The organism is Rathayibacter sp. AY2B5 (assembly GCF_002931645.1).
GTDB lineage: Bacteria > Actinomycetota > Actinomycetes > Actinomycetales > Microbacteriaceae > Rathayibacter.
In genome coordinates this window covers 1-55,338 of sequence record NZ_PSUE01000012.1, presented here as the reverse complement: position 1 = coordinate 55,338, position 55,338 = coordinate 1, and the positions used below count along the sequence as shown (strand labels likewise).

Below are 55,338 nucleotides of genomic sequence, written 5' to 3'. Positions count from 1 at the left end.
CGAGCGCGATGACGACCGACGGCCGCTACCTCTTCGCCCAGACCGATGCGGGCGTCGAGATCGTCGACAGCGGCGTGTGGACCTGGGACCACGTGGACCACTTCCACTACTACCGCGCGGACCCCCGCCTGATCGGCACGGTCGAGGGCTCCGGGACGGCCGTCGTCGCCACGACGAACCTCTCGACCACCGGCGGAACCGGACTCTTCTTCCCCGACTCCGGCGAGGCGGTCCTCCTCGACACCGAGGCGCTGTCGAAGGGCGCGATCGTCGAGCGGTTCCGGAAGGACGTCGAGCCCGGACCCGGGATGGTCGTGCCCGTCGGCTCGTCCGCACTGGTGACCGAGGGGTCCGGATCCGGAGCGGCCGTCGCCGGCTACGACTCGGACGGCGAGCCGACGGGCCTCCGCGAGGCCTGCCCCGACCCCGCCGGGACGATCACCACCCGCGTCGGCGCCGTCATCGGCTGCTCCGACGGCGCACTCCTGGCGTCGATCGAGGACGAGGAGCTCATCGTCGAGCGGATCCCCTACCCCGCCGGCACCACCGCGCCACCCGCCGCCTCCTTCGACAACCGTGAGGGCCGCCCCACGGTCGCCGGCCTCGCCGGGGACGCGGGCATCTGGCTCCTCGACACCCGGGAGCGCTCCTGGAGCCTCCTCCCCTCTCCCGCCCCGCTGGCGCAGGTCACCGCGGTGGACGACGCGGACGAGACCGTCCTCGCCCTCGCCGCCGACGGCCGCGTGCTGGTGCTCGACGGCTCCGACGGCGCGGTCCTCGCCGAGACCGCGCCCCTCGTCGCCGACACGACCGCGGACGGCTCGCGGCCCGTCCTGATCGCCGACCAGCAGCGGGCCTACCTCAGCGCACCCGCCGAGCGGAAGCTGCACGAGATCGACTACGCGGACGGCGCGCGCCTCGCCCGCACCTTCGAGACCGCCACCGAGCCGGCCTTCACGGCGGAGACGGGCCGATGAGGCGCCGCTGGGCCCTCGCGTCCGCCGCGGCGGTCCTGCTCCTGTCGGGCTGCACGTCCGCGGAGGAGGACGAGAGGCCCCTCGTCATCGTCTCCACCAACATCCTCGGCGACGTCGTGGGCGAGCTCGTCGGCGACGAGGCGCAGGTCGTCACGCTGATGAAGCCCGACGCCGACCCGCACTCGTTCGAGATCTCGGCGCAGGAAGCGGCGCGCCTGCGCTCCGCCGACCTCGTCGTCTCGAACGGGCTCGGACTCGAGGAGGGCCTGCAGCAGCACCTCGACGAGGCCTCCGGTGAGGACGTCCCCGCGTTCGTCGCCGGCGACGCCGTCGACGTCCTCGACTACAGCGAGGGCGACGCGGAGGGGAGCCCGGACTCGCACTTCTGGACGGACCCCGGCCGGATGATCGACGTCGTCGACTCCCTCGGGCCCGTGCTCGCCGCGCTCGACGGCGTCGATCCGGCCGCCGTCCGGGACCGGACGGCCGGCTACCGCGCCGAGCTCGAGCGGCTCGACTCCGAGATGGCCGCGGCGTTCGCCGCGATCCCCGCCGAGCGCCGCGCCCTCGTCACCAACCACCACGTCTTCGGGTACCTCGCCGACCGCTTCGACTTCGACGTCGTCGGCGCCGTCATCCCGGGAGGCACGACCCTCGCGGCGCCGTCCGCCTCCGACCTCGCCGATCTCGTCGACGCGGTCGAGCAGACCGGCGTCCCCACGATCTTCGCGGAGTCCTCGTCTCCCGACCGCCTGGTCCAGGCGCTCGCGAGCGAGGCCGACATCCGCGTGGAGGTGGTCGAGCTGTTCACGGAGTCCCTGACGGGGCCCGAGGGCGGCGCTCCCGACTACCTCGCCATGATGCGCGTCAACACGCAGCTCATCGCCACCGGGCTCTCCCCGTGAGCCCTCCGATCCACCACCAGGAAGAAGAAGCACCCATGCAGAATCAGCACGTCCGGCGGGCGGGCCTCGGCCTGATCGCCGCCTGCTCGATCACGGTCCTCGCGGCCTGCTCGTCGAGCTCGACCCCGGCCGCCGAGTCCTCCGCGTCCACCGCGCCGGCCACCGAGGCCGCGGCGGCCGCCGGCGCCCGCGTCGCCGTCGCCTACGAGGGCGGCATCCTCGTCCTCGACGGCGAGACCCTCGAGACCGTCGCGGACCTGGACTCCGAGGAGTTCACCCGCCTCAACCCCGCCGGCGACGACCGCCACGTCATGGTCACCATGAGCGAGGGGTTCCAGCTCCTCGACACCGCCGCCGGCACCAGCGGCGAGCCGGAGCTGACGGACATCGTCTTCCCCGCGGACACCCCGGGCCACGTCGTCCGGCACGCCGGGAAGACCGTCCTCTACGCCGACGGCACGAGCGACACGACCGTCCTCGAGACCGCCGACCTGGCGTCCTCGGACGGGATGCCCGAGACCGAGACCATCCCGGGCGTCGAGGCGCACCACGGCGTCTCGATCGTCCTCGAGGACGGCACCTTCCTCACCACGGTCGGTGACGCCGACGGGCGCACCGGCATCGAGGTGCGCGACGCCTCCGGCGCCGTGACGGCCACGAACGACCAGTGCCCCGGTGTCCACGGAGAGGGCACGGCCGAGAACGAGGTCGTCGTCTTCGGCTGCGAGAACGGCGCCCTGGTCTACGACGGCGGCGAGATCACGAAGCTCGAGGCGCCGGACCAGCCGTACGGCCGCATGGGCAACGCCTGGGTCAGCGAGACCAGCCCGATCATCGTCGGCGACTACAAGGACGACCGCGACGCCGAGGGCTACCTCCTGCACCGCGTGGCGCTGATCGACACCGAGGCGAAGACCCTCGACGTCGTCGACCTGCCCGAGGGCGTCGAGTACACCTTCCGCGGCGTCGCCCGCGGCCCCGACGACCTGGCGTACATGATCGCCTCGGACGGCGCGATCCACGTCCTCGACCCCCAGACCGGCGAGCTGACCGCCTCCTACCCCGTCGTCGACGCCTGGGAGAGCCCGGTCGAGTGGCAGGACCCGCACCCCGCGATCACGGTCGCCGGGGACATCGCCTACGTGACCGACCCGGCCGCCGACAGCATCCACGCCGTCGACCTCACCACGGGAGAGGTCGTCGCCACGGGCGAGCTCGACGTCACGCCGAACGAGATCGCCGTCGCCGCGAGCTGACCATCGGCACGGAGGAGGGGCGCGGGGCCGTGGGCTCCGTGCCCCTCCTGTTCACCTGGAGGGGCCAGGATCTCCGCATGACGACCGACTTCGATCTCGACCAGGTGGTGCGCGACGTGACCGCGAACGTGCGCAAGAAGTTCCCCGACCACTCCGAGGAGCAGGTCGCGCCGCTCGTGCGCGAGGAGCTCGCGGACCTGCAGGACCGGCCCGTGCAGGACTACCTGACGGTGCTGACGGAGCGAGCGGTCAAGCGCCGCCTCAAGCGCGAGGCGCGCGGGGAGTAGACCGGGTCAGGCGAGCGCCCGCTCGATCGACGCCCGCAGCGCCGGAGCCGGCCGGAGCGCACCCGCCTCCTCCGCTTCGAGGAGCGCCTGCGCGTCCGCCGGGCTGTGCTCGCGGTACCAGCGGTCGACCGGGACGCCGTGCCCGGGCCGGCTCAGCACCTCGACGGCGTCGCCCGCCTCCACCGATCCGCGGTGCAGCACCCGCAGGTATGCGCCGGTGCGCCCCTCGTCGGCGAAGCGCTTCACCCACTGGGGCTCTCCGAGGGCCCGCTGGAACGTCGCGCACGGCGTCCGCGGCATCGTCACCTCGACCTCGACCGCCTCGCCGATCCGCCAGCGCTCGCCGATCACGGCTCCGCTCACGTCGAGGCCCGCGATCCGCAGGTTCTCGCCGAACATCCCCGCGGCCACCGGCCGCCCCAGGCGCTCCGCCCACCAGACCGCGTCCTCGTCGGAGTAGGCGTAGAGCGCCTTGTCGAGGCCGCCGTGGTGCGCGCGATCGGCCTGCACGTCGCCGTAGAGGCCCAGGTCGCGCACTCCGACGGGACCCTCGACCGGCCGCTTGTCGATCGCGGTCACGCCGACCGTGCCGGAGTCGGGCAGGAGGCGGGCGACGCGGCACACGGCGAGCAGGCGGGGCATGCCGCCATGGTGCCAGCACTAGGCTCGCCGCGTGCGCGACGCGACCGCTCCTCCCCGGCTCGACCCCCTCCTCCTCGACGGCCTCGCCGAGGGGTACGCCGGGGACACGGGCGCCCGGGAGCACGCCGAAGGGCTGCGCTTCGCCGGCACCGACCTCACCGGCGCCGATCTCACCGCGGCCTCCTTCAGCGAGTGCGCGCTGGAGGGAGTGGTCCTGGACGGCGCCCAGCTGCGGGCCGCGTCGATCGCGGAGTCGCGGCTCGAGCGGCTGGACGTCCCCGGGCTCTCGGCGCCGCGGAGCCGGCTCCGATCCGTCGAGCTGCTCGCCTCGCGGCTGGGCTCGGCCGAGCTCTACGAGAGCACCTGGGAGCAGGTGCGCGTGGCCGACTGCAAGCTCGGCTACCTGAACCTCCGCGGAGCCGCGGTGCGCGACGTGCTGGTCGAGCGCTGCACGATCGACGAGCTCGACCTGGCGGGTGCGACCGGCACGCGGCTGCGCCTGGTCGACTGCGACGTCCGCTCCCTCGATCTCTCCCGGGCCCGGATCGAGCACCTCGATCTGCGCGGCGCCGAGCTGCACGTGCTCACCGGGCTGGACGGCCTCCGCGGCGCCACCCTCTCCGAGCTGCAGCTCAGCCTGCTGCTGCCGCTGTTCGCGGAGCACTTCGGGGTGCGGGTGGGCTGAGCCGCCGGTCCGCCTAGCGCCGGCGGGCGATCAGCCGCGTCAGAGCGCGGCGGCCGAGGAGGAACACGGCCAGCACGACGGCCGTCACGATCACGAAGCTCCACTGCACGCCCTGCCCGGAGGCGATCCGCAGGAGCATCCCGCCCGCGACGGTCACCGCCCAGACGACGAGCCCGGCGGGCACGATCCGGTCCGGGGAGCGCCACGAGCGCGTGACGACCCAGCCGAGCAGGAGCGCCGCCAGGAACGGCCAGAGCGTGGTGAGCAGGCCGATCAGCGCCGACCCCTCGTCGTGGCTCCCGCGGCCGATCAGCACGAAGACCAGGACGAGCACGGCGTCGAGGCCGAGGCCGAGGCCGAGCCCCGCGTGCCGGGTCATGCGGGCTCCGTCACGAAGTCGATGAGCTGCTCGACCCGGCCCAGCAGCGCCGGCTCCAGGTCCTGGAAGGTGCGCACCCGGCCGAGGATGCGCTGCCAGGCGCGCGCGATGTCGGCCTGCTCCTCGTGCGGCCAGCCGAGCGCCTCGCAGATCCCGTGCTTCCACTCGGTTCCGCGAGGGATCTCGGGCCAGCGCTCCAGGCCGATCCGGCCGGGCTTCACGGCCTGCCAGACGTCGATGTAGGGGTGGCCGACGACGAGGACGTGGGCGCCGTGCGGACCGGCGGCGACCTGCTCGGCGATCCGCGACTCCTTCGAGCCGCGCACCAGGTGGTCGACGAGCACGCCGATGCGGCGCCCCGGACCGGGCCGGAACCCGCGCACCAGCTCGTCGAGGTTGTCGACGCCCTCGATGTACTCGACGACGACGCCCTCGACCCGCAGGTCGTGGCCCCAGACCTTCTCGACCAGCTCGGCGTCGTGCCGACCCTCGACGTAGATGCGGCTGGGCAGGGCGACCCGCGCCTTCGCGTCGGCGACGTGGAAGGAGCCGGAGGCGGAGCGCGCGCGACCGAGACCGGCGTCGCGCTTCAGCCCGGGCGCCTTGAGCGACACGGGCTTCCCCTCGAGGAGGAACCCGGGCCCCAGCGGGAACACGCGGACCTTGCCGAACCGGTCCTCCAGCCGCACCATCCGCAGCTCCACGCCGAGCACGGCACCCACGAAGCCGGAGGCGACCTCCTCGACCACCAGATCGCGCTCGGCCTCGACCACCGCCACCTCGACCCTGCCGCGGGCGCGCCAGTCGCCGGCGAGCACGTCCTGCCCGTACCTGTCCTCGTCCATCGCACCGAGGGTAGCCGGAGGCGCGCGGGGCGCCGCGCGGACACGGCGCATGCACCTCTGCTTACATGAGCAGATGACCGAGGACCTCGAACCCGCCGCCGAGCTCTTCAAGGTGCTGTCCTCCTCCTCCCGGCTGCGCCTGCTCCGGGCCCTCGCCGAGGAGACGTCGACGGTCGGGCGGCTGGCCGAGGTGACCGGGCTCTCGCAGCCGCTGGTCTCGCAGCACCTGCGGATGCTCCGCACCGCCGGGCTGGTCGCGGTCGAGCGCGTGGGCCGCGAGGCGCACTACTCCGTCGCCGACACCCACGTCACGCACATCGTCGACGACGCTGTCCGGCACGCCCTGGAGGGGTGACCTCCGTCCTTGTCGGGAACGATGATCGCTCTCGATTAGGCGCATCCATTGCAATGCGTTTATGGATCTGGTCGACTGGAGCCCGTCGCGTCCGCGGCCCCCGCATCCGGAAAGGCAGCACCATGAGCACCACCGATCTCCACGCCGAGCACCCCGTCACCGAGCACGGGCACGGCGAGGGCTGCGGCCACCCGGCCGTGCAGCACGAGGACCACGTCGACTACGTCCACGGCACACACCACCACGCCCTGCACGGCGACCACTACGACGAGCACGAGTCGGAGGCCGAGCACTCGACCGCCGACCACGAGCACGGCGACGCCTGCGGCCACGAGACCGTGCAGCACGACGACCACGTGGACTTCGTCCACGACGGCCACAAGCACGCCGCTCACGCCGGCCACTACGACGAGCACTGAGGCCGTGCGCGACGGGAGGGCTCGCACCCTCCCGTCGGCGCTCAGCCCTGACGGGCCTTGAAGCGCGGGTTCAGCTTGTTGATCACGAAGACGCGGCCCCGGCGGCGGACCACCTGCGAGCCGGGCTGCGCCTTCATCGACCTGAGGGAGTTGCGGACCTTCACGGATGCTCCTGTCGTTAATGAGAACTGTTATCGATAGAGTAGCGGTCCATGGAGCCCCACCACCCCGCACCCCCCGTCCTCGCCGTCACCCTCGTCAGCGCGACCGACCCCCAGGACGCCGGGCGGACCGCCGCGCTCCTCGCCGGCAGGCCCGAGTCCCGGATCGCCTTCGAGGTCGATCCGCCCGGCGCCGACGGTCCCGCTCTCGCCGAGGAGCTCCACCGGCGCCTCGCGGCCGACGCCGACGACGGCCACCGCGGTCACACGGTCGTCGCCCTCGATGGCCAGGCCGACCCGCTCGAGATCGGACTCGTGCTCGAGCACCTCTGCGCGCAGCGGCATCCCGCCGACACCCGCATCGCGATCCTCGACGTGGTCGCCGTGACGTCGACGGAGGAGATCCTGCGCGTGCTCTGCGGCGGCGCGGGCCCCTCCTTCGACTCGGCGGAGCGCCTCGCCGCCCGCCTGGAGTTCTCGAGCCTCGTCGCCCTCGCCGAGCCCCTCTCCGAGAGCGACCCCGAGCGGACCGCACTCGTCCGCGACCTCCTGCGAGCACTCGCCCCCACCGCCGATCTCCTCCCCGCCGGTGAGCTCCCGGCGGCGCCACGGAGGCTCCACCCCCGGCGCGCGCACGCGATCGCCTCCTCGATGGGCTGGCAGTGCGCCCTCAACGGGACCTCGCGGCGCCGCGCCTCGGGCACGACCGTCGAGGAGTTCGTGTTCCGCGATCCGCTGCCCTTCCACCCCGGCCGCCTGAGCACGGCGGTCCACGGGGAGCTGGTGGCGGAGAAGGTGGGCCGCATCCTCCGCTCCCGCGGCCTGGTGCGCCTGGCGACGCGCGCCGACCGGGTCGGCTCGTGGTCGGTCGCCGGCGACGTGCTGACGCTGGACCCGACCAGCCTGCTCAGCTGGGACGAGGACGCGCCTCTCGGCCAGGAGCTCGCCTTCTTCGGGACGGGCCTGGACACCGGGAGGCTGACCGCCGTCCTGCAGAGCTGCCTGCTCACCCCCGAGGAGCTGCTGGCCGGCCCCGCCGCCTGGGCGGAGTACGCGGACCCCTTCCCGCGCTGGGTGGACGAGCACCGGAACTGAACCGAGCGCCCTCCGTCGCGCGGGACTCGACGAGAGCGACCCGCCAAGGACACCGTTAGGCGAATGGTCCTCCGAACGCGCCATCGGACTTCTGGAACCCGCCCGATCATTGATGATCTGCGATAACCCTGCAATTGTGACTGGTGTCAAAGATGACGTTGAGAGAAGGAGATGTTCTTGCCAGGCACCAGAAGATCGGTTCGAGCGCTGCTCATGGGCACCGTACTTGCTTTCACTTCATTGGTCGCGACACCTGCGACGGCCGATCCGGGAGTCGTCACAGCGACCCGAACAGCAGAATCGACAATGCAATCTTTCGGCTTGCTCACGCCTATCGCCGCCTCCAGTGAACGCGCCGCTCGACTAAGCTCCGAATAAGAGCACCTGGAGCCGAGCGGCTCCCTCTCGACGAAGTCCGGCCTCACGGTCGAATACAGGAACCACAGCGTCGGCATCACTCCAGGAACCGCTGTCCGATCGGCGAGCGTCGGGCCTTCAGGCGCGCTCGTCTACAACATGAGCGACTCCTACGATTACGCGTTCACAGGGGCAGGCCATGTTCTCAATGCGGGCTTTGCTCTCATCAAGGACCAGGCAGCCCCATCTGATTACAGATTCGACGTGACCGTGGATGGAGAACCCGCCATCCTTGAGTTCATCGACCACTCGGTTGCGGTGAAGGATTCACACGGACGGACCGTCAACTTCATAAATCCGGCCTGGGCCTCAGATTCCACCGGCGCTCCTGTCAGGACCAGTTTCTCGATCGACGGCGGCACGCTGGTGCAGAGAGTGCATCACACGGGCGCATCCTATCCCGTGGTCGCCGACCCCAGCCTCGCCTGTGACATCGCATTCTGTACAATCATGCTCAACAGAACCGAGACGAAAACCGCGTCGCAATCTACCGCAGCAGCGGCAGGATCACTGTGCGGATCAATGACGGCCGCATTCGCCCCCCTCGGAGCGGTGTGCGGCGCTTACGGCGCCGTATTCCACGTCGCCGCAGTTCAAGCGAACAACTCTGGCCAGTGCCTCGGCGCACGCTACCTCATCATAGGTGGCTCTCTGCACCCGGTCATCCAGCGCTGTTAGAGCGCGCGAAGAACAGCGAAGGAGATTCAATGGCCTCTGATCACGATCTCAGTCGGGCGATGCGCCGAGAATTGCGCAATCCCATCCTTGGAGGATTGGCGCTTCTGCTGTTCGGCGGTACAGCGGTTCTATTGCTTCTGTTCTGGTTCACCGATGCACGCGCCGTTCTCACGCCCTTCGTCGGGCCTGGAACGGGACTGGTCCTCACTGCTTTTACCGTGGAGGTAGCTCGACGCGCTAGGAGGCGCATGCGCGCGGAGGAGCGGGAGAGCTGACCTCGGAGGCTCGATCGACGGAGATTCTCGTCGCGCCATTGAGCGGCGAAAATCTCCGTCGCCGGTGGAGGACATTCCGTGTCTGACCAGCCCGGCCGGTATACGCCAACCGGAGTCGAACGATCGGACTATCCAATTTGGGATGCAACCGACATCTACGGCAAACGAAGAGTGATCGACGGAGGGGACGCAGCGCGGCCGTCCACCGTGCGGAGACGACGGGCGACCGCAGCGCCGACGGGCTCCGGGACGCACGGAGCCGACCGTGCGCCGGGAGTGTGACGCGCGGAGGCTCCCTCCGGGCGGCGGGTGAGTAGGCTGACCGGACAGCACGTGCTCCGGGGTCGGTGGGAATTCCGAACCGGCGGTCACAGTCCGCGAGCCGCAGCCCCTCGAGAGGGGCGGCGGTTGACCTGGTGGAACTCCAGGACCGACGGTGAAAGTCCGGAGGAGAGGCAGCACGAGCGTCGCGCATCACCGCGCGATGCTGAGCGACGGTGCCCGCGCACCGTCGATCGAGACCCCGGAGTTCGGCGACGAACGGAAGAACCGGGAATGACGATCGACTACGAGCACGCGATGCGCCGGGCGCTGGCGCTCGCCGAGCGCGGGCCCGCCCGCGGACCCAACCCGCGCGTGGGCTGCGTGATCCTCGCGCCCGACGGCACCGTCCTCGGCGAGGGCTGGCACCACGGAGCCGGCACCGCGCACGCCGAGGTCGACGCCCTGTCGTACGTCGCGGCGGGCGCCGCCGAGGGAGCGACGGCCGTCGTCTCGCTCGAGCCGTGCGACCACACAGGGCGCACGGGTCCCTGCAGCCGCGCCCTGATCGAGGCGGGCGTCTCCCGCGTCGTCTACGCCGTGCCGGACCCGGGCGAGCGCTCGGCCGGCGGCGGTCGCACCCTCCGCGAGGCCGGCGTCGAGGTGATCGAGGGCGTGCTCGCCGAGGAGGGAGAGCAGTTCCTCCACCCGTGGCTCACCGCGACCCGCCTGCACCGCCCCTTCGTCACGCTCAAGTGGGCCTCGACCCTCGACGGCCGCACCGCGGCGGCGGACAGCAGCAGCCGCTGGATCACCGGAGCGGCGGCCCGTCAGCGCGTGCACGAGCAGCGTGCCGCGCACGACGCGATCCTCGTCGGCACCGGGACCGTCCTCGCCGACGATCCCGCGCTCACCGCCCGCGGCGACGGAGGCGAGCTCCTCGCCCACCAGCCGGTGCCCGTCGTCGTCGGCACGCGCCCCGTGCCGCCGGGCGCCCGCCTGCACGAGCACCCCCGCGCCGTCGTGGTCGAGCGCACCCGCGACCTCGCCGCGGTCCTCGCGCACCTCTACTCCGCCGAGATCCGCAGCGTCTACGTCGAGGCCGGACCGACCCTCGCCTCCGCGCTCGTCGCCGCCGGACTGGTCGACGAGTACCTCGTGTTCCTCGCGCCCGCGCTCCTCGGCGGCCCCCGCCTCGCGCTCGGCGACCTCGGCGTGGAGAGCATCGGCGGGGCCCGGCGCCTCTCCCTCCGCTCGGTCGAGATCCTCGGCGACGACCTCCTCGTGACCGCGCGCCCCGACGTCCTCCCCGCGGGCGGTGCCGGCACCCCGGCCCGCCTCCCCCACGCCCTGCAGATGGAGACCCACTGATGTTCACCGGAATCATCGAGGAGAAGGGCGTCGTGACCGCTGTCGAGGCGGGCGCCGACGCGATCCGCCTCAGCATCCGCGGGCCCCTCGCCGTCGAGGGCGTGCGGCACGGCGACTCGATCGCGGTCTCGGGCGTCTGCCTCACCGTGGTCGAGCACACCGACCAGGGCTTCACCGCCGACGTCATGGCGCAGACCCTGCGGATGTCGACCCTCGACGGCGTGGGCGTCGGCGACCCCGTGAACCTCGAGCGCGCCGCGCTGGTGGGCGACCGGCTCGGCGGCCACATCGTCCAGGGCCACATCGACGGCACGGCGACGCTGCTCGCGATCGCACCGGGCGAGGCCTGGCGGGTGCTGCGGTTCTCGCTGCCGGCGGAGATCGCTCCGCTCGTCGTCGACAAGGGCTCGATCGCGGTCGACGGCGTCTCGCTGACCGTCTCGGCGATCAGCCCCGCCGCCGAGCCGGAGCAGTGGTTCGAGGTCTCGCTGATCCCCGAGACGCTCGCCGTCACCACGCTGGGCGCGCGCGCGATCGGCGATCAGGTCAACATCGAGACCGACGTCCTGGCCCGCCACGTCGAGCGGATGCTCGCACTGCGCTCGATCGCGGAGGCCCGCTCATGAGCCTCGCCACCATCCCCGAGGCCGTCGAGGCGCTGCGCGCCGGGCGCCCGATCATCGTCGCGGACGACGAGGGCCGCGAGAACGAGGGCGACGTCATCGTCTCGGCCCAGCTCGCCAGCCAGGAGACGATCGCCTGGATGGTCCGCCACTCCTCCGGGTTCATCTGCGCGCCGATGACCAACGAGATCGCCGACCGCCTCGCCCTGCCGCTGATGGTGGTCGAGAACGAGGACCCGCGCGGCACCGCCTACACGCTGTCCGTCGACGCGGCCGACCGGCTCTCCACCGGCATCAGCGCCTCCGACCGCGCGCACACCCTCCGCGTGCTGGCCGACCCCGAGGCGACCCCCTCCCGCCTGAACCGCCCCGGCCACATCCTGCCGCTGCGCGCCGTCGACGGCGGCGTGCGCGAGCGCGACGGGCACACGGAGGCGGCGGTCGACCTGATGAAGCTCGCCGGCCTGTACCCCGTGGGCGCGATCTCCGAGATCGTCGCCGAGGACGGCGAGATGATGCGGCTGCCCGGCCTGATCGCCCTCGGCGAGCGCGAGGGCGTGCCGGTGACCACGGTCGCGGCCCTCATCGCGTACCTGCAGGAGTTCCACTGCGACGCGGAGGTGCCCGTCACGGTCGCGGTCCCGGAGAGCGCGCGGGTGAGCTTCGAGGTCGAGACCACGGTGCCGACCACCCACGGCCCGTTCCGGATCCGCGCCTACCGCGACCGGCAGACCGGAGCGGATCACGTCGCGATCCTCGCGGGAGAGGTCGCCGCGGGGCGGCCCGCCCTGGTGCGCGTGCACTCCGAGTGCCTGACCGGCGAGGCCTTCGGCTCGCTGAAGTGCGAGTGCGGGCCCCAGCTCGACGCCGCCCTCGACACGATCCAGCGGGACGGCGGCGTCGTCGTCTACCTCCGCGGTCACGAGGGCCGGGGCATCGGCCTGATCAACAAGCTGCGCGCCTACCGCCTGCAGGAGGACGGCCTCGACACCCTCGACGCGAACCTCGCCCTCGGGCTCCCCGCCGACGCGCGGGACTACGGAGCGGCGGTCGGGATCCTCGAGGACCTCGGCCTCACCGAGGTGCGCCTGCTCACCAACAACCCCGAGAAGGTCCGCCAGCTCACCGACCGCGGCATCGTCGTCGCCGAGCGCGTGCCGCTCGTCGTCGGAGTCGGCGCCTTCAACGAGGGCTACCTCGAGACCAAGCGCGACCGCATGGGCCACACCCTCGACAGCGTCCTCGACCACGACCCCCTCGACGCCGGGATCTCCGGCCTCGCCCTCGACGCCGGGATCGCCGGCGCCACCACGAAGGAGTAGCAATGGCCGGTAGCGGCGCCCCCACCACCTCCCCTCTCGACGGCGCGGGACTGCGCGTCGTCGTCATCGCGGGCACCTGGCACGAGCAGATCAGCGACGGCCTGATCGCCGGAGCGGGCCGAGCCCTCGACGAGGCCGGAGCGTCCTGGTCGCTCGTGCGCGTGCCCGGCTCGTTCGAGCTGCCCGTCGCCTCGAAGGCGGCCCTGGAGGCGGGGGCCGACGCGGTCGTCGCCCTCGGCGTGATCATCCGCGGCGGCACCCCGCACTTCGAGTACGTCTCGGACGCCGCCACCTCCGGGCTCACCACCGTCTCGATCCTGACGGGCAAGCCGGTCGGCTTCGGCGTGCTCACCCTCGACACCGAGCAGCAGGGCATCGATCGCGCGGGCCTTCCCGGCTCGAAGGAGGACAAGGGGCGCGAGGCGGCCGAGGCGGCGGTCTCGACCGCTCTGCTCCTCCGCTCGCTGCGCGGCTGAACCACTGCGGGCGGCCCCCGTCCTGGGGCCGCCCGCACACGAACCTGGGAGAACACGGAGTAAAGTGGTCGGGTCGTCACGAGCGACCCCTCTCTCCTCCCCCTCGCCCCAGCGGTCCGCGACGCCCGATCGACGCCCCGCCCCGCCGGCTCAGGGGGAGTCGCCGTCCACACGGAGCCCCTCCCTCATGTCCTCTCCCGCCGTCTCCGACGCGCCAGCAGCCGCCCCGCAGAACTCCCGCGGCCGCGTCATCCTCGCCAGCCTCATCGGCACCTCGATCGAGTTCTACGACTTCTACGCCTACGCGACCGCCGCGGTCCTGGTCTTCCCGTCGCTCTTCTTCGTCAACGAGGACCCGGCCACGGCCCTCCTCGCCTCCTTCGCCGTCTTCGGCGTCGCGTTCATCGCGCGCCCGATCGGGTCGATCATCTTCGGCCACTTCGGCGACCGCATCGGCCGCAAGGGCACCCTCGTCGCCTCGCTGCTCACCATGGGCGTCGCGACCTTCCTGATCGGCTGCCTGCCCACCGCGCTCACGCCCGGCTGGGAGTTCCTCGCTCCGTTCCTGCTCGTCGTGATGCGCTTCTGCCAGGGCCTCGGCCTCGGCGGCGAGTGGTCCGGAGCCGCGCTGCTCGCGACCGAGAACGCACCGGCCGGCAAGCGCGCCATCTACGGCACCTTCCCGCAGCTGGGCGCACCGATCGGCTTCATCGTCGCCAACGTCCTGTTCCTGGTGCTCGCGAGCACGATGAGCGACGAGACGTTCGCGGCCTGGGGCTGGCGCGTGCCGTTCCTGGCGAGCGCCGTGCTCGTGATCATCGGGCTCTACGTGCGGTTCAAGCTCGTCGAGACGCCCGCGTTCCAGAAGGTCGTCGAGAAGGGCGAGGTCGCCAAGCTGCCCCTCGCCCGCGTCTTCGTCACCAGCTGGCGCCCGCTCATCCTGGGCACCTTCATCATGCTGGCGACCTACGTGCTCTTCTACCTCATGACCACGTTCACGCTGACCTACGGCACCTCGCCCGTCGAGGGCGCGGTTCCGGGCCTCGGCTACACGCGCAACGACTTCCTCGTCATGCTGATCGTCGGCGTCGTGTTCTTCGGGATCTTCACGCTCGTCTCCGGCCCGCTCGCGGAGCGCTTCGGCCGCCGGCGGACGCTGCTCGTGGTAACCGCGGCGATCCTCGTGTTCGGTCTGCTCTTCGTGCCCCTGTTCAGCGCCGGCTTCGCGGGCGTCATGGCGGTCCTGATCCTCGGCTTCACGCTGATGGGCCTGACCTTCGGCCCGATGGGCGCCGTCCTCCCCGAGCTGTTCCCGACCAACGTCCGCTACACCGGCTCGGCGATGGCGTACAACCTCGCATCGATCCTCGGAGCGGCCCTCGCGCCGATCATCGCGGTCGCGCTCTGGAGGGCGGCGGGCGGCAGCACCGTGCTGGTCGGCCTCTACCTCAGCGCCGCGGCCGTGCTGACGCTGATCGCGCTCCTGCTCTCCAAGGAGACGAAGAACGCGTCGTACCACGACAACGTCTCGTAGGACTCCCTGCGGAGGACGGCCCGACGGGATCCCCCGGCGGGCCGTCCGCGTCTCCGCTCCCTCCCTGAGCACCGGGCCCGCCCTCTGGCGGCCTGCTCGCAGCGACGACGGGGCAGAATGGACGGCGATGAGCACCACCACCTCCCGGCGCGGCGGACGACGACCCTCCCGCGACGACGGACCCCGCGCCTCCTTCTCGCAGCTCGTGCCCTACCTGCTCGAGCACCGCGGCATCCTCTCGGTCGTCGTGGTCCTCAGCCTGTTCGGAGCGGCGGCGAGCCTCGGCCAGCCCCTGCTCGTCGGCCAGGTCATCACCCGGGTCCAGTCCGGTCTCGATCTCGGCCCGCTGGTGTGGGCCCTCGTCGGCCTGGTCGTGGCCTCCGGGCTGATCTCGGGCTTCGCGCACTACCTGCTCCAGCGCACCGGCGAGGGGATCGTGCTCTCGAGCCGCCGCCGCCTCGTCGCGCGGCTGCTGCGCCTCCCCATCCGGGAGTTCGACGCGCGCCGCACCGGCGACCTCGTCTCGCGCGTCGGCTCCGACTCCACGCTCCTGCGCGCGGTGCTGACCCAGGGGCTCGTCGACTCGATCGCGGGCTCCCTCGTCTTCGTCGGCGCGATCATCGCGATGGCCGTCATCGACTGGGTGCTGCTGCTGATCATCGTGGCGGTGGTGGCGGTGGCCCTCGGGCTCGCGCTGACCCTCGGCCGCGGCATCCGCACCGCCAGCCGCAAGGCGCAGGAGAAGGTCGGCGATCTGGCCGCGGCCGTCGAGCGCGCCATCAGCGCCGTCCGGACGATCCGTGCCGCCGGAGCCACCGATCGCGAGATCGCGGTCGTCGACCAGCACGCGACGGAGGCGTACCGCCTCGGGATCCGCGTCGCGCACGTCTCGGCCCTCGTGGTGCCGGTGGCGGGGATCGCCATGCAGGTCGCCTTCCTCGCCGTCCTCGGCGTCGGCGGCTACCGCGTCGCGTCCGGCGCGATCGACATCGCCCAGCTGGTCTCGTTCATCCTCTTCCTCTTCATGATGGTGATGCCGCTCGGCAACTTCATCGGCGCCATCACCTCGGTGAACTCGGCGCTGGGCGCCCTCGGCCGCATCCAGGAGATCATCGATCTGCCGATCGAGGGCGACGGCGACGCCTCCGCGGGCGGCCTCGGCGCCGGCGTGGCGGAGGAGGCCATCTCCTTCGAGGACGTGGTGTTCTCCTACGAGGAGGGCGCCGTGCCCGACGCGGCGGCCGTAGCGGACGAGCGCGACCGCACCGTCCTGCGCGGCGTCTCCTTCACCGTGCCGCGCGGCAAGCGCACCGCCCTGGTCGGGCCGTCGGGAGCGGGCAAGAGCACGATCCTCGCCCTCATCGAGCGGTTCTACGACCCGGAGGCCGGCGTCGTCCGACTCGGCGGTGTCGACATCACGGCCATCGACCGCGACGCGCTCCGCGCGCAGATCGGCTACGTCGAGCAGGACGCCCCGGTCCTGGCCGGCACCATCCGCGAGAACCTCGTCCTCGGCCGCCCCGACGCCGACGACTCCGACTGCCTCCGGGTGCTCGAGGCGGTGAACCTGACCGACGTGCTCGAGCGCAACCCGCTCGGCCTGCACGCGCCGGTGGGCGAGAGCGGAGTGATGCTCTCGGGCGGCGAGCGTCAGCGCCTCGCGATCGGCCGCGCGCTCCTGGCGGCCCCGCCGATCCTGCTGCTGGACGAGTCCACGTCGAGCCTCGACGGCCTCAACGAGCAGCGCCTGCGCCTGGCGATCGACGCGGTCGCCGAGAACCGGACCCTGCTGGTGATCGCGCACCGCCTGTCGACGGTGGTCGACTCCGACCGCATCGTCGTGCTGCAGAAGGGCGAGGTCGTGGGAGTCGGCACCCACTCCGAGCTCGTCGAGTCGACGCCGCTATACCGGGACCTCGCCAAGCACCAGCTGCTCGTCTGACCGACGCCGCAGCGGCGTCTCGCGACCGCCGCTGCCTCATGCCGGTCGACCAGCCGCGCAGCGGCGTCCCGAGACGCCCGCACGTCTCCACCAGCAGCCTGCGCCCGCTCGTCCCTCAGCGCGGCGGCAGCCGCAGGGCCCCGTCGAGCCGGATGGTCTCGCCGTTGATCATGGGGTTCTCGACGATGTGCCGCACCAGGGCCGCGAACTCCTCGGGGCGTCCGAGGCGGGCCGGATGCGGCGTCGCCGAGCCGAGCGCCTCGCGGGCCCTGTCCGGCAGCCCGGCGAGCAGGGGCGTGTCGAACGTGCCCGGTGCGATCGACACCACGCGCACGAGCCGGGCCGCGAGCTCACGCGCGAGCGGCAGGGTCATCGCCGCCACGGCTCCCTTCGACGCGGCGTATGCCGCCTGTCCGATCTGCCCCTCGAACGCGGCGACGGAGGCGGTCGTCACCAGGACTCCCCGCTCCCCGTCGACGGGCTCCCGCTCGGCGATCGAGGCCGCGGCGAGGCGCAGCACGTTGAGCGTCCCGGTCGTGTTGATCCGCAGCACCCGCTCGAACTGCTCGAGCGGCAGCGGCCCGTCGCGTCCGAGCAGCCGCCCGGGTGTGGCCACGCCCGCACAGCTCACGGCGACGCGCAGCTCCCCCGCCGCCGCCACGGCGCGCGAGACGGCGTCCGGATCGAGGACGTCCCCGGCGATCAGCTGCACGGAGGCGGGCAGACGCGCGGCCTCCACCGCGTGCGGCAGATCGAGCACGACCACGCGCGCTCCTGCGGCGTCGAGCGCCGTCGCCGTCGCGGCTCCCAGTCCGGACGCTCCCCCCGCGATCAGCGCGGACGTCCCCTCGAGTCGCACGGTCAACCCGCCGGAGCGGGGGTGGAGTCGGCGTCGGGCTCGTCGGTCGGCTCGCTGCCGGGCTCCCCCGTCGGATCACTGCTCGGCTCTCCGGACGCGAGCGCCTGCGCCGAGCAGTCGGTCAGAGTGGCGTCGTAGGCGTCCCGGGCGCGCTGCGCCGCCACGCGGACCTCCTCCTCCGCGAGCGGGCTCGCGAGCGGCGGCCGGTCGCTCAGGCCGTAGCGGGCGAGGCAGTCGCTGATCAGGCGGGTCATGCGCGCGCCGCTCTCGGGATCGGCTGTGCCGGTGGGCGCCGGGGCGGCGGTCGCGACGGAGCCCGAGTCGCGCACGGACCCGTCCGGCACCTCCGCGGCGGGACCGGAGCAGGCGGTGAGGCTCAGTGCGAGCGCGACTCCGACGAGCAGCGCGACGGGCGGGCGGAGCGTCGTGCGCAGGAGCATGGACGACCTCGTTCGTGACGGCTGCGGGCAGGAGTGCGGCCACGGTAGCGCAGTCGATGCTTCCGGCGAGCGCTGGGCGCGCTCTCACGCCCCAGTGGCGCCCCCAACGGGGCACAGGCGCGCCTGTCAGGAGGGCTCGGCGAGCGCCCACATCGCGACCGCCGACGCCGCAGCGACGTTGAGCGAGTCGATCCCGTGCCGCATCGGGATCTGGACGGCGACATCGGCGGCGGCGAGCGCGTCGGCGGTGAGACCCTGCCCCTCGGTGCCGAGCACGAGGGCGACGCGCTCCGGAGCGCGGGCGGCGAAGTCCCGCAGGGGCACCGCCTCCGGGGTCAGAGCCATCGCCGCGATCGTGAAGCCCGCTCCGTGCAGGAGCCGCTGCGTCGACGGCCAGTCGCCGACGCGCGTCCAGGGCACCTGAAGGACCGTTCCCATGCTCACGCGGATGGCGCGGCGGTAGTACGGATCGGAGCAGCGCGGCGTCACCAGCACGGCATCGGCTCCGATGGCCCCGACGGAGCGGAAGATCGCGCCGACGTTGGTCGGGTCGACCACGTCCTCGAGCACGACGACGCGGCGCGCTCCCGCGAGCAGGCCGGCCGGGTCGGGCAGCACGGGCCGGTCCATCGCCGCGATCAGGCCGCGGTGCAGGGTGTACCCGGTGAGCTCGGCCAGGAGCTCACCCGGGCCCGTGAAGACGGGCACGTCGAAGCGGCCGACCAGGCGCTCGGCCTCGCCGGCCGAACCGCCGAGGGCGAGCACCGAGCGCGGCCGGTGCCCGGCGGCGATTGCGCGCTCGAGCACGAGCGCCGACTCCGCGATGTACAGGCCGTGCGGGCCGCGGGCGTTCTTCAGCGCGACGTCGGTCGCGTGCGCGTAGTCGCGCAGCCTCGGGTCGTCGAGCGCGGTGACCTCGATCCGCTCCACCGGATCAGGCGAAGGGGTCGGGGGTGAGCGTGTACTTGGTGCTGAGGTACTCGTGGATCCCCTCGAGTCCGCCCTCGCGACCGAGGCCCGATTGCTTCACCCCGCCGAAGGGCGCCGCCGCGTTCGACACCACGCCGACGTTGAGGCCCATCATCCCGGTGGCGAGCCGCTCGATCATCCGCTGACCGCGGGCGAGGTCGCGCGTGAAGACGTAGGACACCAGTCCGTACTCGGTGTCGTTGGCGAGCGCGACGGCGTCGTCCTCGTCGGTGAACGGCACGATCGCGAGGACCGGGCCGAAGATCTCGGTGCGCAGGATCTCGCTCTCCCGGTCGACCCCCGCGAGCACGGTCGGCCGGTAGAAGTGGCCCGCCCCCTCGATCCGATCGCCGCCGGTGACCAGGCGCGCGCCGCGGGAGACGGCGTCCTCCACCAGCGCGGACGCCTTCTCGACCGCGCGCTCGTCGATCAGCGGGCCGATGGTCACTCCGTCCTCGGTGCCGCGGCCGACGCGCAGAGCGCGCACGCGCTCCACGATCCGCGCGGCGAACTCCTCGGCGATCGACTCGTGCACGAAGAAGCGGTTGGCGGCCGTGCAGGCCTGGCCGATGTTGCGGAACTTCGCGAGCATCGCGCCCTCGACCGCCCGGTCGAGGTCGGCGTCCTCGAACACGACGAAGGGCGCGTTGCCGCCCAGCTCCATCGAGGTCCGCAGCACGTTCTCGGAGGCCTGCTGCAGCAACGTGCGCCCGACGGGCGTGGAGCCGGTGAAGGACACCTTCCGCAGGCGGGGATCCGACAGGATCGGAGCCGACACGGCTCCCGCCGAGGACGTGGTGACCACGTTGAGCACGCCGTCGGGGAGCCCCGCCTCGGCGAGCAGTGCCGCGAAGGCGAGCGTGGTGAGCGGAGTGAGCTCGGCCGGCTTCACGACGACGGTGCAGCCCGCCGCCAGCGCCGGAGCGATCTTCCGCGTCGCCATCGCGAGCGGGAAGTTCCAGGGGGTGATCAGGTAGCAGGGGCCCACCGGGTGCTGCGAGACGATCATCCGGCCGCTGCCCTCGGGCGAGACACCGTAGCGTCCGCTGATGCGCACCGCCTCCTCGCTGAACCAGCGGAGGAACTCGCCGCCGTACACGACCTCGCCCCTCGCCTCCGCGACCGGCTTGCCCATCTCGAGCGCCATCAGGAGCGCGAACTCCTCGGTGCGCTCCTGCAGGAGGTCGAACGCCCGCCGGAGGATCTCGCCCCGCTTCCGCGGCGCCGTCGCGGCCCACGACGGACCGGCGGCGACGGCGGCGTCGAGCGCCCGGACCCCGTCCTCCGGAGTCGCGTCGGCGATCGAGACCAGGACCGCTCCGGTGGCCGGGTCCTCGACGTCGATCGAGCCGCCGCCGGAGGCGTCCACCCACTCACCGCCGATCAGCAGCTGCGTGGGGATGCGGGCGAGCAGAGCGGTCTCGGCGGCGCGGGACGCGACGGAATCAGTCACAGGAGGGAACCACTTCTTCGGATCGGAGCGCGCAGACCGCGCCGGGAGGAGCTTCTCGTCCTCCCAGTGTAGGACGGGCGATCGCTCCGGGGGCGGGGTCGCCGGGAGCCGCGAGGACCTGCGCCTCCGTGAGCCCTGTGGAGGGACGAGCCCTCAGACGGACCGCTCGACGCGGACTCCCGCCTCCGTCAGCTCGCGCAGCGCCGCGGCACTCGCCTCCTCGGAGACGCCTGCGACCAGGTCCTGGAGCACGCGGACCTCGAGCCCCGCCCGTCGCGCGTCGAGCGCCGAGGCGCGCACGCAGTGGTCGGTCGCGAGTCCCACGACGTCGAGCGCAGTGACGCCCCGCTCCGCGAGCACGGCGCCGAGCTCCTCGCCCGCCTCCGTCGTGCCCTCGAAGGCCGAGTAGGAGGGGCGGCCCTGCCCCTTGAGGATCTGCACGTCGATCAGAGCGGTGTCCAGGGCCGGGTGGAACCGCGCGCCGTCCGTGCCGGCGACGCAGTGGACGGGCCAACTGTCGACGAAGTCCGGCTCCACCGCGAAGTGGCCGCCGTTGTCGGAATCGCCCTCGTGCCAGTCGCGGGAGGCCAGCACCGCGGAGTAGCGGTCGGCGTGCGCCGCCAGATGCTCGGTGATTCCCCGGGCGACGGCCGCGCCGCCTGTGACGGCGAGCGCGCCGCCCTCGGTGAAGTCGTTCTGCACGTCGACGATCAGGAGTGCGGTGGTCATCGTGGGCCTTCCGGGAGGAGGTGGCGAGGAGGAGCGGGAGGTCGACCCGCCCGGGTCAGGAGTCGGAGAGCGAGGATCCGCAGCGGTAGACGCCCGTCACGAGAGTGTCGATCGCGGTCTTCGCCGAGTCGGAGACGTCGCCGAGAGCGTAGACCGCGAAGGTCAGCTCGGTGCCGTCCGCCGCGGTGACCACGCCGGCCAGGGTGTAGCCGGTGTCGATCCAGCCCGTCTTCGCCCGCACCGCGCCGTCGGCCGCGGCGTTGTCGCCGGCGAAGCGGTCGGAGTAGGAGAGCGAGCCCGTCCGGCCCGACACCGGCAGGCCGTCCAGGAGGATCCCCAGCTGCCCCTCGCGGGCCTGCACCTTCCGGAGCAGCTCGGTGAAGTACGCCGGCGCGACCGCGTTGTCGTCGCTCAGGCCGGAGCCGTCGACGATCGCGATCCCGGACGTGTCGACACCGTAACCGGCGAGCCCCTGCAGCACACCGGCCTGCTCGGCAGCGAAGTCGCTGCCCGCGCCGGTGCGGATCGCGACGAGCCGCGCGAGCATCTCGGCGATCGCATTGTCGGAGACGAGCAGCATCTGCTGCACGAGCGTGCCGACCGGGGCCGACTCGACCGAGCCGAGAACCGCGGCGCCCGCGGGAGCGGTCCCGGTGGAGACCACGGGCGAGCCGTCCAGCTCGTCGGCGAACGCCCCTCCGGCCCGGCCGACCGGATCCGTGCCGCGCTCGGAGGTCGAGGCCGTGGGGTCCTCGCGATCGCCGTCCACCTGGAGCGCCGTGATCTCGGGCATGTAGCCGTCGACCTGCTCCTTGCGGTTCCAGCTCGGCTGCCAGGTCTCGCCCGAGTAGAGGGAGGAGTCGAGCACCAGCGACGTGATCGGCGTCCCGGCGGTGGAGGGGTCCGCCTCCCAGGCGCTCTCGACCTGCGCCGCGAGGTCGTCGAGGTGGGCCGCTCCGGCATAGGTCGACTCCCGGCCGGTCGGGAGCCGGGTCAGGGTGAGGTCTCCCCCGCCGACGAGGACGACGCTCCCGGGTTCGCTCCCCCGGACCACGGTGGTGGCGATGCGCGTGTCCGGGCCGAGGACCGCGAGCGCCGACGCGGCCGTGAGGATCTTGAGGGCGGAGGCGGTGCGGGACGCGGTCCCGCCCCCGCGGTCGAACAGGACCTCGCCCGTCGCGGCGTCGACCACCCGCGCCTGCATCGAGCCCAGGCGCGGGTCGGCGGCGAGCCCCGCCACCGAGCAGGTGCGGAGCGCCTCGGCCGCCGCTTCGGCGGTGGGCCGCGCCGTGGCCGTCGGCGTCGGTGTGGGAGTCGCGGTGGCGGTCGGGGTCGAGACGACGGGCAGCGCCCCGGGCTCCGCGGCGCTGCCGAGGGCCGTCCCCACGCCGAAGGCGCCGCCACCGAGCACGGCGGCCACGAGCACCGCGGCGACAGCGAGAGTGCGGCGACGGCGGGGAGGAGGCGTGTCGGTCATCCGCAACAGGGTAGCGACGCGAGTTCGACGCGACCTGGACGTCGCGGATGAGGCCGGGAACTCGCGGATCCGGCCGGGACGTCGCGGATGACGGGAGAGGGAGCCGCCTGTGGGAATCGAACCCACGACCTTCTCATTACGAGTGAGACGCTCTGCCGACTGAGCTAAGGCGGCGTGCACGCGGGGCCTGAGCCCCGGACACGATTACACAGCATAGCCTGCTCGCGCCCCCGGGCGTGAATCAGGACGGCGCGGTCGAGCAGAGGCTCCGCGACGGCGGCGGCGACCGCCGCGCTCGGCTCAGGCGAGCGCGCCGCGGAGCTCCTCGAAGGAGCGGGCGATGCGTCCGGGCAGGGCCTCCCGGCCGTCGTGATCGACCCAGGCCGCCCAGGCGTGGCGGACGGCGGCGAGCCCGAGGAGCGTCAGCATCCGCGCCCGGCTGCGCACCCGCTCCGCGTCGTCGTCCTCCTGGCCGAGACGCTCGGCGACGAGCCCCTCGACCGCGAGCTCGAACTCGCGCATGCCCGCGATCTTCAGACCGACCAGATGCGGGTGCTCGCGGAAGAGCGCGCGGCGGAGGACGTGCAGCTCCCGGTCCTCCTCGAGCGGCTCCTCCATCGCGGCGACGAAGACCCGCTGCAGGTCCTCGAGCACGGCGCCCCGGCCCGCGACGAACGCCGCCGCCGTCTCGTCGGCGATGACCGGGAGCCCGCCGACCAGCGCGTCCTCCTTCGAGGCGAAGTAGTTGAAGAAGGTGCGCGTGGAGACGTCGGCGGCGCGCGAGACGTCGTCGATGGTCACGCGCTCCGGCCCGCGCTCGCTAGCGAGGCGGAGGACGGCGATCTCGATCGCCCGCCGCGTGGCCAGGCGCTTGCGCTCGCGAAGCCCGGGCTGCTGCTCGCGGGACCGCTCCTGCTCGGTCAGCACTGCGGGTCCACCTCCGGGACGGTCCCCTCGAGCAGGTACGCGTCGACCGCGTCGTTCACGCAGGACGTCGACTTGTTGTAGGCCGTGTGGCCCTCGCCGTCGTAGGTGACCAGGTGACCGGCGGAGAGCTCGCCCGCGAGCGCCTGCGCCCACACGTAGGGCGTCGCGGGATCGTTCGTGGTGCCCACGACCAGGATGGGCGCCGAGCCCTCCGCGGTGATCGGCTCGCGGGAGCCCTCGAACGCCGCCGGCCACTCGCTGCAGAGGATGTCGCCGTAGGCCATGTAGCGGCCGATCGTCGGCGCGGCCTGCTCGAGAGCGGCCTCGTCGGCGCGCATCGAGACGGTGTCGGCGTCGTAGGAGTAGTCGACGCAGTTGATCGCGAGGAACGCCTCGGTGGTGTTGTCCGCGTACCGGCCGTCCGCGTCGCGCCCGTTGTAGGCGTCCGCGTACTGGAACGCGACCGCGGCGTCGCCCCGGCGGACGCCGGCCAGCATCTCGCTCAGCGCTCCCCACGCCGTGGCGTCGTAGAGCGGGTAGACGATCGCGGTGAACAGCGTGCTCGCGCCGAGCTCACGGCCGTCGGCGGCCCGGATCGGCGAGGCGTCCACGTCCTCGAGCATGCGCTTCAGCTGGGCCATCCCCGCGTCGACAGTGCCGGTGAACGGGCAGTCGTCCGAGCGGAGGCAGTCGGAGAGGTAGGCGCGCAGTGCGCTCTCGAACCCCTTCGCCTGCTCGCGCACCACGTCGAACGAGGTGGCCGCCGGGTCGATCGCGCCGTCGAGGACGAGGCGGCCGACCCGGTCCGGGAACAGCCCGGCGTAGGTCGCTCCGAGGAACGTGCCGTAGGAGTAGCCGAGGTAGTGCAGCGTCTCGTCGCCGAGCGCCGCGCGCAGCACGTCGAGATCACGGGCGGCGCTCGGGGTGCCGACCTCGGGCAGCAGCGGCCCGCTGCGCTCCTGGCAGGCGGCGGCGAACGCAGCGGCGGACGTGCGCTGCGCCTGGACCCACTCGTCGCTGCCCCGCTCCCCCGGCGTGATGTCGTAGAGGTAGGAGTCGAGCTCCGCGGCGTCGAGGCAGGAGACCGCGGTGGAGGCGCCCACCCCGCGCGGATCGAAGCCGACGACGTCGTACCGGGCGGCGAGCGCGGAGTCGACCGCGTAGTCGGCGCTGTCGCGGACGAAGTCGACGCCCGACGCTCCCGGTCCGCCCGGATTCACGAGCAGGGACCCGATCGCCGGGCCCTTCGTCGCGGGTCGGCGCACCAGAGCGATCGACGCGATCTCCCCCGAGGGGTCGTCCCAGTCGAGCGGGACGGTCGCGTCGGTGCAGAGAGCGCCGTCGCCGCAGTCGTCCCAGACCATCACCTGCGAGTAGTAGCGCTCCAGGGAGTCGTCGACGGTCTGCGGATAGGGGGTGGAGGTCCGGTCGACGCTCGGGCCGGGCGCGAAGCAGCCGGTCAGGAGGGACGCGGCCGCGACGAGCGCGAGGACGACGGCCGTCCGGCGCCCCCGCCTCACGCGGCCACCGGACGGCGCGCCGCGACGACGAGCAGCGCCTCGAGAGCGAGGACCGGGGAGACGTTCGCGTCGATCCGCTGCCGGGCTGTCGCGATCGCGTCGAGGACGGCGAGCGTGCGGTCGGGCGGAGTCGCGTCGGCGAGCGCGGTCATCTCGGTCCGGACCTCCTCGTTGATGACGCCGCCGGGCGCTCCGAGCTGGAGGCGCACCACGTCGCGGTAGAGGGAGAGCAGGTCGACGAGGATCCGGTCGAGACCGTCGCGGAGGCTCCGCGTCGCGCGTCGCTTCTGATCCTCCTCGAGCGCCCGCAGCTGCGAGCGGAGCTGCGCGGGCACGGTGCCCCCGGGCTCGACGCCGAGCGAGCGCAGCGCCTGCTGCCGCTCGGCCTCGTCGCGCTCGAGGGTGATCGCCTTGGCGTCCTCGGTCGCGACCTCGATCATCCGCGCAGCGCCGAGGACCGCGTCCGAGACGCCGCGGAGGCGCAGGGCGATGCGGAGCGTCTCCTCGCGGCGCTCGCGCGCGTTCGCGTCGGTCGCCAGGCGGTGCGCCATCCCGATGTGGCTCTGAGCCTGGCGGGCGGCGCGCTCGGCGGTCTCGGGGTCGACCCCGTCGCGGCGCTCGAGGAGACCGGCGACGTCCTCGACGCTCGGCACGCGGAGCCGCACGGAGCGGACGCGGGAGCGGATGGTGGGGAGCAGATCGGCCTCGCTCGGGGCGCACAGGATCCAGACCGTGCGCTCCGGCGGCTCCTCGAGCGCCTTCAGCAGCACGTTGGACGTGCGCTCGCTCATCCGGTCGGCGTCCTCGATGACCATGACGCGGTAGCGCGACACCGAGGGCGAGTACTGCGAGCTGCTGACCAGCCGCCGCACCTCGTCGATCGAGATGATCACGCGCTCGGTCGTCAGCACGGCGAGGTCGGGATGGGAGCGGGCGGCGACCTGGCGGCAGTCGGGGCACTCCCCGCAGCCGCCGTGGCGGCAGAGCAGTGCGGAGGCGAACGCGTAGGCGAGGTTCGAGCGGCCGGACCCGGGAGGGCCGGTGATGAGCCAGGAGTGCGTCATCGACGACGACTCCCGGCCACGGTCGTCCCGGGGCGTCGAGGCGTCCTGCAGGGCGCCGATGGCGTGCTCCTGCCCGACGAGCTGGCTCCAGACGGTCATGCCACCAGGCTAACCGCGAGCACCGACAGCCGACGCGCCGTCGAGGAGGACGGCGACCCGCTCCCGCACCGCGGCCGCGATCTCCTCGACGGGGAGAGCGGCGTCCAGGACGAGGAAGCGCTCGGCGTCCGTCTCGGCGATCGCCAGGAACGCCTCGCGCACGCGCCCGTGGAACTCCGCCTTCTCGGCCTCCAGCCGGTCGAAGCGGGTGCGGGCCGCGTCGAGCCGGCCCCGCGCGACGGCGGGGTCGAGGTCGAGCAGGACGGTGAGGTCTGGCCTCAGGTCGTGGGTGGCCCACTCCGAGAGCCGCCGGACCTCGACGGCGTCGAGGACCCGCCCGGCTCCCTGGTAGGCGACGGAGGAGTCGATGTAGCGGTCCTGCACGACGACCTCGCCGCGCTCGAGCGCCGGTCGCACGAGCGTCCCGATGTGCTGGGCGCGGTCCGCCGCGTAGAGCAGGGCCTCGGCCCGCGGATCGATCTCGCCGCGGTGGTGCAGAACGATCTCGCGGATCTGCAGGCCCACCTCGGTGCCCCCGGGCTCGCGGGTGCGGACGACGGTCTCGCCCCGCGTGCCCAGCCACTCCTCGAGCAGCCGGGCCTGCGTGGTCTTGCCCGCGCCGTCCCCGCCCTCGAGGGTGACGAACAGCCCGGTCACGACTCGGTCGCGTCCGACGTCTCGGCGGCGGCCGCCGCGGCCGCGCGGCTCGCGGCGGTGGCGCGGGGCGTGGCGGGCTTCTTCGCTGCGGTCGTCTTCTTGGCGGCCGCCGTCGTCTTCGCCGCGGTCGTCTTGGCCGCGGTCGTCTTGGCCGCCGTCGTCTTGGCCGCCGTGGTCTTGGCCGCCGTGGTCTTGGCCGCCGTGGTCTTGGCCGCGGGCTTCCTGGCAGGCGCGCGCTTGGCCGGAGCCTTCTTGGCCGGGCCCTTCGCGCGCTTGTCGGCGAGCATCTGGACCGCCTGCTCGAAGTCGATCTCCTCGATCGTGAGGCCCTTGGAGATCGTGACGTTGGTCTCGCCGTCGGTCACGTAGGCGCCGAAGCGTCCGTCGCGGATCCGGATCGGCTTGCCGCTGACGGGGTCCGCCTCGAACTCCTTCAGCGCGCTCGACGCGCGTCGCGCCCCGTACTTCGGCTGGGCGAAGATCTCGAGCGCCGTCGGCAGGTCGACCTCGAAGATCTGGTCCTCGCTGGTGAGCGACCGGCTGTCGGTGCCCTTCTTGATGTACGGGCCGTACCGGCCGTTCTGAGCCGTGATCGGCTCGCCGCTCTCGGGGTCGTCGCCGACCGTGCGCGGCAGGTCGAGCAGGCGCAGCGCCGTCGCCAGGTCGATCGACGCGACGTCCATCGACTTGAAGAGGGAGGAGGTGCGCGGCTTCACGACAGCGGGCTTCTTCGCGCCGCGCTTCGCGGGCGCGGGCTCGACGACCTCCCCGGTGGCGGGATCCGCCGTGGTCTCCGGCTCCGGATCGACCTCGGTCACGTAGGGGCCGAAGCGCCCGTCCTTGACGACGACGGTCTTGCCCGAGTCGGGGTTGCTTCCCAGCACGCGGTCGGTCTGCACCGGGGCGTCGACGAGCTCCTGCGCCTTGGCGGGCGTGAGCTCGTCGGGAGCCAGCTCGAGCGGCAGGTTGACGCGACGCGGCGTCTCCTGCCCCTCCTCCTGGGCCACTTCGAGGTAGGGGCCGTACTTGCCGATGCGCAGGGTGATGTCGTCCGTGATCCGGACGGAGTTGATGCTCTTCGCATCGATCTCGCCGAGGTTGTCCACGACGTGTCGGAGCCCGGGGTGCGTGCCTCCGCCGAAGTAGAAGCGGTTGAGCCAGGCGACGCGGTCCTCCTCGCCGCCGGCGATGCGGTCGAGGTCGCCCTCCATCTCGGCGGTGAAGTCGTACTCCACCAGGTCGGAGAAGAAGTCCTCGAGCAGCCGGACCACCGAGAAGGCGATCCAGTTGGGCACGAGGGCGGTCCCGCGCGGAGTGACGTAGCCGCGGTCGACGATGGTGGAGATGATCGACGCGTAGGTCGAGGGCCGGCCGATGCCGAGCTCCTCGAGCGCCTTGACCAGGCTCGCCTCCGTGTAGCGCGGGGGCGGCGAGGTCTCGTGGCCCTTGGCCTCGACCTCGGCGACGACCAGGCTCTGGCCGACCTCGAGCACCGGCAGCTTGGCGTCCTTCTCGTCGCGGGCGCCGTGACGCTCCTCGTCGCGCCCCTCCTCGTAGGCGAGCAGGAATCCGCGGAAGGTGATGACGGTTCCGGAGGCGGTGAACTCGGCGGTCTTCGCGACGTCGCCGGCCGGCTCGGCGAGCAGCGTCACGGTGGCGGTCGAGCCCTTGGCGTCGGCCATCTGCGAGGCGACGGTGCGCTTCCAGATGAGCTCGTAGAGGCGGAGGTCGTTGCCGCGGAGGGTGCCCGAGAGCTGGTCCGGGGTGCGGAAGGTCTCGCCCGCGGGCCGGATGGCCTCGTGCGCCTCCTGCGCGTTCTTGTTCTTGCCGGAGTACAGGCGGGGCTTGTCCGGGACGGTCTCGGCTCCGTAGAGGGACGCGGCCTGAGTGCGTGCGGCGTTCAGCGCCTGCTGCGAAAGCCCGGGCGAGTCGGTCCTCATGTAGGTGATGAAGCCGTTCTCGTAGAGCGACTGCGCGACGCTCATCGTCTGGCGCGCCGAGAAGCGGAGCTTGCGCGCCGCCTCCTGCTGGAGCGTGGACGTGGTGAACGGGGCGGCGGGGCGGCGCGAGTACGGCTTGGACTCGAGGTTCGAGACCCGGACCGTGGTGGCGGGGTCGCGCAGCGCCTCGGCGAGGGCACCGGCGGTGGACTCGCCGAGGACGGTGACGTCGCCCTTCAGCTGACCGCGGTCGTCGAAGTCGCGGCCGCTTCCTATCCGCTTGCCGTCGAGCCGCGCCAGGCGGGCGTCGAAGCCCGCCGCGGCGTCCGACTCGGGTGCGAGCACGGTGGCGAGGTCCCAGTAGCTCGCCGACACGAACGCCAGGCGCTCCCGCTCGCGGTCGACCACCAGGCGTGTCGCGGCCGACTGCACCCGACCGGCCGAGAGCCCGGGGCCGACCTTGCGCCACAGCACGGGCGAGATCTCGTAGCCGTAGAGGCGGTCGAGGATGCGGCGGGTCTCCTGGGCGTCGACCAGGGAGGTGTCGATGTCCCGGGTGTTGTCGCGCGCCTTCTGGATCGCGTCCTTCGTGATCTCGTGGAAGACCATGCGGTGCACGGGGACCTTGGGCTTGAGCTCCTCGAGGAGGTGCCACGCGATGGCCTCGCCCTCGCGGTCCTCATCAGTGGCGAGGTAGAGCTCGTCGGCGTTCTTCAGCGCGCGCTTGAGGTCGGCGACCGTCTTCTTCTTCTGGTCGGAGACGACGTAGTAGGGCTCGAAGCCATTGTCGACGTCGACGGAGAACTTGCCCAGCGGGCCCTTCTTCAGCTCCGGGGGGAGGTTCTTCGGCTCGATGAGGTCGCGGATGTGCCCGACGGAGGCGAGCACCTCGTAGCCGTCGCCCAGGTACTGGGCGATGGTCTTGGCTTTCGCCGGCGACTCGACGATCACCAGCTTCTTCGTGCCGGACACAGTTCTCCTCGATTGGTGCTGTCGGGTCGGACGACCAGTGGTCCGACGTCCCCTGCTGCGGGGAGACGGTGCGCGGCGACGTGGTGCGGGGAACGGCGACGCGTCCCCATCGGCGGGGGCGCCCGACAGGCACACCATACACACTGACCCCGGACGTGCTGCCCCCTCCCGAGGACACGGGGACCTCGGGAGGACGCTGGACACGGCCTCGGAGCCGCCTGCCCGGCCTGCCGTCGACGGGGGTGACGCGCGGCGCCGATCGGCGCATGATGAGGCATGGCAACGACGCACACCACCACGACCTCCGCCTACACGGCCAAGCTCCTCGACGGACCGCTGGAGGGCAAGACCCTCCGCCGGGGATACGGCGACGATCAGGCCCCCGCCCCACGCCTCGAGATCCCCGGGGCGAGGGCGGGCTCCCGCTACATCTACCTCCTCGCCGGCGGCCTCGAGCACGACGAGGGCGCGGGCGCCCTGCCGACCGCCGCCGCGTACCGGTACCAGCGACTCTCCTCCGACTGACGCGCTCCCGCGGCGTCGTCCGGACCTCGGTCCGGACGACGCCCGCTGCTGCCCCCGCCCTCAGGGCGGCGGGCCGGCCCTCGACCGCGCCGTGAGGGAGAGCGGACCCGCGGTGACGGCCGCCTCCGTTCTCGCGACGCCGCCGTCGACGTCGCAGAGGACGAGCTCGGCGCCGTTCGCGCGGGCTACGGCGGCGGCACGTCCGCACGGATCCCCGGCCAGCAGGCCGGAGGCGACGTCGGCCGCTGCCAGGGACGAGGCGTCCGCGGCGGCGACCGCTCGCTGGTGCCCGACGACTCCTGCGCAGCCGGCGAGGACGGCGGCCGTCACCAGGATCGTGCCCGCGACGACTCCGATCGCCACGACCGCGGCCGATCCCTCCTCCCGGTCGCGGACAGCCCCGGGGAGCCGGCGGATCATCCGCCCCCGCCCAGCGCGCAGGACCGGACCGAGACCGGGAGCGAGACCGCCGGGAGCGGGCGCAGCCGGGCCGCGACGTCGACGCAGACCAGTCCGTCCTGCTCCCCCGCCGTGAGCGACGCCCCCGTCACCCGGGCGAGCGGCGCGCGGGGGTCGTCGCCCCGGGCCGCGGACCGGGCCGCGTCGGCGGCCGCGTCGACGAGCCGGACGTACTGCGCCGAGGCCGCTACCGACCCCAGGCACAGCGCCAGCACCGCGACCACCGCCGGGAGCACGAGCGCGAGCTCGGCAGTGGCCGAGCCCTCCTCCTGGACGAGCCGCCCGCGCAGCAGCGGAAGGCCTCTCATCCCGCCGCGGTGAGCGCGCGGGTCACCAGGTCGGTCAGGATGCTCCGCACCTCGTCGCCCTTGAGGATGACCACCAGCAGCCCGGCGAAACCGACTGCGGCCATCGTCGCGATCGCGTACTCCGCCGTCGCCGACCCCTCCTCGTCGCCCAGAGCGCCGAGACCTCCCCACCCGGGTCGGCGCCACTCGACGCGCCCCGCGGAGACGTCGATGCCCGTTCCTCCGCCGGACGCCGCACCTCCGCCGCTCCTCGAGCCCCGGCTCGTTCCGGGCACACCACTTCCCGCATCCCTGCTCCTACCGAGTCCTCGACTCCGGGAGACTCCCCCGCCGCTGATCGCCGTGTCACTTCTCATCCGTCCTGCTCCGTTCCGCCCCGCTCCGTGCCCCTCCTCCGAGGATCGCGGACTCCCGATCCCGCCGATCGACCCTCCGGTGGATCCGTGGAGACGCCTCCCGATCCCGCCTCTGTGGAGGAGCGGTCGACCGAATCACGCCGTCACCGAGAACGTCGAGAGCAGCACCGAGACGACCATCGGAGCCACTCCGAGCAGCAGGAACGCCGGCAGCACGCAGACTCCGAGCGGCAGCATCAGGGTCACGCCGAGCCGAGCGGCTCGCTCCCGCGCCCCGGAGGACGCCCGTGCCCGGACCAGAGCCGCCTCGCTCCGGAGCAGGCGTCCGGCCGGCACACCCGCCGCCGCGGAGAGGGCGAGCACCGGGTCCGCGTCGGAGAGCACGCGCTCGCCCGAGTCGAGCCCGCACTCGGCGAGCGCCGCCACGACCCGGGCGCGCGACGACTCGATCGAGCCGCCACCGGCCAGCGCCACCGAGAGGAGGTCGAGCGCGAGCCCGGGCGCCGGATCGGCCGGGGCCGCGCTTCGGACGAGGCGCCGCGTCCACGCATGCGCGGCCGCCATCAACCCGGCTCCCCCGACCAGGCAGACCGCACCGGGCACCGTCCCGAGGAGCACGCCGACCACGTCGAAGCCCAGCAGTGCCCCCAGACCCAGCGCCGCCAGCGGCAGCGCGCTCACGACCCTCCCGGTGGCGGAGGGACCGGCCAGAGCCACCTCGATGTCCCGGCGGGCGCGCGCCAGCTCGCGCAGGGACTCCGCCAGCTCGCCGAGAGCGGCGGCGACCGGCGCGCCGGAGTCGGCGGCCACCCGCCACGCGGCGGCCAGCGCTGCCCACGCGGTCGCCTCACCGGTGTCCGGCGCTCGCCGTCGCGGCCGCTTCCGCTCCGAGCCGCTCCGCCGCGAAACCGGCGTCCCGCGCAGCAGCGCCTCCGTCACGTCGCCCCCGCGGCCGGCCTCCTCCGACACCGCCCGGAGCAGTCGCCGCCGCCGCGCGTCCCCGCTGTCCGCCCCCTCCGCCCCCGCGAGATGCCCGAGGGCCGACGCGGGAGCCACTCCCGCCGCGAGGAGGACGGCCAGTCGGTGCACGACGGCCGCGACCTCGTCCAGCCCGTCGCGGCCCGTCACGCGCTCGACCTCGAGGCGCTCGGGAGCGACCCGTCCTCGACCCTCAGGCGGCCGGCCGCGTCGAGCGCGAACGTCCCGAATGCCGCCAGCCGCCGCCGCCCGTCGCGGCGCTCGAGGTGGAGCACCAGGTCGATCGCGCTGACCGTCTGGCGGGCGATCGCCTCGGGCCCGAGTCCCGCGAGGACCCCGAGCGCCTCGAGACGCGCGGGCACGTCCTCGAGGGAGTTCGCGTGGAGGGTCCCCGCACCGCCGTCGTGCCCGGTGTTCAGCGCGGACAGCAGCTCGCGCAGCTCGACGCCGCGGCACTCGCCGAGGACCAGGCGGTCCGGACGCATCCGCAGCGCCTCCCGCACGAGCCGGTCCAGGCCCACGGCACCGGCGCCCTCGAGGTTGGGCTGCCGCGCCTCGAGCGAGACGACGTGCGGGTGCGCCGGCCGGAGCTCGCCGACGTCCTCGATGGCCACGATCCGCTCGGTCGGCGCCGCGCACCCGAGCAGGGCGCCGAGCAGGGTGGTCTTGCCTGATCCACCGGCTCCCGTGATCAGCAGGTTCCACCGCTCGCGGACCGCCCGGCGCAGAAGCCGCACTCCGTCGTCGTCCAGCATCCCGGCCGCCTGCAGCTCCCCGAGCGTCCAGGAGTCCGACCGCGGCACCCGCACCGACACGAGCGCTCCCCCGGTCGCCACCGGCGGCAGCACGACGTGCACGCGGACCCCGTGGCGGAGCCTGACGTCCACGCACGGGCTCGCCTCGTCGACGTGCCGTCCACCGGCCGCGACCAGCGCGACGGCCAGCCGCCGTGCTCCGGCGGCGTCGAGCGTCCACTCCGGAACCCGCTCCGCACCACCGCCCCGGTCGATCCAGAGGCCCGCGCCGCCGTTCACGAAGAGGTCGGTCACCGCGGGGTCCGCGGCGTGCGGCGCGAGCAGCCCGAGACCGGCGGCGGCGGGCCGCACCGGCACCGGGTCGCGGCGGTGCTCGACGGGGACGAGGGGGACGAAGTCGCGGGTCATCCCGGCACGCTAGGAGCCCGTTCCGCGCGCCGGGGCGCTCCCTGCCCGATCGGAGGAGAGACGCCCGCGTCGGCGCCTGTGGAGGAACGACCCGGGCCGGACGCGCGCGCAGGGGCGGCCCGGGGCTCTCGGCAGGGAGCCGCTCCGAGGAGGGGCCCCACGGCGCAGAGAAGCCCAGTCGACGAGGAGACGTCCCGGCAACGCGGAAACGCCCCCGCGAGCAGGGCTCGAGCGGGGGCGTCCCTCCGCCGGAAGCGGCGGGAAGAAGGGGGCGGCACCCATTGGGGGGAACAGGTGCCGCCTCGGCGGCGCTGGATTGGGGGGAATCACTTGCGCCGCTGGGCCGAAGTTCATTCGGCCGTATGCAACTGTAGGGGACGGATCGCGATTCGCCAAGCCCGGATCCTGTTCTCTGCGGACTCTTATCCGACACCCGCCCCGCACCCAGCTTGCGGCGCTCGGCGATCCGCGCTGGAGGCGGGCGCTACGGTGGTGCGACGCCGACCGCGCGGGCCGGCGAACGTCTCACTCGCGAAGGAGCGAATCGCAGATGTCCACTCCCCCCGACGCCCCGGCCGCCGACCGGAACGCCATCGACAACCTCCTCCACGAGACCCGCCGGTTCCCGCCGCCGGCCGATCTCGCCGCCGGAGCGGTCGCGACCGCCGCGCTCTACGACGAGGCCGCGGCCGACCGCCTCGCCTTCTGGGCCGACCGGAGCCGAGAGCTCCTGCACTGGCACCGGCCGTTCACGCGCACGCTCGACTGGAGCGAGCCCCCGTTCGCGAAGTGGTTCGACGACGGTGAGCTGAACGTGGCCTACAACTGCCTCGACCGCCACGTCCTGGCCGGCCACGGCGACCGCGTCGCCCTGCACTGGGAGGGCGAGCCCGGCGACTCCCGCTCGATCACCTACGCCGAGCTCACCGCCGAGGTGAAGCGCGCCGCGAACCTGCTCACGAGCCTCGGCGTCCGCGCCGGCGACCGCGTCGCGATCTACCTGCCCATGATCCCGGAGGCGGTCATCGCGATGCTGGCCGTCGCCCGGCTGGGGGCGGTCCACTCCGTCGTCTTCGGCGGCTTCAGCGCCGAGAGCCTGCGCGCGCGCATCGACGACGCGGAGGCGACACTCGTCATCACCGCCGACGGCGGCTGGCGCAAGGGCGCCGTCTCGCCCCTGAAGCCGGCGGTCGACGCCGCGCTCGCCCTCGGCGGCGAGTCCAGCGTCCAGCACGTCCTGGTCGTGCGCCGCGGAGGCAACGAGGTCGCCTGGCACGAGGGGCGCGACCTCTGGTGGCACGAGGAGATCGTGGCGGTCGACGCCGACCACGTCGCCAAGCCGTTCCCCGCCGAGCAGCCCCTCTTCATCCTCTACACGAGCGGCACGACCGGGAAGCCCAAGGGCATCCTGCACACCAGCGGCGGGTACCTCACCCAGGTCGCCTTCACGCACCGCGCGGTCTTCGACCTGCACCCCGAGTCGGACGTCTACTGGTCGACCGCGGACGTGGGCTGGATCACCGGGCACAGCTACGTCGTCTACGGCCCGCTCGCCAACGGCGCCACCCAGGTGATGTACGAGGGCACTCCGGACAGCCCGCGTCCCGGCCGCTGGTGGGAGATCGTCGAGAAGCACGGCGTGACGATCCTCTACGCGGCGCCCACGGCGATCCGCTCCTTCATGAAGCTCGGCCGGCAGATCCCGCAGCGCTTCGACCTCTCGAGCCTGCGCCTGCTCGGATCGGTCGGCGAGCCGATCAACCCGGAGGCGTGGGTCTGGTACCGCGACGTCATCGGCGGCGGCCGCACCCCCATCGTCGACACGTGGTGGCAGACCGAGACCGGCGCGATGATGGTGTCCCCTCTGCCCGGCGTCACGACGCTCAAGCCCGGGTCCGCGCAGGTCGCTCTGCCGGGCATCTCGATCGACGTGGTCGACGACTCCGGGACGCCGGTCGGCGCCGACGAGGGCGGACTGCTCGTGATCACCGAGCCCTGGCCGGCGATGCTGCGCGGCATCTGGGGCGACCCGGAGCGCTACGTCGAGACCTACTGGTCGAAGTTCGGCGACCGCTACTTCGCGGGTGACGGAGCGCGTCGCGACCAGGACGGCGACCTCTGGCTCCTGGGGCGCGTGGACGACGTGATGAACGTCTCCGGCCACCGCCTCTCGACCGCCGAGATCGAGTCGGCCCTCGTCTCCCACCCGGTCGTCGCCGAGGCGGCCGTCGTGGGAGCCGCGGACGAGACCACCGGCCAGGCCGTGGTCGCGTTCGTGATCGCGAAGGCGAGCCAGGCCGAGGCGCTGGCCCACGGACACGACGAGCTCGAGGCCACCCTGAAGGCGCACGTCGCCGAGCACATCGGCGCGATCGCCCGCCCGAAGCGGATCTTCGTGGTGCAGGAGCTGCCCAAGACCCGCTCGGGGAAGATCATGCGCCGGCTGCTGCGCGACGTTGCGGAGGGACGCGCCGTGGGCGACACGACGACGCTCGCGGACACGCAGGTGATGGCGGTGATCTCCTCCGCGATCGCCGCGGACTGACCGGGCGCCGCCCCCTCCCGCCGCGTGGGCAGGAGGGGGCGGTGCGTCAGTCGAAGGCGACGATCAGCTCGACCTCGACGGGAGCGCCGAGGGGCAGCTCCGCCACCCCGACGGCCGAGCGCGCGTGACGGCCGGGCTCGCCGAACACGTCGCCGAGCAGCTCCGAGGCGCCGTTGATCACGCCGGGCTGCCCGGTGAAGCCGGAGGCGGACGCGACGAAGCCGGTGAGCTTCACGATCCGCGTCACCCGGTCGAGCGATCCGATCGCGTCGGCGACGGCCGCGAGCGCGTTGAGGGCGCAGGTGCGGGCCAGCTCCTTCGCCTGCTCGGGCGACACCTCGTCGCCGACCTTGCCGACCAGCGGCAGAGCGCCGTCGACGAAGGGGATCTGCCCCGCCGTGTAGACGAGGCCGCCGTGCACGACGGCGGGGACGTAGGCGCCGGCGGGGACCGCCACGGCGGGCAGCTCGACGCCGAGCTCCGCGAGGCGCTCGGCGATCACGCGCCGGCCTCGGCGACGGGGCGCTTGAGGTACGCGACGAGGCCGCCCTCGGGACCGGTCACGATCTGGACCAGCTCCCAGCCCTCGGATCCCCAGGTGTTCAGGATCGCCGTGGTGTTGTGGATCATCAGCGGGGTGGTGATGTACTCCCAGCGCGGGACGGACATGGCTCTCCTCGGGTGCGGCCGGTGCGGGACGACTGCTGAGCGCCGCGCGTCGGCGGGATGAGCGCCGCGGCTCGTCCGAGCGCGGCGACTACGCTGATTCTATGTCGGGGCAGGGCGGGACCAGAGTCGTGAAGACCATCGGGGGCGCCGTCGGCGGTCTGATCGGCATCGTCGCCATGAGCGTCGTCGCGGGAGTCCTGGTGGCCGCCTCGGTGACGCCGGCGATCGCGCTGAGCGGCATGGCCGCCGGCAACACGGTGGAGATGTTCGACAACCTCCCCGAGTACCTCGAGATCGGCACGCTCGCCGAGAAGAGCGACGTGTACGCGAAGGACTCCTCCGGCGGCGACGTGCTGCTCGCCTCCTTCTACGCCCAGAACCGCGTCGAGGTGGGCTGGGACGAGATCTCGCCGTTCGTGAAGGACGCCGTGGTCGCCTCCGAGGACCCCCGCTTCTACGAGCACGGCGGCATCGATCTGCTCGGCACCGTCCGCGCGGCGGCGACGACGGCCATGGGCGGGGACGTCCAGGGCGGCTCCTCCATCACGCAGCAGTACGTCAAGAACGTGCTCGTGCAGAAGGCGGAGGCGCTCAGCGATCCGATCGAGCGCGACGCGGCCTACCGCGAGGCCACGGAGACCACTCCGGAGCGCAAGGTCGCCGAGATGCGCCTCGCCATCGGGCTCGAGAAGGAGTACCCGAAGAACGACATCCTGCTGGGCTACCTCAACATCGCCCTGTTCGGCGGCACCGTCTACGGCGTCGAGGCGGCCGCCCGCTACTACTTCGGAGTGAGCGCGAAGGACCTCTCGCTCGCGCAGTCCGCCGCGCTCGTCGCGATCGTGAACAACCCCGAGAAGTTCCGCTTCGACCGGCCCGGCGACCCGGCGAACCCCGCCGCGGAGGGCTACCCGCAGACCCGGGACCGGCGCGACTACATCGTGACCCGCATGGACCTCGAGTCGAAGGTGACGTCCGAGCAGGCGCAGGCGGCCGTCGCCGAGCCCGTGACGCCGGACATCACCGAGCCGAGCACCGGCTGCCAGACGGCCGGAGTCGCGGCCTTCTTCTGCGACTACGTCACCTGGGTCATCAAGAACGACGACGCGTTCGGTGCGAGTCAGGACGAGCGCGACGCCACCTTCAAGCGCGGCGGCTACCGGATCTACACGACCCTCGACTCCGACCTGCAGCAGGCCGCCGTCTCGGCCACCGACGACTGGGTGCCCAAGTCGATGGCGAACGTGAACATCGGCAGCGCGAGCGTCTCGGTCGAGGTCGGCACCGGCCGCATCCTCGCGATGACCCAGAACAAGGACTACTCCAACGATCCGGACCTGACGGGCCCCAACTACACGAGCGTCAACTACAACACCGACTTCGGGTACGGCGGCTCCTCGGGATTCCAGGTCGGCTCGACCTACAAGGTGTTCACCCTCGCGGAGTGGCTGCAGGAGGGGCACTCGCTCGGCGAGAGCGTCGACGGCACCCGCCGCGCCTACACGACCTTCCGTGACAGCTGCGAGCCCGACGGCGTCTACTACGGCGAGTCCTGGAACCCCGGGAACGACGAGGGCGGCAACGGAGGAGTGACCACGGCCCTGCAGGCCACGACCGGCTCGATCAACACCTCGTTCGCCGCCATGGCCCAGCAGCTGGACCTCTGCGGCATCCGCAACACGGCGCTGGCGATGGGCGTGCACCGTGCCGACGGGACCGAGCTGCAGAAGCTCGCGCCGACCATCCTCGGCACCAACGAGATCGCTCCGCTCACGATGGCCACGGCCTTCGCCGGCTTCGCGAACAAGGGCACCGTCTGCACGCCCATCGCGATCGACCGCATCGTCGACCGCACGGGCGCCGACGTCGCGCCGCCCGCCTCCGAGTGCAGCCAGGGGATGTCCGAGGAGGTGGCCGCGACCGCCGGCTACGCCCTGCAGCAGGTGGTGACGGGCGGCACCGGCGCCCCCTCCAACCCCCGCACCGGGGTGCCGCACATCGGTAAGACCGGCACCACGGACGACGCGCTGCACACGTGGATGGTCGGCGCGAGCACCGAGGTCGCCACCGCCACCTGGGTCGGCAACGTGACCGGCTTCACCTCCATGCGCGGATTCAGTCTCAACCGGGTGAACGCCGGTCAGGTGCGCCACCAGATCTGGCCGCGCATCATGCGCGTCGCCGACGCCAAGTACGGCGGGACGGCGTTCCCGGCTCCGGTCCGCTCGCTCGTCGACGCTCCGCAGGAGGCCGTGCCCCAGGTCACCGGCCAGAGCCCCTCTGCGGCGGCCTCACGCCTGCGCTCCGTCGGCTTCACGGTCCGCGTCGACACTTCTCCGGTCCCCTCCGACCGCCCGGCAGGGAAGGTCGCGCAGACGAACCCGCCCGCCGGGTCGCGCGTCTCCCGGGGCGCGGAGATCACCCTGCAGATCAGCGCCGGACCGGGCGCCCCGCCCCGCGCGGGCTGAGCCCCGCACCCCCGGCTGCTCCCGAGGGAGCGTCCGGCAGAATGAACGCGGCCGCGCTCGCGGCCGACGTGCGAGAGAAGGACCCATGACCGGACGCACCCGTCGCCCCCTCACCACCGCCCTCGCGACCGTCGCCGCGGCCGGAGCCGTCGCCGCGGCCTGGGGCATCGGCGTCGAGCGGACGTTGTTCACCGTCCGGCGCACGTCGTTCCCGGTGCTGCCCGCCGGTTCCGAGCCGATCCGCGTCCTGCACGTGTCGGACCTGCACATGGCCCCGTGGCAGACGAAGAAGCAGGAGTGGATCCGCTCGCTCCTCGCCCTGGCGCCCGACGTCGTGGTCGACACCGGCGACAACCTCGGCCACCGCGACGGCGTGCTCGGCATCCGCCGAGCCCTGGAGCCCTTCGCCGGGATCCCCGGCGCCTTCGTCAACGGATCCAACGACTACTTCGGCCCTCGGATCAAGAACCCGCTCCGCTACTTCGTCGGCCCCTCCAAGAACCCCAAGCAGCACGAGGCCGATCTCGACACCGACGGGCTGACCGGCTTCTTCTCGGACGGGCTCGGGTGGGTGGACCTCAACAACCGCGCCGAGAGCATCACGGTGAAGGGGACGCGCATCGAGTTCTTCGGCGTCGACGACCCGCACATCGGCCTCGACCGCATCGACCTCGTCGCCGGAGCCGTGGACGAGCTGCGCGGCGCGGAGGACGGACCGGCCGGGGTCAGCATCGGCGTGGCGCACGCGCCCTACCAGCGCATCCTCGACGACTTCGTCGCACGCGGCGCCGAGGTGATCCTCGCCGGGCACACGCACGGCGGGCAGGTCTGCGTCCCGGGCTTCGGCGCCCTCGTCACCAACTGCGACATCCCGCGCGACAAGGTCGCCGGCTCGACGACGTGGGACAACGGACTGCGCAGCTCGTACCTCAACGTGTCCGCCGGAGTCGGCACCTCGATCTACGCACCGGTGCGCTTCGCCTGCCGGCCCGAGGTGACCCTCGTCACGCTCACTCCGGCGGCCTGACGAGGGGTGTCCGACGGCGGTCCGGAAATCGGCTACTATTGTCGAGGCTCGTGAGCGGTTCTCCGTGATGAGCACACCGGGGTGTGGCGCAGCTTGGTAGCGCGCCTCGTTCGGGACGAGGAGGTCGTGGGTTCGAATCCCGCTACCCCGACCGGTGAGAAGCCCGGCCAGGATCGATGATCCGGCCGGGCTTCGTCGTTCCCGGGGCGTTCTCGGAAGTCTGCTGTGGCGGGGCTCGCCCGCAGGCGGATGCTCGCCCGGGCCGGAGCCTGGTCGACGACGGAGCCGGCGCGATCACCGCCCCGCGCTCTCCGGCTCGAGCACCCCTGACGGCGTCCCGAGCGTCCTGCGCACGGGCGTGCCTCCAGCCCACTCCCCCGCGCCTCCCGGCCCGATCCCAGCAGCCGGGAGCGAGACTGTTCTTCCGCCGTCGTCGCCGCCCCCGCCCGACGACCGACGAGAGGAGCACCGTGACCCGGTCGCTCACCCGCCTCACCCTCGCCATCAGCGTGCCCTACGTGGTCGCGCTCGCAGCCATCGCCTTCTGGCCGACGCCCGTCGATGCGGGAGTGCGGGGGGATCTCGGCCGGGTGACCTCCTGGTTCGCCCGGGACGGCCTCCCGATGGTCGACTACGCGTTCATCGAGTCGACCGCCAACATCGCCCTGTTCGTGCCCCTGGGGCTGCTCCTGGCCCTCAACCTGCGGCTCCGGAGGGCGTGGGTCGCTGTGGCCGTCGGCGCCGTCGTGAGCTCGCTGATCGAGGCGGGCCAGCTGCTCTTCCTCTCGGCGCGCTTCGCGACCGTCGACGACGTCGTGATGAACACCTCCGGCGCGCTTCTCGGCGCGGTCGCCGGCGTCCTGCTCCGGATGGTCGTCCGCGCACGACGACGCCGGAGGGCGGCGGAGTGGGACGACGCCTTCGCGCACATCCCCCTCCGCGGCACCTCCGGCGTGGTGGCGGATCAGCCGAGCCGCGTCCGCTGAGACGACGGCTCCGCCGCGTCAGCGGCCGAGGCCGCGGTACTCCCAGCCGGCAGCACGCCAGGCGGCGGGGTCGAGGCAGTTGCGACCGTCGACGAGGAAGGTGTTGGCCACCTTCGCCGCCGTGGCCGCGGGGTCGAGGGCGCGGAACTGCTTCCACTCCGTCACGACGACCACGGCGTCGGCACCGGCCAGCGCCTCGTCGACGTCGGTCGTGTAGGTGATCTCGGGGTAGCGGCGGCGCGAGTTCTCGATCGCCTCGGGGTCGGTCGCGACCACGGTCGCACCGAGGTCGTGCAGGCGAGCGGCGACGTCGAGCGACGGCGAGTCGCGGATGTCGTCCGACTCCGGCTTGAACGCCAGACCGAGCACCGCGATGCGGCGGCCCTCGACGGAGCCGCCCAGGCCCTCGGTGACGAGGTCGACGACGCGCTGACGGCGACGCAGGTTGATCGCGTCGACCTCTTTGAGGAAGGCGACGGACTCGCCGACGCCGAGCTCGTCGGCGCGGGCAGAGAAGGCGCGGATGTCCTTCGGGAGGCAGCCGCCTCCGAAGCCGATGCCCGCGTTCAGGAAGCGGCGGCCGATCCGCACGTCGTAGCCGATCGCGTCGGCGAGCTGCGTGACGTCCGCGCCGGTGACCTCCGCGATCTCGGCGATCGCGTTGATGAACGAGATCTTGGTCGCGAGGAAGGCGTTGGCCGAGACCTTCACCAGCTCGGCGGTGGCGTAGTCGGTGACCACGAGCGGGGTCTCGGCCGCGAGCGCCGTCGCGTAGACCTCGTCGAGGGTCGCCTTCGCCGCTGCTCCGGCCTCGCCCGCGGGCACGCCGTAGACGAGCCGGTCGGGGCTGATCGTGTCCTTGACCGCGAAGCCCTCGCGGAGGAACTCGGGGTTCCAGGCGAGGGTCGCACCGGAGGAGGCGATGCGGTCGGCCAGGCGGGCGGCGGTGCCGACGGGGACGGTCGACTTGCCGACGACGAGGGAGTCCGCCTCGAGGTAGTGCAGGAGACCGTCGATCGCCGAGTCGACGTAGGTCATGTCCGCGGCGTTCTCGCCCGGCTTCTGCGGGGTGCCGACGGCGACGAAGTGCACGGCCGCACCGGCGGCGTCGGCCATGTCGGTCGAGAAGCGCAGGCGCCCGGAGGCGACGCCGGAGGACAGCAGCTCCGGGAGGCCGGGCTCGAAGAACGGCGCGGTGCCGGCGGCCAGGGCGTCGATCTTCTTCTGGTCGACGTCGATGCCGATGACGTCGTGGCCGAGCTCGGCCATGGCGGCAGCGTGGACGGCACCGAGGTAGCCGCAGCCGATGACAGAAAGCTTCACAGGGGTTCTCCGAATCGTGGCGGGTTCGTGTCGCGGTCGCGACGGTGAGGAGGAGCGATGCGATGCGGCGAGGCGTCAGCGCGCCCGCGGACGCGCGACTACCGCCGCGCCAATGCTCTCAGATCGCGGGAGACGTCGGCGACAGCCGCCGCGATCTGCGCCGCCACGCGCTCGTGCACGGCCTCGCTGCGGCCGATCGGGTCCTCGATGTCGTCGCCGCCCTCGCCCCGCGGGGCGCGCCCGCGGTGGGCGGCGGCGAGCCGCACGACGGCGCGGAGCCGCGCGGCGGGGTCCTCGACCGTCGGCAGCGGCACCTCCCGCAGCACGAACGGCAGCACGCGGGCGAACTCGAGCAGCGTGAAGCCGCGGAGGAGGAGCGACGGGAAGCGCCGGGAGGCGTCGACCAGGTGGTCGCGCGTCATCGTGAGCAGGAGGTCGGCGTCGCCGACGATCGCGTCGCCGAGCACCGCGCTCGTGTGCGCGGCCGGGTCTCCCCCGTGCTGAGCCGAGAAGCGGGCCGAGACCGGGTCCATCGGCAGTCCGTCGCGCGTCCTCACTCCGGCGCTCGTGAACGCGAAGAGCGGACCTCCCGCGGGTGATGTCGCGTCGGCGAGTGCGGCGCGCAGCAGCTGCTCCGCCATCGGCGACCGGCAGATGTTGCCGGTGCAGACCGAGAGCACGGTGAAGACGGGGGCGGCGGAGGCGGCGACCGGTTCGTCCGGTCGCCAGCTCCGGCGGGCGGGGCGGGCGGAGTCGTCTCCCGGGAAGATCATCGCGGGGCGCTCAGGCCGAGGTCGACGCGGGCTCGGGCTCGACGGCCGTGTCCGGGCGGGCACCCGATCGCTCGGAGCCGTAGTAGCTCGTGTAGTAGTAGCCGTAGCCCCGGCCGACCTGGCCGCGCGCGGGCACGCGGTTGAGGATCACGCCGAGGGTGTGGCCGCTGACCCGCTCGATGTTCTGGATCGCCTTGCCCAGCTCGTCGGTCGTCGTCCTGCCCGCGGAGATGACCACGAGCGCGCCGTCGGTGCGGGCGGTGAGGATGGCGCCGTCCGTGACGGGCAGGAGCGGCGGCGCATCGACGATCACGATGGCCTCGCGAGCGATCTCGTGCAGGAGGATGTCCATGCCGTTGGAGCCGAGCAGCTCGGACGGGTTCGGCGGGATCGACCCGGCTCCGAGCACCCAGAGGTTGCCGGACGGGCCCCACGGCTGCAGGACGTCCTGCAGTTCCGCCTTGCCGATCAGCAGGTCGGTCAGGCCGACGCCGGGAACGAGGCCGAACGACTTGGCGACGGTGGGCTTGCGGAGGTCGCCATCGACGACGACGGTCCGCTGGCCGGAGGCGGCAAGCGTCACCGCGAGGTTCGCGGTCACCGTCGACTTGCCGTCCGAGGGCAGCGGGCTCGTCACGACGATGATGCGCGGCGGGCTGTCGATGTTCATGAACTGCAGGTTCGTGCGGAGCTCGCGCAGCGCCTCGGCGAGTGCGTGCTTGCCGTCGGCCTTGATGTAGTCGGTCGTGTCGGCCTCGGGGACGATGCGGTTGGTCTCGCTGAGGCGCTTGTCGACGGGGAGGGTGCCGACCACGGGGAGGTCGAACAGGCGCTCGACCATCTCGGCGGTGCGGATGCGCCGGTCCAGCGTGTTGCGGACGAACGCGTAGACGAGACCGAGGACGAGGCCCGCGAGCGCGCCGACCGCGAGGACGAGGCGCAGGTTCGGGAACGCCGGCGAGGACGGGAGCGCCGCGGCCTGCAGAACGGTGAGGGAGACCGTGTCGCCGACGCCCGTCTCCTGGTTGACCTGCTGCACCTTGGTGGCGATGGCCGCGACCCAGGCGTCGGCGAGCTTCTGCGCGCCCTCGGGGGTGGAGGCGGTGGCGCTGACCTTCATCACCGGGGCGACCGTGTCGGCCTGCACCGTGATCGCCGAGATCAGCGTGGCGGGCGAGACGTCGAGGCCGAGGCTGTCGATCGCGATCTGCGCCACGTCGCGCGAGGTGGCGATCGGGACGTACGTGGCGAGGCTCGACTTGGCGACGGACTGCGCGATCTGCTGCGTGTAGATCGCCTGGCTGTCGTCGGCACCGGTGGTGGCGACGGAGACCAGGCCCTGCGAGTCGGCGACGTACCGCGGCTTCTGCGTCAGCGACCAGCCGAAGGCGACGAGAGTGCCGAGGAGGATCGCCGCGACGATCGGGATCCAGTGGTCGCGCAGCAGCCGGAGGACGTCTCGAAGTTCCACAGAGTCAGATTTCCTTCGCTGGTACGGATCACGCGGCGGGCGCCGGCGACGGGTTCTTCCGAATTCTGACACAGCGCTTCCGCGCCCTCGGCGCCAGGCGCGTCAACCGTGCCACCTGTCGGGGGTGGGCTCCGGCGGAGTCCCTCTCGTGATCACTCCGAGGCCCTCGAGCTCGACGACCGCCGACTCGACGACCGCCTCCGCATCGACGCCGGCGGGCGGCGGGCCCGCCTCCTCGAGCACCGCGGCGACGAGACCGGGCAGATCGGAGCCCCGGCCGGCGTGGCGCCAGATCGTCGGGCCGATGCCGGACAGGCGCACGAGGGTGCCGCCGCAGAACACGAGCAGCTGGCCGTCGGCGAGCTCCACCGCGTCGTCCGCAGGGGTGCGCAGGACGGTGCCGGGCAGGGCCTCGCCCACAGGGTCGAGCTGCACGGAGACCACGTCGGACCAGGCGGACGGGGCCTCGGCGCCGAGGGACGCGAAGACCTCCTCGACCAGGTGCACCACGCTCGCGGCCTCGGAGTAGACCAGTCGCCGGACGCCGCCCAGCGCCGAGAGGGTGCGGACGAGATCGGCGATCGGCCGCGGTCGGGCCGAGAGGTACGAGGTCTGCGGCACCAGATCCTCGATCGCGTCGACCGGGTCGACGTGCTCGAGGAAGGGCGTCCCGACGCCGTCGCGGCGCTCGAGCAGGAGGACGCCCGCCAGACGCAGGGGCGCCTCCGGGACCGGTCGGAGGGCGAGCGACCCGGGGGCCAGCTGCGCCTTCGGCGCCGATCCGGTCAGCGGCTTCACCGACAGCGGCTTGGGATAGGGCAGGACGCGCCCCTCCGGGGTCACGCCGACCGTCTCGTCGGTGACGTAGCCGAAGCGGGACCCGAGCGTCCGGGCGATGGTGGTCTTGCCGGTCCCGGAGGCGGCGACGAAGGCCAGCACGCGGCCGGACTCGTCGGAGATCCCGCAGGCGTGGAGCATCAGCAGGTCGGCGCGCCGGGCGCCGATCGCCTCGAGGGTCAGGGTCGAGGTCAGGGACTCCTCGAGCTGCGCGAGCGTGGCGCTCGAGACCCGGGGCGAGCCGTCGACCGGGACGGAGGGATCGTGCCCCACCTCGGCGAGGACGTCGCGTGCTCCCGCGTCGGGCTCGGACGCGCAGGCGGCCCAGCTGTCGGCGATCCGCGCCGCGTCCTCGTCGCCGACGCCGCGTCCGAAGACCACGCGGAACGGGGTCTCGAGGACCGAGACGGACAGGGTGCGGGGCTCGGCGCCCCTCCCCCCGGCGATCAGTACGCCCCGTCGCGGGCGAGGACGGCGCGCGCGGTCTTGAAGAGGATGACGATGTCGCCGGTCATCGACCAGTTCTCGACGTAGTACAGGTCGAGGCGGACGGTGTCCTCCCACGAGAGGTTCGAGCGTCCGCTGACCTGCCAGAGCCCGGTGATGCCCGGCTTCATCAGGAAGCGGCGGTGCACGTGCTCCTCGTACTGCTCGACCTCGCGGGCCAGCGGCGGGCGGGGGCCGATCAGGGACATGTCGCCGCGGAAGACGTTCAGGAACTGGGGCAGCTCGTCGAGGCTGAAGCGCCGGAGGATCGCGCCCACCCGGGTGACGCGCGGGTCCTTCGCCATCTTGAAGAGGATCGAGTTCCCCTCCGCACGCTGCTGCGACGCGAGAGCCGCCAGTCGCGCCTCCGCGTCGACGACCATCGAGCGGAACTTCAGCATCTCGAAGGTCGCGCCGTTCAGACCGATGCGCTCCTGCCGGAAGAGCACGGGCCCGGGGCTGGTGACCTTGACCAGCACGGCGACGACGACGAGCACCGGCGCGCTGAGGATGATCAGCATGGTCGACGCGAGGATGTCGAAGAGGCGCTTGGCGAACCGCTGGCGGCCGTCGAAGCGCGGGGTCTCGACGTGGATCAGCGGAAGGCCCGCGACGGGGCGGGTGTGGATGCGCGGACCGCCGATGTCGGTGAGGCTCGGCGCCACGACGAGGTGCTCGCGCCCGGGCTCGAGCGTCCAGCTCAGCTCGCGGATCCGCTGCGGCGCCAGCTCGTCGGAGCTCGTGACGACCACCGTGTCGGCGCCGGTGGCGTCCATCACGGCGCGGACGCCGTCGATCCCGGTGAACCCGTGGACCGCGAGTCCCGAGAGCTCCTGCTCGCTCCGCAGCGCGTCCGCACCGCCGACCGAGGTCGAGACGGCGCCGACGAGCTTGTAGCCGGCCTCGGTGCCGCGGCGCAACTCGCGTGCGGTGTGCAGGACGCTCGCGCGGGAGCCGAGGAGCACGACCTGGCTCGAGAAGCGGCCCGCCCGGCGCTGCCGGGTGAGCCAGGAGCGCCAGACCAGGCGGCCGACGCAGATCAGCACGATCCCGGCGGGGAACGCCGTGATGATGTAGCCGCGCGCGAGCAGGATCTGGAGCAGGTAGGCGATGATCGCGACGATGCCGAAGAGCCAGATGGAGGCGTCGACGACGCGGCGGTACTCGACGTAGCCGGTGCCGACGATCCGGCGGTCGCGCGTGTCGAAGACCTGGAGGGCGAGGAGCCAGCCGACCGACAGGGCGACGGACACCCAGGTGTAGCTGACCGCGATGTCGGCGGGGTTCTTGAACCCCAGGTCCGAGTTCAGGTTCAGGTCGAACCAGAAGAGCTGCGTGCCGAAGACGGAGAGGACGATCGCGACGACGTCCGTGATGAGCAGCCGTCGCCGGTAGTCCTGCTCCCACGACGGCCGACGCCTCAGCGGTGCCCCTTGCGCCGTCATCGTTTCCCCCGACCTTTCCTGCTGCTTCGAAAGGCGTAATTCCGTTTCCGGTGTTGTCACGTCGTCAGGCTACCCACTTCCTCGTTTCGGAGGGGTGTCGCGCCGGTGAGGAACGCTCGACCGGTCACCCGCGGAGCCGGCCGCGGCTCTCCTGGAGGTAGCACGCGCCGCACAGCGACTCGTAGGTGACCGCCGTTCCGTCGATCGCGACCTGATCGCCGTCGAACACGAAGCGGCCGTCCACGACGCGCCCGTTGAAGATCGCTTTGCGCCCGCACCGGCAGATCGTCTTCAGCTCCTCGAGGCTGTGGGCGATCTCCAGGAGCCGCCTGCTTCCCGGGAACGCGGCGGTGCGGAAGTCCGTGCGGATGCCGTACGCCAGGACGGGTACGTTCTCGAGGATGGCGATCCGGAGCAGATCGTCGACGTGCGACTCCGGCAGGAACTGCGCCTCGTCGACGAGCAGAGCACTCACGTCGCGCTTCGACTCGGCCAGCACGCGGGCCCGGGCGGCGGTGAAGACGGCCACCGGGTCCCCGTCGGGTTCGAACAGGATGTCCACCGGACGGGTCACGCCGAGCCGCGACACGATCAGCTCCTCGCCCTTCGTGTCGACGGCCGGCTTGGCCAGCAGCACCCGGTGCCCGCGCTCCTCGTAGTTGTGCGCGGCCTGCAGGAGCGACGTGCTCTTCCCGCTGTTCATCGCTCCGTAGCGGAAGTACAGCTTGGCCATCAGGTCTCCTCGGGGCGGGTCCGGGGGCGGGGCCCCCGGGGTGAGCAGGGGCCGGTCACGGGAGGAACCCGTCCTCGCCGGCGCGGCGGATCAGGTCGGCCCGGCGGCTCGCGGGCCTGCCGACCGCGACGTACTTGCGGCGCACTCGCTGCAGGTAGGTCTTCGCGGTCTCGAACTGCACGTTCATCTTGGCGGCGACCTCGGGGGTGCTCGATCCGGACGCGTAGAGGCGCAGCGCCTCCAGCTCGCCGGCGCTGAGCCGTGGGCGCTGCTGCGCCGCGACTCCGGACGGCAGGGGCCGCCACTGCGCGGACGAGACGTCGGCCGAGCGCATCTCGAGAGCGGCGCGGGTCTGCTCCATCACCTCAGCGAGCGGGCGCGACTTCGCCAGGTGCCGCACGGCTCCGGCCTTCAGGGCGCGCTCGCGGACCTCGTCGTCCTCGCTCGCGGAGAGCGCCACGACCGCGGCTCCCGCCGCCCGGCAGGTCCGGATCCGCGCCTCGATCGAGATCGGCTCGCGCAGCTCGACGTCCATCACGACCACCTGGGTGGGGAAGACATCGCTCGTCACCAGGTCGTGCCAGGTGGAGGCGGCCACGACGACCTCGAAGTCCGGGGCGTGGGTGCGGATCCACGCGCTCGTCGCCGCGAGCAGGTCCTCGCGCGGGTCGAGCAGGCCGAGCCGGACCGCACGGGGTGGCGCGTCGCGGGCGCTCCGGGCGGAGGAGCCCGAGGGCTCACCGGAGCGGGTGACCATGCGGACGATCCTAGCCGCGGCCGGGCCCGCCCCCGGCTCAGAACAGCGTCGGCTGCCCGACGCCGGGCAGGATCGCGGCGCGCTCCGGCCCGAGCTCCCCGACCAGCAGCCCGTCGTGCTGGAGGGAGCGCCGCTCGCCGCCGAGGGTCCGCAGCGTCCCCAGCGAATTCAGGGCGGAGGACTTGACGGAGCCGGTGGCCGGGTCCTCCTCGCCGCGCTCGAGCCCGTGCGCGCGCATCAGCGGGCGGATGCGCGCGGAGAGCCAGCGCCGGTACTCGAGAGGCGCGTAGGCGTCGCGGCCCGGGTAGAGCGCTCGGTACTTGTCGACCAGCTCGGGGTGCTCCTGCCCGAGCCACTGCAGGAACCACTCCTTCACCCCGGGCTTGAGGTAGAGGGTCGAGTACATGATCGTGCTGGCGCCCGCCTCGCGGCAGGCTTGGAGCGACTCGTCGAGGTGCGCCCGGGTGTCGGTGAGGAACGGCAGGATCGGCATCAGGAACACCGAGCAGTCGAAGCCGGCCTCCCGTGCCGCGGTGACCGTCGCCAGCCTGGCCGCCGCGGTCGGCGCACCCGGCTCGACGGAGCGCTGGAGGCCCTCGTCGTAGACGGCGATCGACACTCCGAGGTCGACCGGGACGTGCTCGGCGGCCTCGCGGAGCAGTGGCAGGTCTCGCCGCAGCAGCGAGCCCTTCGTGAGGATCGAGATCGGGGTGCCCGAGGCGGCGAGCGCGGCGATGATGCCCGGCATCAGCCGGTAGCGGCCCTCGGCGCGCTGGTACGGATCGGTGTTGGTGCCGAGTGCCACGGGGTGCCGCTCCCAGCTCGGCTTCGCGAGCTCCCGGGTGAGGACCTCGGCGACGTTCACCTTCACGACGATCTGCGAGTCGAAGTCGCGGCCGCCGTCGAACTCGAGGTACTCGTGCGTGGGCCGGGCGAAGCAGTAGGTGCAGGCGTGGGTGCAGCCGCGCATCGGGTTGATGCTCCAGCCGAACGGCATCTTCGAGGAGGTGTGCACGCGGTTGAGCGCCGACTTCGCGAGCACCTCGTAGAAGGTGACGCCCTCGAACTCCGGCGTGCGCACCGTCCGCACCAGGTCGGTGAGCTTGACGAGGCCGGGCAGGGCGGCCTCGTCGGCCGTGCCGATCGACTGCCCGCTCCACCTCATGGAGCCATTAGAACATACGTTCGAACGGATCGCAGCCGATCAGACCGAGGCGGACAGCTCCAGCGTCTCGGCGGTCGCGGTGACCGTCTGCTCGGCCTTCTCGGGCGCGTCGTTGAGGGTCGAGCCGTAGCTCGGCACCAGCGCGCGGATCCGCGGCTCCCAGGCCTTCATCCGGTCGGGGAAGCACTTCTGCACGATGTCGAGCATGATCGGCACGGCGGTCGAGGCTCCGGGCGAGGCGCCGAGCAGGCCGGCGATCGTGCCGTCCCCTCCGGTGATGACCTCGGTGCCGAACTGCAGCACGCCGCCCTTCTTCTCGTCCTTCTTCATCACCTGGACGCGCTGGCCGGCGGTGATCAGGTACCAGTCCTCGTCGCGGGCGGTGGGCAGGAACTCGCGCAGGGCCTTCATCTTCTTGCCACGGCCGGCGAGCACCTCGCCGATCAGGTACTTCATCAGGTCGAGGTTGTCGCGGGCGACCGCGAGCATCGGGCCGATGTTGTGCGGCCGGATCGACAGGGGCAGGTCGAGCCACGAGCCCCGCTTCAGGAACTTGGGCGTGAAGCCCGCGTAGGGGCCGAAGAGGAGGGACGACTCGCCGTCGACGACGCGCGCATCGAGGTGCGGCACCGACATCGGGGGCGCGCCGACGGCGGCCTTGCCGTAGACCTTCGCCTTGTGCCGGGCGACCAGCTCGGGGTTGTCGGTGCGGAGGAACTGCCCCGAGATCGGGAAGCCTCCGAAGCCCTTGATCTCGGGGATGCCCGACTTCTGCAGGAGGTGCAACGCACCGCCGCCGGCGCCGACGAAGACGAAGCGGGCGGTCACCGACTGGGGCGTGCCTCCGACGACCTGCTTGAGGTCGAGGCGCCAGGTGCCGTCCTTCTGCCGGGTGATGTCGGTGACCTCGCGGCCGGTGTCGAGCGTGCCGCCGTGGGCGACGACGTGGTCGAACAGCTGGTGGGTCAGCGAGCCGAAGTCGACGTCGGTGCCGGCCGGCATGCGCGTCGCCGCGTAGGGGCCGCCGCCGGCGGGACGCTGCTCCATCAGCAGGGGCGCCCACTCGTGGATGGTCTTGACGCTCTCGGTGAACTCGATGCCGGCGAACAGCGGCTGGTCCTTGAGCGCCTCGTAGCGCTTCCGGAGGTACTCGACGTTGGCCTCGCCGTGCACGAAGGTCATGTGCGGCGCCGGGTTGATGAAGCTGGAGGGCTCGCGGATGTCGCCGGACTCCACCAGGCTCGACCAGAACTGGCGCGAGATCTGGAACTGCTCGTTGATCTGGATCGCCTTGGCCGGGTCGACGGAGCCGTCGGCCGCCTCGGGCATGTAGTTCAGCTCGCAGAGGGCCGCGTGACCGGTGCCCGCGTTGTTCCACGGGTTCGACGACTCCTGCGCCACGTCGCCGAGGCGCTCATAGGCGGCGATCGTCCAGTCGGGCTGCAGCTGGGTGATGAGTGCGCCGAGCGTGGCGCTCATGATGCCCCCACCGATGAGGGCGACGTCGACCGGTTCCGAGGAGTTCACGAGAGTCGAGTTTACGCTCGCCCGCGGACGCCGCGGCCGGGAGGGGACCCGCTCCCCCATCAAATTCGCGGCTTTTCCACCCGGAGGGGGCCGGAGCGCTCGGCGCCGGCCCCGTCTACGCCGGTCAGGAGACGGGCTGCTTCGCCGCGATGAGCTCGGCGATCTGCACGGCGTTCAGGGCCGCGCCCTTGCGGAGGTTGTCGTTGCTGATGAAGAGCGCGAGGCCGCGTCCCTCCGGGGCGCCCTCGTCGGCGCGGATGCGGCCGACGAAGCTCGGGTCCTTGCCCGCGGCCTCCAGCGGAGTCGGCACCTCGCGCAGCACGACGCCGGGCGCGTCGGCGAGCAGCTCGCGAGCACGCTCGGGGCTGAGGGCGGAGGCGAACTCGGCGTTGACGGAGAGCGAGTGGCCGGTGAACACGGGGACGCGCACGCAGGTGCCCGAGACCAGCAGCTCCGGGAGCTCGAGGATGCGGCGGCTCTCGTTGCGGAGCTTCTTCTCCTCGTCGGTCTCGTTCGAGCCGTCCTCGACCAGGCTCCCCGCGAAGGGGATGACGTCGAAGGCGATCGGGGCGACGTACTTGTCCGGCGCGGGGAAGTCGACCGCCGAGCCGTCGTGCACCAGGTCGAGCAGGTGCTCGTCGGCGACGGCGGCGCGGACCTGGCCGGCCAGCTCGTTCGCTCCGGCCAGTCCGCTGCCGGACACGGCCTGGTAGGTGCTGACGATCAGGCGCGTGAGCCCCGCCTCGCGGTCGAGGACCTTGAGGATCGGCATCGCGGCCATCGTGGTGCAGTTGGGGTTGGCGATGATGCCCTTGACCGCCTGGTCGATGGCGTGGGGGTTCACCTCGCTGACGACCAGCGGGACCTCGGGGTCCATCCGCCAGGCGCTGGAGTTGTCGATCACGGTGACGCCGGCCGCGGCGAAGCGGGGCGCCTGCGCGCGCGATCCCGTGGCTCCGGCCGAGAACAGGGCGATGTCGAGCCCCGACGGATCGGCGGTCTCCACGTCCTCGACAACGACGTCCTCGCCGCGGAACGGCAGCGTCGTGCCCGCCGAGCGGGCGGTGGCGAAGAAGCGGATGGACGCGATCGGGAAGTCGCGCTCCTCGAGGAGGCGGCGCATCACCTTCCCGACCTGGCCGGTCGCGCCGACGACGCCCACGTGGAGGGGGGTGCTGCTCATGCTGTGCTCTTTCGTCCGTGCGGCGCGCGGGCCGCTCGTGGCGGGGGGATCGAGGGAGAGGGTACCGGTCGCTCCGGCCGCTCGGGAGGAACGGCCGGATCGCGAGGGTGTCCGGCCGTCAGCGGCCGGTGCCGGCGTAGACGACGGCCTCGTCCTCGGCGTCGAGCCCGAAGGCGGTGTGCACGACGCGCAGAGCCTCGTTCACGGTGTCGGCGCGGGTGACGACCGAGATGCGGATCTCGCTCGTGGAGATCATCTCGATGTTGATCCCGGCCTCGTAGAGGGAGCGGAACAGCTTCGCGGAGACACCGGCGTTGGTGCGCATCCCGGCGCCCACGAGCGCGAGCTTGGCGATCTGGTCGTCGTACTGCAGGGACTCGAAGCCGACCTCGTCCTTCTCGGCGTTGAGAGCCATGAGGACCGTCTGGCCGTCGGCCTTGGGCAGGGTGAACGAGATGTCGGTGCGGGCGGTGGCCGCAGCCGACACGTTCTGCACGATCATGTCGATGTTGGAGCCGGTCTTGGCCACGATCGTGAAGATCTGCGCGGCCTTGCCCGGGATGTCGGGGACTCCGACGACGGTGATCTTCGCCTCGTTCAGGTCGGCGGCGACTCCGGCGATGATGGGCTCTTCCACGGCTTGTCCGTTCTGCTCGGCGCCGGAGGTCTCGGCGTTGTAGACGATGGTGCCCTCGTTGGGGCTGAAGGAGGAGCGCACGTGGAGCGTGACTCCGTGGCGGCGGGCGAACTCGACGGCGCGGATGTGCAGCACCTTCGCTCCCGCGGCGGCCAGCTCGAGCATCTCCTCGCTGGTGATGCGGTCGAGCTTGCGGGCCTTCTTGACGACCCTCGGGTCGGCGGTGAAGACGCCGTCGACGTCGGTGTAGATCTCGCAGGTGTCGGCGCCGAGTCCTGCGGCGAGCGCGACGGCGGTGGTGTCCGAGCCGCCGCGGCCGAGGGTGGTGATGTCCTTCGTGTCGCGGTTGAAGCCCTGGAAGCCCGCGACGATGACGACGGCGTTCTCGTCGAGCGCCTCGCGGAGGCGGACCGGGGTGATGTCGACGATACGGGCGGCGCCGTGCTGCGCGTCCGTGATCATGCCGGCCTGGCTGCCGGTGAAGGAGCGGGCCTCGAAGCCCATGCTCTTGATCGCCATCGCCAGCAGCGCCATCGAGATGCGCTCGCCCGAGGAGAGCAGCATGTCGAGCTCGCGAGGGGCGGGGATGGGCGTGACCTGGTGGGCGAGCTCGAGCAGGTCGTCGGTGGTGTCGCCCATGGCCGAGACGGCGACGACCACGTCGTTGCCCGCCTGCTTGGTGGCGACGATCCGCTTCGCGACCCGCTTGATGCTCTCCGCGTCGGCGACGGAGGACCCGCCGAACTTCTGGACGATCAGGCTCACGTGCTGCTCCCGTGTCGGTGGCTGGGCCGCCGTCGCGACCCGACGGGCGAGTCTACCGGTCGACCGCATGCCGGAGCGGTCATGCGACTCCGGCGGCCGCGTCAGTTCTCGACGAGCCGGCGGCCCTCGAAGGCGCGGCCGAGGGTGATCTCGTCGGCGTACTCGAGGTCTCCGCCGACGGGCAGCCCGGAGGCCAGGCGGGTGATGCGGATGCCGAGGGTGCTGAGCATGCGCGAGAGGTAGGTCGCCGTCGCCTCGCCCTCGAGGTTCGGGTCGGTCGCGATGATGACCTCCTGCACCTCGCCGTCCGCGAGCCGCTGCAGCAGCTGGCGGATGCGGAGCTGATCCGGGCCGATGCCGTCGATCGGGCTGATCGCGCCTCCGAGCACGTGGTAGAGCCCGCGGAACTCGCGGGTGCGCTCGATCGCCGGGACGTCCTTCGCCTCCTCCACGACGCAGATGACGGCGCGGCTGCGGCGCGGATCGCGGCAGATCCCGCAGGTCGCCTCCTCCGCCACGTTCCCGCAGATGTCGCAGAAGTGCACACGGCCGCGCAGCTCGAGCAGGATCTCGGCGAGCCGGGTGACGTCGAACGTCTCGGTCTGCAGGATGTGGAACGCGATGCGCTGGGCGGACTTCGGGCCGATGCCGGGGAGCCGGCCGAGCTCGTCGATCAGCTCCTGGACGATGCCTTCGTACATGCGGTCGCCTCCTCTCGGGTGGGGCGGACGGGGGTGGCGG

The 55,338-nt window shown here is 72.5% G+C and carries 55 protein-coding genes, 2 tRNA genes and 1 riboswitch (1 of these 58 only partly in view); of the genes, 22 read left to right on the top strand and 35 right to left on the bottom strand.

Annotated features, from left to right (window positions below; all coding sequences use genetic code 11):
- The 4 genes from C5C30_RS09635 to C5C30_RS09620 all read left to right on the top strand — a co-directional run.
- Positions 1 to 977, top strand: partial view of an ABC transporter gene (locus C5C30_RS09635; protein WP_104250618.1) — the 3' portion only. It extends 244 nt beyond the left edge of the window; the window shows 977 of its 1,221 coding nt (coding positions 245-1,221); the start codon falls outside the window, past its left edge; the stop codon is at positions 975 to 977.
- Positions 974 to 1,882, top strand: a complete 909-nt coding sequence (gene aztC / locus C5C30_RS09630) for a zinc ABC transporter substrate-binding protein AztC (RefSeq protein ID WP_104333618.1) — start codon at positions 974 to 976, stop codon at positions 1,880 to 1,882. The genes C5C30_RS09635 and aztC overlap by 4 nt, the downstream gene beginning before the upstream one ends.
- Positions 1,883 to 1,917: 35 nt before the next feature.
- Positions 1,918 to 3,138: a zinc metallochaperone AztD gene (gene aztD, locus C5C30_RS09625; RefSeq protein ID WP_104333617.1), complete on the top strand. Its 1,221-nt coding sequence runs from the start codon at positions 1,918 to 1,920 to the stop codon at positions 3,136 to 3,138.
- A gap of 77 nt (positions 3,139 to 3,215) precedes the next feature.
- A complete protein-coding gene (locus C5C30_RS09620) occupies positions 3,216 to 3,425 on the top strand; it encodes a three-helix bundle dimerization domain-containing protein (protein WP_104262881.1) in 210 nt (69 codons plus the stop codon).
- 6 nt (positions 3,426 to 3,431) lie between these two features.
- On the opposite strand, the gene C5C30_RS09615 is transcribed toward C5C30_RS09620, so the two are convergent.
- Positions 3,432 to 4,067 carry an MOSC domain-containing protein gene (locus C5C30_RS09615; RefSeq protein ID WP_104255826.1) on the bottom strand — a complete coding sequence of 212 codons (636 nt, stop codon included), beginning with the start codon at positions 4,065 to 4,067 and terminating at the stop codon, positions 3,432 to 3,434.
- A gap of 31 nt (positions 4,068 to 4,098) precedes the next feature.
- Between C5C30_RS09615 and C5C30_RS09610 the strand changes: the two genes are divergently transcribed.
- Positions 4,099 to 4,752: a pentapeptide repeat-containing protein gene (locus tag C5C30_RS09610; protein WP_104288194.1), complete on the top strand. Its 654-nt coding sequence runs from the start codon at positions 4,099 to 4,101 to the stop codon at positions 4,750 to 4,752.
- A 13-nt stretch (positions 4,753 to 4,765) separates the two neighbouring features.
- On the opposite strand, the gene C5C30_RS09605 is transcribed toward C5C30_RS09610, so the two are convergent.
- Both C5C30_RS09605 and C5C30_RS09600 read right to left on the bottom strand, forming a co-directional pair.
- Entirely contained in the window at positions 4,766 to 5,131 is a 366-nt protein-coding gene (locus C5C30_RS09605) for a DUF3054 domain-containing protein (RefSeq protein ID WP_104333616.1), read from the bottom strand.
- A complete protein-coding gene (locus tag C5C30_RS09600) occupies positions 5,128 to 5,976 on the bottom strand; it encodes a DUF3097 domain-containing protein (protein ID WP_104319393.1) in 849 nt (282 codons plus the stop codon). The genes C5C30_RS09605 and C5C30_RS09600 overlap by 4 nt, the downstream gene beginning before the upstream one ends.
- Before the next feature lie 73 nt (positions 5,977 to 6,049).
- On the opposite strand from C5C30_RS09600, the gene C5C30_RS09595 reads away from it, so the two are divergent.
- Both C5C30_RS09595 and C5C30_RS18035 read left to right on the top strand, forming a co-directional pair.
- The gene (locus tag C5C30_RS09595) at positions 6,050 to 6,331 is read left to right on the top strand and encodes a helix-turn-helix transcriptional regulator (RefSeq protein WP_104222235.1); all 282 of its coding nucleotides are present in this window, start codon (positions 6,050 to 6,052) and stop codon (positions 6,329 to 6,331) included.
- Between the two features lie 122 nt (positions 6,332 to 6,453).
- Positions 6,454 to 6,750: a hypothetical protein gene (locus C5C30_RS18035; protein WP_104247339.1), complete on the top strand. Its 297-nt coding sequence runs from the start codon at positions 6,454 to 6,456 to the stop codon at positions 6,748 to 6,750.
- 41 nt (positions 6,751 to 6,791) lie between these two features.
- On the opposite strand, the gene ykgO is transcribed toward C5C30_RS18035, so the two are convergent.
- Positions 6,792 to 6,914 carry a type B 50S ribosomal protein L36 gene (ykgO, locus tag C5C30_RS09585; RefSeq protein ID WP_104226896.1) on the bottom strand — a complete coding sequence of 41 codons (123 nt, stop codon included), beginning with the start codon at positions 6,912 to 6,914 and terminating at the stop codon, positions 6,792 to 6,794.
- 48 nt (positions 6,915 to 6,962) lie between these two features.
- On the opposite strand from ykgO, the gene C5C30_RS09580 reads away from it, so the two are divergent.
- The 9 genes from C5C30_RS09580 to C5C30_RS09550 all read left to right on the top strand — a co-directional run bounded on the left by C5C30_RS09580 (position 6,963) and on the right by C5C30_RS09550 (position 16,905).
- Positions 6,963 to 8,006 (top strand): GTP-binding protein, encoded by a 1,044-nt coding sequence (locus C5C30_RS09580; protein ID WP_104247338.1) that lies wholly within the window; start codon positions 6,963 to 6,965, stop codon positions 8,004 to 8,006.
- Between the two features lie 516 nt (positions 8,007 to 8,522).
- Positions 8,523 to 9,101 carry a hypothetical protein gene (locus C5C30_RS17340; RefSeq protein WP_146081507.1) on the top strand — a complete coding sequence of 193 codons (579 nt, stop codon included), beginning with the start codon at positions 8,523 to 8,525 and terminating at the stop codon, positions 9,099 to 9,101.
- Positions 9,102 to 9,130: 29 nt separating this feature from the next.
- On the top strand, positions 9,131 to 9,376 hold the full coding sequence (locus C5C30_RS17335; RefSeq protein ID WP_146078468.1) for a hypothetical protein: 246 nt from the start codon (positions 9,131 to 9,133) through the stop codon (positions 9,374 to 9,376).
- A gap of 331 nt (positions 9,377 to 9,707) precedes the next feature.
- A riboswitch (FMN riboswitch) is annotated at positions 9,708 to 9,840 on the top strand.
- 91 nt (positions 9,841 to 9,931) lie between these two features.
- Entirely contained in the window at positions 9,932 to 11,008 is a 1,077-nt protein-coding gene (gene ribD / locus C5C30_RS09575; RefSeq protein WP_258065879.1) for a bifunctional diaminohydroxyphosphoribosylaminopyrimidine deaminase/5-amino-6-(5-phosphoribosylamino)uracil reductase RibD, read from the top strand.
- Complete coding sequence (locus C5C30_RS09570; RefSeq protein ID WP_104272859.1) at positions 11,008 to 11,634, top strand: riboflavin synthase; 627 nt, start codon at positions 11,008 to 11,010, stop codon at positions 11,632 to 11,634. Before ribD ends, C5C30_RS09570 begins: the two co-directional genes overlap by 1 nt.
- Entirely contained in the window at positions 11,631 to 12,953 is a 1,323-nt protein-coding gene (gene ribA, locus C5C30_RS09565; RefSeq protein WP_104222225.1) for a GTP cyclohydrolase II, read from the top strand. Before C5C30_RS09570 ends, ribA begins: the two co-directional genes overlap by 4 nt.
- 2 nt (positions 12,954 to 12,955) lie before the next feature.
- Positions 12,956 to 13,429, top strand: coding sequence for a 6,7-dimethyl-8-ribityllumazine synthase (gene ribH, locus C5C30_RS09560; protein WP_104292283.1), 474 nt, complete (start codon positions 12,956 to 12,958; stop codon positions 13,427 to 13,429).
- A 187-nt stretch (positions 13,430 to 13,616) separates the two neighbouring features.
- Positions 13,617 to 14,963 carry an MFS transporter gene (locus C5C30_RS09555; RefSeq protein WP_104333615.1) on the top strand — a complete coding sequence of 449 codons (1,347 nt, stop codon included), beginning with the start codon at positions 13,617 to 13,619 and terminating at the stop codon, positions 14,961 to 14,963.
- A 127-nt stretch (positions 14,964 to 15,090) separates the two neighbouring features.
- Positions 15,091 to 16,905 (top strand): ABC transporter ATP-binding protein, encoded by a 1,815-nt coding sequence (locus tag C5C30_RS09550; RefSeq protein ID WP_104333614.1) that lies wholly within the window; start codon positions 15,091 to 15,093, stop codon positions 16,903 to 16,905.
- 115 nt (positions 16,906 to 17,020) lie between these two features.
- Here the strand turns inward: C5C30_RS09550 and C5C30_RS09545 are convergent, their stop codons facing one another.
- The 12 genes from C5C30_RS09545 to topA all read right to left on the bottom strand — a co-directional run bounded on the left by C5C30_RS09545 (position 17,021) and on the right by topA (position 30,011).
- The gene (locus C5C30_RS09545; protein ID WP_104333631.1) at positions 17,021 to 17,764 is read right to left on the bottom strand and encodes an SDR family NAD(P)-dependent oxidoreductase; all 744 of its coding nucleotides are present in this window, start codon (positions 17,762 to 17,764) and stop codon (positions 17,021 to 17,023) included.
- Between the two features lie 2 nt (positions 17,765 to 17,766).
- Positions 17,767 to 18,204 (bottom strand): hypothetical protein, encoded by a 438-nt coding sequence (locus C5C30_RS09540; RefSeq protein ID WP_104333613.1) that lies wholly within the window; start codon positions 18,202 to 18,204, stop codon positions 17,767 to 17,769.
- Between the two features lie 126 nt (positions 18,205 to 18,330).
- Positions 18,331 to 19,134, bottom strand: a complete 804-nt coding sequence (locus C5C30_RS09535) for an RNA methyltransferase (protein ID WP_104237712.1) — start codon at positions 19,132 to 19,134, stop codon at positions 18,331 to 18,333.
- 4 nt (positions 19,135 to 19,138) lie between these two features.
- Positions 19,139 to 20,626 (bottom strand): NAD-dependent succinate-semialdehyde dehydrogenase, encoded by a 1,488-nt coding sequence (locus C5C30_RS09530; RefSeq protein ID WP_104333612.1) that lies wholly within the window; start codon positions 20,624 to 20,626, stop codon positions 19,139 to 19,141.
- Between the two features lie 153 nt (positions 20,627 to 20,779).
- Positions 20,780 to 21,355, bottom strand: coding sequence for an isochorismatase family protein (locus C5C30_RS09525; protein WP_104262888.1), 576 nt, complete (start codon positions 21,353 to 21,355; stop codon positions 20,780 to 20,782).
- Positions 21,356 to 21,410: 55 nt separating this feature from the next.
- Positions 21,411 to 22,832: a D-alanyl-D-alanine carboxypeptidase/D-alanyl-D-alanine-endopeptidase gene (gene dacB / locus C5C30_RS09520; RefSeq protein ID WP_104333611.1), complete on the bottom strand. Its 1,422-nt coding sequence runs from the start codon at positions 22,830 to 22,832 to the stop codon at positions 21,411 to 21,413.
- Between the two features lie 101 nt (positions 22,833 to 22,933).
- Positions 22,934 to 23,006 (bottom strand) — tRNA-Thr (locus tag C5C30_RS09515).
- A 126-nt stretch (positions 23,007 to 23,132) separates the two neighbouring features.
- The gene (locus C5C30_RS17675; RefSeq protein ID WP_181027157.1) at positions 23,133 to 23,759 is read right to left on the bottom strand and encodes a TetR/AcrR family transcriptional regulator; all 627 of its coding nucleotides are present in this window, start codon (positions 23,757 to 23,759) and stop codon (positions 23,133 to 23,135) included.
- Positions 23,753 to 25,279, bottom strand: a complete 1,527-nt coding sequence (locus tag C5C30_RS09505) for an alpha/beta hydrolase (protein WP_104333610.1) — start codon at positions 25,277 to 25,279, stop codon at positions 23,753 to 23,755. Before C5C30_RS09505 ends, C5C30_RS17675 begins: the two co-directional genes overlap by 7 nt.
- Positions 25,276 to 26,442 carry a DNA polymerase III subunit delta' gene (locus C5C30_RS09500; RefSeq protein WP_104222203.1) on the bottom strand — a complete coding sequence of 389 codons (1,167 nt, stop codon included), beginning with the start codon at positions 26,440 to 26,442 and terminating at the stop codon, positions 25,276 to 25,278. The genes C5C30_RS09505 and C5C30_RS09500 overlap by 4 nt, the downstream gene beginning before the upstream one ends.
- 9 nt (positions 26,443 to 26,451) lie before the next feature.
- Positions 26,452 to 27,099: a dTMP kinase gene (gene tmk / locus C5C30_RS09495; RefSeq protein WP_104237717.1), complete on the bottom strand. Its 648-nt coding sequence runs from the start codon at positions 27,097 to 27,099 to the stop codon at positions 26,452 to 26,454.
- Positions 27,096 to 30,011, bottom strand: a complete 2,916-nt coding sequence (gene topA, locus C5C30_RS09490) for a type I DNA topoisomerase (RefSeq protein ID WP_104333609.1) — start codon at positions 30,009 to 30,011, stop codon at positions 27,096 to 27,098. The genes tmk and topA overlap by 4 nt, the downstream gene beginning before the upstream one ends.
- A gap of 276 nt (positions 30,012 to 30,287) precedes the next feature.
- Between topA and C5C30_RS09485 the strand changes: the two genes are divergently transcribed.
- Positions 30,288 to 30,536: a hypothetical protein gene (locus C5C30_RS09485; RefSeq protein WP_104333608.1), complete on the top strand. Its 249-nt coding sequence runs from the start codon at positions 30,288 to 30,290 to the stop codon at positions 30,534 to 30,536.
- Positions 30,537 to 30,596: 60 nt separating this feature from the next.
- Here the strand turns inward: C5C30_RS09485 and C5C30_RS09480 are convergent, their stop codons facing one another.
- The 5 genes from C5C30_RS09480 to C5C30_RS09460 form a co-directional block, all read right to left on the bottom strand.
- A complete protein-coding gene (locus tag C5C30_RS09480; RefSeq protein ID WP_104272867.1) occupies positions 30,597 to 30,956 on the bottom strand; it encodes an Rv3654c family TadE-like protein in 360 nt (119 codons plus the stop codon).
- Positions 30,953 to 31,303, bottom strand: a complete 351-nt coding sequence (locus C5C30_RS09475) for a TadE family type IV pilus minor pilin (protein ID WP_104222193.1) — start codon at positions 31,301 to 31,303, stop codon at positions 30,953 to 30,955. Before C5C30_RS09475 ends, C5C30_RS09480 begins: the two co-directional genes overlap by 4 nt.
- On the bottom strand, positions 31,300 to 31,578 hold the full coding sequence (locus tag C5C30_RS09470) for a DUF4244 domain-containing protein (protein ID WP_244229600.1): 279 nt from the start codon (positions 31,576 to 31,578) through the stop codon (positions 31,300 to 31,302). Before C5C30_RS09470 ends, C5C30_RS09475 begins: the two co-directional genes overlap by 4 nt.
- Before the next feature lie 216 nt (positions 31,579 to 31,794).
- On the bottom strand, positions 31,795 to 32,787 hold the full coding sequence (locus C5C30_RS09465; protein WP_104272868.1) for a type II secretion system F family protein: 993 nt from the start codon (positions 32,785 to 32,787) through the stop codon (positions 31,795 to 31,797).
- Positions 32,784 to 33,800 carry a TadA family conjugal transfer-associated ATPase gene (locus tag C5C30_RS09460; RefSeq protein ID WP_104272869.1) on the bottom strand — a complete coding sequence of 339 codons (1,017 nt, stop codon included), beginning with the start codon at positions 33,798 to 33,800 and terminating at the stop codon, positions 32,784 to 32,786. Before C5C30_RS09460 ends, C5C30_RS09465 begins: the two co-directional genes overlap by 4 nt.
- A 550-nt stretch (positions 33,801 to 34,350) precedes the next feature.
- Between C5C30_RS09460 and acs the strand changes: the two genes are divergently transcribed.
- A complete protein-coding gene (gene acs / locus C5C30_RS09455) occupies positions 34,351 to 36,345 on the top strand; it encodes an acetate--CoA ligase (protein WP_104333607.1) in 1,995 nt (664 codons plus the stop codon).
- Between the two features lie 46 nt (positions 36,346 to 36,391).
- Here acs and C5C30_RS09450 read toward each other — a convergent pair whose 3' ends face one another.
- Both C5C30_RS09450 and C5C30_RS17670 read right to left on the bottom strand, forming a co-directional pair.
- Positions 36,392 to 36,847: a RidA family protein gene (locus C5C30_RS09450; protein WP_219812178.1), complete on the bottom strand. Its 456-nt coding sequence runs from the start codon at positions 36,845 to 36,847 to the stop codon at positions 36,392 to 36,394.
- Entirely contained in the window at positions 36,844 to 37,014 is a 171-nt protein-coding gene (locus tag C5C30_RS17670; RefSeq protein ID WP_164861113.1) for a hypothetical protein, read from the bottom strand. The genes C5C30_RS09450 and C5C30_RS17670 overlap by 4 nt, the downstream gene beginning before the upstream one ends.
- Positions 37,015 to 37,115: 101 nt before the next feature.
- Here C5C30_RS17670 and C5C30_RS09445 point away from each other — a divergent pair, with 101 nt between their 5' ends.
- The 4 genes from C5C30_RS09445 (at position 37,116) to C5C30_RS18030 (ending at position 41,495) form a co-directional block, all read left to right on the top strand.
- Positions 37,116 to 39,482, top strand: coding sequence for a transglycosylase domain-containing protein (locus tag C5C30_RS09445; RefSeq protein WP_104319379.1), 2,367 nt, complete (start codon positions 37,116 to 37,118; stop codon positions 39,480 to 39,482).
- A gap of 85 nt (positions 39,483 to 39,567) precedes the next feature.
- The gene (locus C5C30_RS09440; RefSeq protein WP_104222183.1) at positions 39,568 to 40,509 is read left to right on the top strand and encodes a metallophosphoesterase; all 942 of its coding nucleotides are present in this window, start codon (positions 39,568 to 39,570) and stop codon (positions 40,507 to 40,509) included.
- Between the two features lie 77 nt (positions 40,510 to 40,586).
- Positions 40,587 to 40,660 (top strand) — tRNA-Pro (locus C5C30_RS09435).
- Positions 40,661 to 40,979: 319 nt separating this feature from the next.
- A complete protein-coding gene (locus C5C30_RS18030; RefSeq protein ID WP_258065876.1) occupies positions 40,980 to 41,495 on the top strand; it encodes a VanZ family protein in 516 nt (171 codons plus the stop codon).
- 18 nt (positions 41,496 to 41,513) lie between these two features.
- Here the strand turns inward: C5C30_RS18030 and C5C30_RS09425 are convergent, their stop codons facing one another.
- From C5C30_RS09425 to recR, 12 genes are all read right to left on the bottom strand, one after another.
- Positions 41,514 to 42,818, bottom strand: coding sequence for a UDP-glucose/GDP-mannose dehydrogenase family protein (locus C5C30_RS09425; RefSeq protein ID WP_104333605.1), 1,305 nt, complete (start codon positions 42,816 to 42,818; stop codon positions 41,514 to 41,516).
- A gap of 98 nt (positions 42,819 to 42,916) precedes the next feature.
- The gene (locus tag C5C30_RS09420) at positions 42,917 to 43,591 is read right to left on the bottom strand and encodes a low molecular weight phosphatase family protein (RefSeq protein WP_104227254.1); all 675 of its coding nucleotides are present in this window, start codon (positions 43,589 to 43,591) and stop codon (positions 42,917 to 42,919) included.
- A 10-nt stretch (positions 43,592 to 43,601) separates the two neighbouring features.
- A complete protein-coding gene (locus tag C5C30_RS09415) occupies positions 43,602 to 45,062 on the bottom strand; it encodes a polysaccharide biosynthesis tyrosine autokinase (RefSeq protein ID WP_181027156.1) in 1,461 nt (486 codons plus the stop codon).
- A 102-nt stretch (positions 45,063 to 45,164) separates the two neighbouring features.
- Positions 45,165 to 46,280 carry a hypothetical protein gene (locus C5C30_RS09410; RefSeq protein WP_104227255.1) on the bottom strand — a complete coding sequence of 372 codons (1,116 nt, stop codon included), beginning with the start codon at positions 46,278 to 46,280 and terminating at the stop codon, positions 45,165 to 45,167.
- Positions 46,281 to 46,345: 65 nt separating this feature from the next.
- Positions 46,346 to 47,830: a sugar transferase gene (locus tag C5C30_RS09405; protein WP_104222171.1), complete on the bottom strand. Its 1,485-nt coding sequence runs from the start codon at positions 47,828 to 47,830 to the stop codon at positions 46,346 to 46,348.
- Between the two features lie 124 nt (positions 47,831 to 47,954).
- Complete coding sequence (locus C5C30_RS09400; protein ID WP_104227256.1) at positions 47,955 to 48,563, bottom strand: thymidine kinase; 609 nt, start codon at positions 48,561 to 48,563, stop codon at positions 47,955 to 47,957.
- Positions 48,564 to 48,618: 55 nt separating this feature from the next.
- A complete protein-coding gene (locus C5C30_RS09395) occupies positions 48,619 to 49,320 on the bottom strand; it encodes a LuxR C-terminal-related transcriptional regulator (RefSeq protein ID WP_146076549.1) in 702 nt (233 codons plus the stop codon).
- A 37-nt stretch (positions 49,321 to 49,357) separates the two neighbouring features.
- Positions 49,358 to 50,485 (bottom strand): Rv2578c family radical SAM protein, encoded by a 1,128-nt coding sequence (locus C5C30_RS09390; protein WP_104247319.1) that lies wholly within the window; start codon positions 50,483 to 50,485, stop codon positions 49,358 to 49,360.
- Positions 50,486 to 50,524: 39 nt separating this feature from the next.
- The gene (locus tag C5C30_RS09385) at positions 50,525 to 52,072 is read right to left on the bottom strand and encodes a malate:quinone oxidoreductase (RefSeq protein WP_104260362.1); all 1,548 of its coding nucleotides are present in this window, start codon (positions 52,070 to 52,072) and stop codon (positions 50,525 to 50,527) included.
- 64 nt (positions 52,073 to 52,136) lie between these two features.
- Positions 52,137 to 53,195 (bottom strand): aspartate-semialdehyde dehydrogenase, encoded by a 1,059-nt coding sequence (locus C5C30_RS09380; protein WP_104227259.1) that lies wholly within the window; start codon positions 53,193 to 53,195, stop codon positions 52,137 to 52,139.
- 118 nt (positions 53,196 to 53,313) lie between these two features.
- Positions 53,314 to 54,597, bottom strand: a complete 1,284-nt coding sequence (locus C5C30_RS09375; protein WP_104260372.1) for an aspartate kinase — start codon at positions 54,595 to 54,597, stop codon at positions 53,314 to 53,316.
- A gap of 101 nt (positions 54,598 to 54,698) precedes the next feature.
- The gene (recR, locus tag C5C30_RS09370; RefSeq protein WP_104222157.1) at positions 54,699 to 55,298 is read right to left on the bottom strand and encodes a recombination mediator RecR; all 600 of its coding nucleotides are present in this window, start codon (positions 55,296 to 55,298) and stop codon (positions 54,699 to 54,701) included.
- Between the last annotated feature and the right edge of the window lie 40 nt (positions 55,299 to 55,338).

What these genes read in the sequence shown, in the direction of transcription:
- C5C30_RS09605 (WP_104333616.1), bottom strand. Translation starts at nt 5,131, where the DNA reads ATGACCCGGCACGCGGGGCTCGGCCTCGGCCTCGGCCTCGACGCCGTG.
- dacB (WP_104333611.1), bottom strand. Translation starts at nt 22,832, where the DNA reads ATGACCGACACGCCTCCTCCCCGCCGTCGCCGCACTCTCGCTGTCGCC.
- C5C30_RS09620 (WP_104262881.1), top strand. Translation starts at nt 3,216, where the DNA reads ATGACGACCGACTTCGATCTCGACCAGGTGGTGCGCGACGTGACCGCG.
- C5C30_RS09390 (WP_104247319.1), bottom strand. Translation starts at nt 50,485, where the DNA reads ATGAGGTGGAGCGGGCAGTCGATCGGCACGGCCGACGAGGCCGCCCTG.
- C5C30_RS09475 (WP_104222193.1), bottom strand. Translation starts at nt 31,303, where the DNA reads ATGAGAGGCCTTCCGCTGCTGCGCGGGCGGCTCGTCCAGGAGGAGGGC.
- C5C30_RS09405 (WP_104222171.1), bottom strand. Translation starts at nt 47,830, where the DNA reads ATGACGGCGCAAGGGGCACCGCTGAGGCGTCGGCCGTCGTGGGAGCAG.
- C5C30_RS09380 (WP_104227259.1), bottom strand. Translation starts at nt 53,195, where the DNA reads ATGAGCAGCACCCCCCTCCACGTGGGCGTCGTCGGCGCGACCGGCCAG.
- C5C30_RS09480 (WP_104272867.1), bottom strand. Translation starts at nt 30,956, where the DNA reads ATGATCCGCCGGCTCCCCGGGGCTGTCCGCGACCGGGAGGAGGGATCG.
- ribA (WP_104222225.1), top strand. Translation starts at nt 11,631, where the DNA reads ATGAGCCTCGCCACCATCCCCGAGGCCGTCGAGGCGCTGCGCGCCGGG.
- ribD (WP_258065879.1), top strand. Translation starts at nt 9,932, where the DNA reads ATGACGATCGACTACGAGCACGCGATGCGCCGGGCGCTGGCGCTCGCC.
- C5C30_RS09550 (WP_104333614.1), top strand. Translation starts at nt 15,091, where the DNA reads ATGAGCACCACCACCTCCCGGCGCGGCGGACGACGACCCTCCCGCGAC.
- C5C30_RS09555 (WP_104333615.1), top strand. Translation starts at nt 13,617, where the DNA reads ATGTCCTCTCCCGCCGTCTCCGACGCGCCAGCAGCCGCCCCGCAGAAC.
- C5C30_RS09440 (WP_104222183.1), top strand. Translation starts at nt 39,568, where the DNA reads ATGACCGGACGCACCCGTCGCCCCCTCACCACCGCCCTCGCGACCGTC.
- ribH (WP_104292283.1), top strand. Translation starts at nt 12,956, where the DNA reads ATGGCCGGTAGCGGCGCCCCCACCACCTCCCCTCTCGACGGCGCGGGA.
- C5C30_RS18035 (WP_104247339.1), top strand. Translation starts at nt 6,454, where the DNA reads ATGAGCACCACCGATCTCCACGCCGAGCACCCCGTCACCGAGCACGGG.
- recR (WP_104222157.1), bottom strand. Translation starts at nt 55,298, where the DNA reads ATGTACGAAGGCATCGTCCAGGAGCTGATCGACGAGCTCGGCCGGCTC.
- C5C30_RS09595 (WP_104222235.1), top strand. Translation starts at nt 6,050, where the DNA reads ATGACCGAGGACCTCGAACCCGCCGCCGAGCTCTTCAAGGTGCTGTCC.
- C5C30_RS09420 (WP_104227254.1), bottom strand. Translation starts at nt 43,591, where the DNA reads ATGATCTTCCCGGGAGACGACTCCGCCCGCCCCGCCCGCCGGAGCTGG.
- C5C30_RS09525 (WP_104262888.1), bottom strand. Translation starts at nt 21,355, where the DNA reads ATGACCACCGCACTCCTGATCGTCGACGTGCAGAACGACTTCACCGAG.
- C5C30_RS09385 (WP_104260362.1), bottom strand. Translation starts at nt 52,072, where the DNA reads ATGGGGGAGCGGGTCCCCTCCCGGCCGCGGCGTCCGCGGGCGAGCGTA.
- C5C30_RS09580 (WP_104247338.1), top strand. Translation starts at nt 6,963, where the DNA reads ATGGAGCCCCACCACCCCGCACCCCCCGTCCTCGCCGTCACCCTCGTC.
- C5C30_RS09600 (WP_104319393.1), bottom strand. Translation starts at nt 5,976, where the DNA reads ATGGACGAGGACAGGTACGGGCAGGACGTGCTCGCCGGCGACTGGCGC.
- acs (WP_104333607.1), top strand. Translation starts at nt 34,351, where the DNA reads ATGTCCACTCCCCCCGACGCCCCGGCCGCCGACCGGAACGCCATCGAC.
- C5C30_RS09500 (WP_104222203.1), bottom strand. Translation starts at nt 26,442, where the DNA reads ATGACCGTCTGGAGCCAGCTCGTCGGGCAGGAGCACGCCATCGGCGCC.
- C5C30_RS09485 (WP_104333608.1), top strand. Translation starts at nt 30,288, where the DNA reads ATGGCAACGACGCACACCACCACGACCTCCGCCTACACGGCCAAGCTC.
- C5C30_RS09445 (WP_104319379.1), top strand. Translation starts at nt 37,116, where the DNA reads ATGTCGGGGCAGGGCGGGACCAGAGTCGTGAAGACCATCGGGGGCGCC.
- C5C30_RS09615 (WP_104255826.1), bottom strand. Translation starts at nt 4,067, where the DNA reads ATGCCCCGCCTGCTCGCCGTGTGCCGCGTCGCCCGCCTCCTGCCCGAC.
- C5C30_RS09460 (WP_104272869.1), bottom strand. Translation starts at nt 33,800, where the DNA reads ATGACCCGCGACTTCGTCCCCCTCGTCCCCGTCGAGCACCGCCGCGAC.
- C5C30_RS09400 (WP_104227256.1), bottom strand. Translation starts at nt 48,563, where the DNA reads ATGGCCAAGCTGTACTTCCGCTACGGAGCGATGAACAGCGGGAAGAGC.
- aztD (WP_104333617.1), top strand. Translation starts at nt 1,918, where the DNA reads ATGCAGAATCAGCACGTCCGGCGGGCGGGCCTCGGCCTGATCGCCGCC.
- C5C30_RS17335 (WP_146078468.1), top strand. Translation starts at nt 9,131, where the DNA reads ATGGCCTCTGATCACGATCTCAGTCGGGCGATGCGCCGAGAATTGCGC.
- C5C30_RS17670 (WP_164861113.1), bottom strand. Translation starts at nt 37,014, where the DNA reads ATGTCCGTCCCGCGCTGGGAGTACATCACCACCCCGCTGATGATCCAC.
- C5C30_RS17340 (WP_146081507.1), top strand. Translation starts at nt 8,523, where the DNA reads ATGAGCGACTCCTACGATTACGCGTTCACAGGGGCAGGCCATGTTCTC.
- aztC (WP_104333618.1), top strand. Translation starts at nt 974, where the DNA reads ATGAGGCGCCGCTGGGCCCTCGCGTCCGCCGCGGCGGTCCTGCTCCTG.
- C5C30_RS09540 (WP_104333613.1), bottom strand. Translation starts at nt 18,204, where the DNA reads ATGCTCCTGCGCACGACGCTCCGCCCGCCCGTCGCGCTGCTCGTCGGA.
- C5C30_RS09395 (WP_146076549.1), bottom strand. Translation starts at nt 49,320, where the DNA reads ATGGTCACCCGCTCCGGTGAGCCCTCGGGCTCCTCCGCCCGGAGCGCC.
- C5C30_RS09570 (WP_104272859.1), top strand. Translation starts at nt 11,008, where the DNA reads ATGTTCACCGGAATCATCGAGGAGAAGGGCGTCGTGACCGCTGTCGAG.